Annotated in this window: 55 protein-coding genes (1 of these 55 cut by a window edge); 28 read left to right on the plus strand and 27 right to left on the minus strand. The window is 72.2% G+C overall.

Going from position 1 to position 54,562, the window contains the following annotated elements; all coding sequences use genetic code 11:
* The first annotated feature begins 218 nt into the window (after positions 1-218).
* The gene (locus tag AB0C01_RS28070) at positions 219-1,139 is read left to right on the plus strand and encodes an RNA polymerase subunit sigma-70 (protein WP_357572559.1); all 921 of its coding nucleotides are present in this window, start codon (positions 219-221) and stop codon (positions 1,137-1,139) included.
* Positions 1,140-1,194: 55 nt separating this feature from the next.
* Entirely contained in the window at positions 1,195-1,527 is a 333-nt protein-coding gene (locus tag AB0C01_RS28075) for a hypothetical protein (protein WP_357253991.1), read from the plus strand.
* Positions 1,528-1,601: 74 nt separating this feature from the next.
* Here AB0C01_RS28075 and AB0C01_RS28080 read toward each other — a convergent pair whose 3' ends face one another.
* On the minus strand, positions 1,602-2,486 hold the full coding sequence (locus tag AB0C01_RS28080) for a S41 family peptidase (RefSeq protein ID WP_357572560.1): 885 nt from the start codon (positions 2,484-2,486) through the stop codon (positions 1,602-1,604).
* A gap of 109 nt (positions 2,487-2,595) precedes the next feature.
* Here AB0C01_RS28080 and AB0C01_RS28085 point away from each other — a divergent pair, with 109 nt between their 5' ends.
* Both AB0C01_RS28085 and AB0C01_RS28090 read left to right on the plus strand, forming a co-directional pair.
* Positions 2,596-3,066 carry a DUF3592 domain-containing protein gene (locus AB0C01_RS28085; protein WP_357572561.1) on the plus strand — a complete coding sequence of 157 codons (471 nt, stop codon included), beginning with the start codon at positions 2,596-2,598 and terminating at the stop codon, positions 3,064-3,066.
* Positions 3,067-3,086: 20 nt separating this feature from the next.
* Positions 3,087-3,644, plus strand: coding sequence for a dihydrofolate reductase family protein (locus tag AB0C01_RS28090; protein ID WP_357253997.1), 558 nt, complete (start codon positions 3,087-3,089; stop codon positions 3,642-3,644).
* 230 nt (positions 3,645-3,874) lie between these two features.
* Here AB0C01_RS28090 and AB0C01_RS28095 read toward each other — a convergent pair whose 3' ends face one another.
* Positions 3,875-4,057, minus strand: coding sequence for a hypothetical protein (locus AB0C01_RS28095; RefSeq protein ID WP_357572562.1), 183 nt, complete (start codon positions 4,055-4,057; stop codon positions 3,875-3,877).
* 175 nt (positions 4,058-4,232) lie between these two features.
* On the opposite strand from AB0C01_RS28095, the gene AB0C01_RS28100 reads away from it, so the two are divergent.
* On the plus strand, positions 4,233-4,742 hold the full coding sequence (locus AB0C01_RS28100; protein ID WP_357572563.1) for a hypothetical protein: 510 nt from the start codon (positions 4,233-4,235) through the stop codon (positions 4,740-4,742).
* A gap of 10 nt (positions 4,743-4,752) precedes the next feature.
* Here AB0C01_RS28100 and AB0C01_RS28105 read toward each other — a convergent pair whose 3' ends face one another.
* Positions 4,753-5,961, minus strand: a complete 1,209-nt coding sequence (locus AB0C01_RS28105) for an MFS transporter (protein WP_357572564.1) — start codon at positions 5,959-5,961, stop codon at positions 4,753-4,755.
* Positions 5,962-6,204: 243 nt separating this feature from the next.
* Positions 6,205-6,585 (minus strand): hypothetical protein, encoded by a 381-nt coding sequence (locus AB0C01_RS28110; RefSeq protein ID WP_357572565.1) that lies wholly within the window; start codon positions 6,583-6,585, stop codon positions 6,205-6,207.
* Between the two features lie 135 nt (positions 6,586-6,720).
* On the opposite strand from AB0C01_RS28110, the gene AB0C01_RS28115 reads away from it, so the two are divergent.
* Complete coding sequence (locus tag AB0C01_RS28115) at positions 6,721-7,713, plus strand: RNA polymerase subunit sigma-70 (RefSeq protein ID WP_357572566.1); 993 nt, start codon at positions 6,721-6,723, stop codon at positions 7,711-7,713.
* 48 nt (positions 7,714-7,761) lie between these two features.
* On the opposite strand, the gene bla is transcribed toward AB0C01_RS28115, so the two are convergent.
* From bla to AB0C01_RS28130, 3 genes are all read right to left on the minus strand, one after another.
* A complete protein-coding gene (gene bla / locus AB0C01_RS28120) occupies positions 7,762-8,676 on the minus strand; it encodes a class A beta-lactamase (protein ID WP_357572610.1) in 915 nt (304 codons plus the stop codon).
* A gap of 75 nt (positions 8,677-8,751) precedes the next feature.
* Positions 8,752-9,453, minus strand: a complete 702-nt coding sequence (locus AB0C01_RS28125; protein WP_357572567.1) for a DUF4396 domain-containing protein — start codon at positions 9,451-9,453, stop codon at positions 8,752-8,754.
* 178 nt (positions 9,454-9,631) lie between these two features.
* Positions 9,632-10,279, minus strand: coding sequence for an NAD(P)H-binding protein (locus tag AB0C01_RS28130; protein WP_357572568.1), 648 nt, complete (start codon positions 10,277-10,279; stop codon positions 9,632-9,634).
* Positions 10,280-10,366: 87 nt separating this feature from the next.
* Here AB0C01_RS28130 and AB0C01_RS28135 point away from each other — a divergent pair, with 87 nt between their 5' ends.
* Positions 10,367-10,786 (plus strand): helix-turn-helix domain-containing protein, encoded by a 420-nt coding sequence (locus AB0C01_RS28135; RefSeq protein ID WP_357254014.1) that lies wholly within the window; start codon positions 10,367-10,369, stop codon positions 10,784-10,786.
* 29 nt (positions 10,787-10,815) lie between these two features.
* The gene (locus tag AB0C01_RS28140) at positions 10,816-11,259 is read left to right on the plus strand and encodes a DUF5990 family protein (RefSeq protein WP_357254016.1); all 444 of its coding nucleotides are present in this window, start codon (positions 10,816-10,818) and stop codon (positions 11,257-11,259) included.
* Positions 11,260-11,277: 18 nt separating this feature from the next.
* On the opposite strand, the gene AB0C01_RS28145 is transcribed toward AB0C01_RS28140, so the two are convergent.
* Positions 11,278-12,369, minus strand: a complete 1,092-nt coding sequence (locus AB0C01_RS28145; RefSeq protein WP_357254018.1) for a winged helix DNA-binding domain-containing protein — start codon at positions 12,367-12,369, stop codon at positions 11,278-11,280.
* Between the two features lie 59 nt (positions 12,370-12,428).
* Positions 12,429-13,136, minus strand: coding sequence for a carbonic anhydrase (locus AB0C01_RS28150; RefSeq protein ID WP_357254020.1), 708 nt, complete (start codon positions 13,134-13,136; stop codon positions 12,429-12,431).
* A gap of 160 nt (positions 13,137-13,296) precedes the next feature.
* Here AB0C01_RS28150 and AB0C01_RS28155 point away from each other — a divergent pair, with 160 nt between their 5' ends.
* Both AB0C01_RS28155 and AB0C01_RS28160 read left to right on the plus strand, forming a co-directional pair.
* The gene (locus AB0C01_RS28155; RefSeq protein ID WP_357254022.1) at positions 13,297-13,965 is read left to right on the plus strand and encodes a HEAT repeat domain-containing protein; all 669 of its coding nucleotides are present in this window, start codon (positions 13,297-13,299) and stop codon (positions 13,963-13,965) included.
* 7 nt (positions 13,966-13,972) lie between these two features.
* The gene (locus tag AB0C01_RS28160; protein ID WP_357254024.1) at positions 13,973-15,052 is read left to right on the plus strand and encodes a MerR family transcriptional regulator; all 1,080 of its coding nucleotides are present in this window, start codon (positions 13,973-13,975) and stop codon (positions 15,050-15,052) included.
* Positions 15,053-15,092: 40 nt separating this feature from the next.
* Here AB0C01_RS28160 and AB0C01_RS28165 read toward each other — a convergent pair whose 3' ends face one another.
* Positions 15,093-16,601, minus strand: a complete 1,509-nt coding sequence (locus tag AB0C01_RS28165) for a DUF1996 domain-containing protein (RefSeq protein WP_357572569.1) — start codon at positions 16,599-16,601, stop codon at positions 15,093-15,095.
* Between the two features lie 208 nt (positions 16,602-16,809).
* Positions 16,810-17,856 carry an NAD(P)H-binding protein gene (locus AB0C01_RS28170; RefSeq protein ID WP_357572570.1) on the minus strand — a complete coding sequence of 349 codons (1,047 nt, stop codon included), beginning with the start codon at positions 17,854-17,856 and terminating at the stop codon, positions 16,810-16,812.
* Positions 17,857-17,950: 94 nt separating this feature from the next.
* Between AB0C01_RS28170 and AB0C01_RS28175 the strand changes: the two genes are divergently transcribed.
* On the plus strand, positions 17,951-18,892 hold the full coding sequence (locus tag AB0C01_RS28175; protein WP_357572571.1) for a helix-turn-helix domain-containing protein: 942 nt from the start codon (positions 17,951-17,953) through the stop codon (positions 18,890-18,892).
* 87 nt (positions 18,893-18,979) lie between these two features.
* Here the strand turns inward: AB0C01_RS28175 and AB0C01_RS28180 are convergent, their stop codons facing one another.
* The 3 genes from AB0C01_RS28180 to AB0C01_RS28190 form a co-directional block, all read right to left on the minus strand.
* The gene (locus tag AB0C01_RS28180; RefSeq protein ID WP_357572572.1) at positions 18,980-21,031 is read right to left on the minus strand and encodes a glycogen debranching N-terminal domain-containing protein; all 2,052 of its coding nucleotides are present in this window, start codon (positions 21,029-21,031) and stop codon (positions 18,980-18,982) included.
* A gap of 3 nt (positions 21,032-21,034) precedes the next feature.
* On the minus strand, positions 21,035-21,397 hold the full coding sequence (locus AB0C01_RS28185) for an SCP2 sterol-binding domain-containing protein (protein ID WP_357254034.1): 363 nt from the start codon (positions 21,395-21,397) through the stop codon (positions 21,035-21,037).
* Positions 21,398-21,482: 85 nt separating this feature from the next.
* Entirely contained in the window at positions 21,483-22,496 is a 1,014-nt protein-coding gene (locus tag AB0C01_RS28190; RefSeq protein WP_357572573.1) for a carboxypeptidase-like regulatory domain-containing protein, read from the minus strand.
* 230 nt (positions 22,497-22,726) lie between these two features.
* Between AB0C01_RS28190 and AB0C01_RS28195 the strand changes: the two genes are divergently transcribed.
* Both AB0C01_RS28195 and AB0C01_RS28200 read left to right on the plus strand, forming a co-directional pair.
* Positions 22,727-23,677, plus strand: coding sequence for an SRPBCC family protein (locus tag AB0C01_RS28195; protein ID WP_357254038.1), 951 nt, complete (start codon positions 22,727-22,729; stop codon positions 23,675-23,677).
* Positions 23,678-23,702: 25 nt separating this feature from the next.
* Positions 23,703-24,875 carry a zinc-dependent alcohol dehydrogenase gene (locus AB0C01_RS28200; RefSeq protein WP_357254040.1) on the plus strand — a complete coding sequence of 391 codons (1,173 nt, stop codon included), beginning with the start codon at positions 23,703-23,705 and terminating at the stop codon, positions 24,873-24,875.
* Between the two features lie 21 nt (positions 24,876-24,896).
* On the opposite strand, the gene AB0C01_RS28205 is transcribed toward AB0C01_RS28200, so the two are convergent.
* Positions 24,897-25,916, minus strand: a complete 1,020-nt coding sequence (locus AB0C01_RS28205) for an LD-carboxypeptidase (RefSeq protein WP_357254042.1) — start codon at positions 25,914-25,916, stop codon at positions 24,897-24,899.
* A 366-nt stretch (positions 25,917-26,282) separates the two neighbouring features.
* Between AB0C01_RS28205 and AB0C01_RS28210 the strand changes: the two genes are divergently transcribed.
* The gene (locus AB0C01_RS28210; protein ID WP_357254044.1) at positions 26,283-26,669 is read left to right on the plus strand and encodes a DUF2267 domain-containing protein; all 387 of its coding nucleotides are present in this window, start codon (positions 26,283-26,285) and stop codon (positions 26,667-26,669) included.
* A gap of 28 nt (positions 26,670-26,697) precedes the next feature.
* Here the strand turns inward: AB0C01_RS28210 and AB0C01_RS28215 are convergent, their stop codons facing one another.
* Positions 26,698-28,176: a glutamate--cysteine ligase gene (locus AB0C01_RS28215; RefSeq protein WP_357254046.1), complete on the minus strand. Its 1,479-nt coding sequence runs from the start codon at positions 28,174-28,176 to the stop codon at positions 26,698-26,700.
* A 183-nt stretch (positions 28,177-28,359) separates the two neighbouring features.
* On the opposite strand from AB0C01_RS28215, the gene AB0C01_RS28220 reads away from it, so the two are divergent.
* Positions 28,360-28,698, plus strand: coding sequence for a DUF3817 domain-containing protein (locus AB0C01_RS28220; protein WP_357572611.1), 339 nt, complete (start codon positions 28,360-28,362; stop codon positions 28,696-28,698).
* A 4-nt stretch (positions 28,699-28,702) separates the two neighbouring features.
* Here the strand turns inward: AB0C01_RS28220 and AB0C01_RS28225 are convergent, their stop codons facing one another.
* A complete protein-coding gene (locus AB0C01_RS28225; protein WP_357254048.1) occupies positions 28,703-29,563 on the minus strand; it encodes an alpha/beta hydrolase in 861 nt (286 codons plus the stop codon).
* Positions 29,564-29,609: 46 nt separating this feature from the next.
* Positions 29,610-30,158 carry a hypothetical protein gene (locus AB0C01_RS28230; protein ID WP_357572612.1) on the minus strand — a complete coding sequence of 183 codons (549 nt, stop codon included), beginning with the start codon at positions 30,156-30,158 and terminating at the stop codon, positions 29,610-29,612.
* 142 nt (positions 30,159-30,300) lie between these two features.
* Between AB0C01_RS28230 and AB0C01_RS28235 the strand changes: the two genes are divergently transcribed.
* Genes AB0C01_RS28235 through AB0C01_RS28245 form a run of 3 tightly spaced genes read left to right on the plus strand, consistent with a single transcriptional unit; the run spans position 30,301 to position 34,325 of the window.
* Positions 30,301-31,425, plus strand: coding sequence for a Vms1/Ankzf1 family peptidyl-tRNA hydrolase (locus AB0C01_RS28235; protein WP_357254053.1), 1,125 nt, complete (start codon positions 30,301-30,303; stop codon positions 31,423-31,425).
* Complete coding sequence (locus AB0C01_RS28240; protein WP_357254055.1) at positions 31,418-33,172, plus strand: thiamine pyrophosphate-binding protein; 1,755 nt, start codon at positions 31,418-31,420, stop codon at positions 33,170-33,172. Before AB0C01_RS28235 ends, AB0C01_RS28240 begins: the two co-directional genes overlap by 8 nt.
* A gap of 49 nt (positions 33,173-33,221) precedes the next feature.
* Entirely contained in the window at positions 33,222-34,325 is a 1,104-nt protein-coding gene (locus AB0C01_RS28245; RefSeq protein ID WP_357254057.1) for an iron-containing redox enzyme family protein, read from the plus strand.
* 12 nt (positions 34,326-34,337) lie between these two features.
* Here the strand turns inward: AB0C01_RS28245 and AB0C01_RS28250 are convergent, their stop codons facing one another.
* Positions 34,338-34,568, minus strand: a complete 231-nt coding sequence (locus tag AB0C01_RS28250) for a CDGSH iron-sulfur domain-containing protein (protein WP_357254059.1) — start codon at positions 34,566-34,568, stop codon at positions 34,338-34,340.
* Between the two features lie 180 nt (positions 34,569-34,748).
* Between AB0C01_RS28250 and AB0C01_RS28255 the strand changes: the two genes are divergently transcribed.
* Both AB0C01_RS28255 and AB0C01_RS28260 read left to right on the plus strand, forming a co-directional pair.
* Complete coding sequence (locus tag AB0C01_RS28255) at positions 34,749-36,191, plus strand: hypothetical protein (RefSeq protein ID WP_357254061.1); 1,443 nt, start codon at positions 34,749-34,751, stop codon at positions 36,189-36,191.
* 222 nt (positions 36,192-36,413) lie between these two features.
* Positions 36,414-37,556 (plus strand): SigB/SigF/SigG family RNA polymerase sigma factor, encoded by a 1,143-nt coding sequence (locus AB0C01_RS28260; protein WP_357254063.1) that lies wholly within the window; start codon positions 36,414-36,416, stop codon positions 37,554-37,556.
* A 112-nt stretch (positions 37,557-37,668) separates the two neighbouring features.
* On the opposite strand, the gene ctaD is transcribed toward AB0C01_RS28260, so the two are convergent.
* The 5 genes from ctaD to AB0C01_RS28285 form a co-directional block, all read right to left on the minus strand.
* A complete protein-coding gene (ctaD, locus tag AB0C01_RS28265) occupies positions 37,669-39,660 on the minus strand; it encodes a cytochrome c oxidase subunit I (protein WP_357254065.1) in 1,992 nt (663 codons plus the stop codon).
* 124 nt (positions 39,661-39,784) lie between these two features.
* A complete protein-coding gene (locus AB0C01_RS28270) occupies positions 39,785-40,513 on the minus strand; it encodes an STAS domain-containing protein (protein WP_357254067.1) in 729 nt (242 codons plus the stop codon).
* 136 nt (positions 40,514-40,649) lie between these two features.
* Positions 40,650-41,108, minus strand: a complete 459-nt coding sequence (locus AB0C01_RS28275) for a DUF4383 domain-containing protein (protein WP_357572574.1) — start codon at positions 41,106-41,108, stop codon at positions 40,650-40,652.
* 130 nt (positions 41,109-41,238) lie between these two features.
* Positions 41,239-42,396, minus strand: coding sequence for a glycosyltransferase (locus AB0C01_RS28280; RefSeq protein ID WP_357572575.1), 1,158 nt, complete (start codon positions 42,394-42,396; stop codon positions 41,239-41,241).
* Between the two features lie 79 nt (positions 42,397-42,475).
* Positions 42,476-43,459, minus strand: coding sequence for a glucosyl-3-phosphoglycerate synthase (locus AB0C01_RS28285; RefSeq protein ID WP_357254272.1), 984 nt, complete (start codon positions 43,457-43,459; stop codon positions 42,476-42,478).
* A 226-nt stretch (positions 43,460-43,685) separates the two neighbouring features.
* Between AB0C01_RS28285 and AB0C01_RS28290 the strand changes: the two genes are divergently transcribed.
* The 7 genes from AB0C01_RS28290 (at position 43,686) to AB0C01_RS28320 (ending at position 51,860) form a co-directional block, all read left to right on the plus strand.
* Positions 43,686-44,696 carry a Gfo/Idh/MocA family oxidoreductase gene (locus AB0C01_RS28290; protein ID WP_357254073.1) on the plus strand — a complete coding sequence of 337 codons (1,011 nt, stop codon included), beginning with the start codon at positions 43,686-43,688 and terminating at the stop codon, positions 44,694-44,696.
* On the plus strand, positions 44,689-45,777 hold the full coding sequence (locus AB0C01_RS28295; protein ID WP_357254075.1) for a zinc-binding alcohol dehydrogenase: 1,089 nt from the start codon (positions 44,689-44,691) through the stop codon (positions 45,775-45,777). The genes AB0C01_RS28290 and AB0C01_RS28295 overlap by 8 nt, the downstream gene beginning before the upstream one ends.
* A 49-nt stretch (positions 45,778-45,826) precedes the next feature.
* A complete protein-coding gene (locus AB0C01_RS28300; protein ID WP_357572576.1) occupies positions 45,827-47,605 on the plus strand; it encodes an ABC transporter ATP-binding protein in 1,779 nt (592 codons plus the stop codon).
* Positions 47,606-47,679: 74 nt separating this feature from the next.
* Positions 47,680-49,971 carry an accessory Sec system translocase SecA2 gene (secA2, locus tag AB0C01_RS28305; RefSeq protein WP_357254079.1) on the plus strand — a complete coding sequence of 764 codons (2,292 nt, stop codon included), beginning with the start codon at positions 47,680-47,682 and terminating at the stop codon, positions 49,969-49,971.
* A 178-nt stretch (positions 49,972-50,149) separates the two neighbouring features.
* Positions 50,150-50,890 (plus strand): GAF and ANTAR domain-containing protein, encoded by a 741-nt coding sequence (locus tag AB0C01_RS28310; RefSeq protein WP_357254081.1) that lies wholly within the window; start codon positions 50,150-50,152, stop codon positions 50,888-50,890.
* Between the two features lie 233 nt (positions 50,891-51,123).
* Positions 51,124-51,615: a DUF2231 domain-containing protein gene (locus AB0C01_RS28315; RefSeq protein ID WP_357572577.1), complete on the plus strand. Its 492-nt coding sequence runs from the start codon at positions 51,124-51,126 to the stop codon at positions 51,613-51,615.
* 50 nt (positions 51,616-51,665) lie between these two features.
* Positions 51,666-51,860: a helix-hairpin-helix domain-containing protein gene (locus tag AB0C01_RS28320; protein ID WP_357254085.1), complete on the plus strand. Its 195-nt coding sequence runs from the start codon at positions 51,666-51,668 to the stop codon at positions 51,858-51,860.
* Between the two features lie 160 nt (positions 51,861-52,020).
* Here AB0C01_RS28320 and AB0C01_RS28325 read toward each other — a convergent pair whose 3' ends face one another.
* Entirely contained in the window at positions 52,021-52,482 is a 462-nt protein-coding gene (locus AB0C01_RS28325) for an SgcJ/EcaC family oxidoreductase (RefSeq protein ID WP_357572578.1), read from the minus strand.
* A 187-nt stretch (positions 52,483-52,669) separates the two neighbouring features.
* On the opposite strand from AB0C01_RS28325, the gene AB0C01_RS28330 reads away from it, so the two are divergent.
* Complete coding sequence (locus tag AB0C01_RS28330; RefSeq protein WP_357254089.1) at positions 52,670-53,428, plus strand: class I SAM-dependent methyltransferase; 759 nt, start codon at positions 52,670-52,672, stop codon at positions 53,426-53,428.
* 101 nt (positions 53,429-53,529) lie between these two features.
* Here the strand turns inward: AB0C01_RS28330 and AB0C01_RS28335 are convergent, their stop codons facing one another.
* Positions 53,530-54,480 carry a DUF3500 domain-containing protein gene (locus AB0C01_RS28335; protein ID WP_357254091.1) on the minus strand — a complete coding sequence of 317 codons (951 nt, stop codon included), beginning with the start codon at positions 54,478-54,480 and terminating at the stop codon, positions 53,530-53,532.
* Positions 54,481-54,512: 32 nt separating this feature from the next.
* Positions 54,513-54,562, minus strand: partial view of an ankyrin repeat domain-containing protein gene (locus tag AB0C01_RS28340; RefSeq protein WP_357254093.1) — the 3' portion only. The gene runs 343 nt beyond the window's last position; the window shows 50 of its 393 coding nt (coding positions 344-393); its start codon lies off the right edge, out of view; the stop codon is at positions 54,513-54,515.

The raw sequence follows: 54,562 nt of genomic DNA on the forward strand, positions 1-54,562 counted from the left end.
CGTCGTCTGGGCACTGCTGCGCGACGGCCGCGAGTTCCAACCCACACCACCGCTGACCGCGTCTACGGCTTGACTTGGTCATTGAAACTCCTTCGTGGCGTGGTGATTGGTCACAGGTACAGACGACCGAGTCGGCGATCGTCATCGGTGACCGATGACGGATGGGGTCCGCGGTCGTCAGTACGGTTGTGAGGACCACTCAGCCCCGGGGAGATCACATGTCCGACTCGCCTGACGAGCGGGCGGTCTGGCTACAGCGCGCCTTCGACGAGCACCGGCGCGAGCTACACGTGCACTGCTACCGCCTCGCAGGGAACGTCACCGACGCGGACGACCTGGTGCAGGAGGCCTTCCTGCGTGCCTGGCGGGCTCGCGACCGCTTCGAGGGTCGGGCGTCGGCGCGCACCTGGTTCTACCGGATCGCCACGAACGTCTTCCTCGACAGCCGCAAGGCGGCCGGTCACCGGACGGTTCCGTATGGTGACCCGCTGGAGTGGTCCACCGAGCTCGGTCCCTATCCAGACGCCCTGTTGGCCGACGATCCGCAGACCGGTCTCGCCGCCCGGGAGACCGTCGAGCTGGCCCTGATCGCAGCGCTCATGTACCTGCCGCCGCGGCAGCGGGCGGCCTTCGTGCTGCGCGACGTCTACGGCTGGACGCCGCAGGAGATCGCCGGCGCGCTCGACACCGCCGTAGCGGCCGTCAACAGCCTCCTCCAGCGGGCCCGCCACACCCTCCGGGGGCACGCTCCGTCGGACCCACAGGACTGGCGCCGCCCGCAGCTCACCAGCGAGGACGAAGAGATCCTGCGCCGCTACGCCAACGCGAAGGACCCGGAGACGGTCCGGGCACTGCTCGCCGAGGACGTACGGATCACGATGCCGCCCGAGCCGCCGGTCGTCGGGATCGACGCGGCCGCGGAGTTCCTCGGCCGACCGCTCGACTGGCGTACCTTCCCCACCTCGGCCAACGGGCGCCCGGCACTGATCAACTATCTCCGCCGGCCCGGCAGCCCGCACTATGAGGCGCTGGTCGTCGACGTCCTCCGGATCGAGAACGGAAAGATCGTAGAGAGCAACGCCTTCATCGGTGCCCGTCACGTCGCCGCCTTCAGCATGCCCGCCACACTCGAGCCCTAGACGAGTGACGTTGGAGTACTAAGTGGCAGGAGCAGATCACCGGTACGATTCGGCGATGGGTAGGTTCCTTGCGCTCTTCAACGGCGCGGCTGATGAGGCCGACAAGGTCGAACTCACCGACCAGCAGCAGGCCGAGTTCCTCAACGCGTGGGCGTCCTGGGCGCAGGCCAACGAGAAGGCCATCGTCGACCCCGGTGCTCCGCTGAACGCGAAGAAGCGGGTCACGGCGCGGGGTGTCGAGGACTTCACCGACGCCCTGACCGCCTACGCCATCGTGGAGGCGGACTCGCACGACGAGGCGGTCCGGATCTTCTCCGAGCACCCGCACCTGGGGTTGTTCGCCGGAAACTCGATAGCGGTCCTGGAGTGTCCGCCACCGCCCAGCTGATGCTCGCGCCGCCCGACCGTTGAGCGGCAGGAGGATCGGCTGCGGCTGCTGGCGGGCCGCCGACGAGGTCGCGCCTATGCGTCCCGAATGGCCTTCAGCGCCGTGTCGAGTGCCTGGTCTGCCGGGACGGGCACGTCGGGGAGCACTCCGACGCCTTCCCAGTTGGTGCCGGTGACGCTGTTGATGGTCCGGGCGGTCGGCACGGTCACGAGGATGTGTGCGGTGACCGGGTGGCGGGCCGTCGGATGCGCGCCGCCACGTGTCGTCTCACCGACGACGACGGCCCGGTCGTGGGCCTGCAGGGTGTACGCCACGTCCTCGCCCCCGGAGAACGTCATCGCGCTGGTGAGCACGTGGACCGGACGGTCCGCGTAGCGCGGCGCGGGAAGGTGCGCGGTCGTCCAGAACTGGCGGGTGGCGCCGGTGGACCGTTCGTAGAAGTCGTTGAGGTGCACCTGGTCGTCGCGGAAGAAGTAGCTGCACCACATCGCGGCGCCCTCGGGTGTTCCGCCGGAGCAGGCGCGCAGGTCGAGGATGAGCGCGGAGCTGAGGGCGACCAGTTGCATGGCCGCGCCGATCGCGGCGGCGCCCTCGTCGGCGTACGCGATGTGGCGTACGTCGATGAGTCCGACGTTGCCGTCCAGGTGCTCGACCCGGCGGATGCCCTGGTTCTCCGCCCTGAGCAGCGCGCGGAACGCGGCCTGCCCGCCGTCCTCGTCCGCCGGATCGAGCGACTGCGGCTGGTCCGTCCACAGCAGCCGCAGATGCTTGTCCGGGCACACCTGCTGAAGGTGCGCGGTCACCGTTTCGCAGAGCGCCGGCCCGTCCAGGTCGGCGTACTCGCCTGCCGCGAGACGACGCCGGATCGCGGCGTCGATGTCCACGACCTGCGCGGGAAATACGTACCCTGCCTCGATCCGGTCCAGGGCCTGTCCGACTACCTTTTCGTTGGAGAGCACGGCGGGCCACGGTAGACCGTCAACGACCTCACGGCCATCGAATTTCGTGGCGGCTGGGGCGCCGTACCGACCCACCAGTCGTTTGTGGCCCGTGGCTATCCTCTCGGCCATGTCTGACTTTCGCGGGGACACCTCGGGCGTCTCGACGCTCCGGACGGCGCTGACGCTGGTCATCGTCGGAATCCTGGCGAGCGGTATCGGCGTCACCTTCATCTGGGACGACCGGGGCTCCCCGCGGGAGGTGACCACGACGGGCACGCTGACCGGCTCCCACCCATCGGCCCGGCACGAGAAGCGCAAGGGGACGTGGTACGAGTTCCAGTACGTGATCGCCGACGGACGGCAGGTCGCCACCAGCTTCCGGGTCACCCCCAGCGGCTCCCTCGACCGCGACGGTGACAGGGTCAAGGTGATCTATTCGCCGGATGCCCCGCTGGAGGGCCGGTTGTGGGTGAGCCGAAGCGGCCTGGAGTTTCTGCCGGCGGCTGGCGGGCTGGCGCTCACTCTGGGCGCGCTCCGCGTCGTCATCCGCGAGTTGCTGAAGCGACGCCGCCGCCGACAGGCGCCCGCCCGCGCGTAGCGGCGTTAGACTCGCCGGCCATGGGACTCCTGACCTTCAGCCTCAACGTCACCCTGGACGGTTGCGTCGACCACCAGGAGGGGATCGCCGACGACGAGACGCACGCCTTGTTCACCCGTCTCCTGGACGAGAGCGGAGCGATGCTGTGGGGACGCGTCACCTACGAGATGATGGAGAGCTACTGGCCGGCCGTCGCCCGCGGCGACGTGGAGGCGCCGCCGGCCCTCCGCGAGTGGGCGGTCACGCTGGAGGCCAAGCCCAAGTACGTGGTGTCGTCGACGCGCGAGGACTTCCCGTGGGCCAACAGCCACCACCTCACCGGCGATCTGCGCGAGGGTGTGCAGAAGCTCAAGGACGCGACCCCGGCGGGGGTCCTCCTCGGCAGCGGCACGCTCGCGACCGAACTCGACCGGCTGGACCTGATCGACGAGTACCGGCTGCTCGTCCATCCGAGGATCGCCGGACACGGCCCGACGCTGTACCAGGGCGGGCTGCCCGCCACGCGCCAGCTGGAGTTGCTCTCGGCGGAGCCGCTCCGCAACGGTGCGGTGGCCATGCACTACCGCCGCGCGCGCTGAAGATGGCCTCACGACCGTCGCCGTCGTGCCCACTGCACACGCCCACGGCCACGAGGAGCAGACCAAGGGCGATCATTCCGCCGCTCGCGTAGCGGAGTGTGGGTGACACCTGCGGCCAGGCGAACTGTGCCGCGATGAGCAGGACGAAGAACGTGAGCATGACAAGTGCGCCAATCGCCTGCCGACGCCGCATCGCGTACCCCCTGGTTCCGGTGTCCTTCGTGGCGCGGTCAGTCTCGCTGCCGCCGCTGGCGTAGCAGGTGGACCAGCACGGCGGCCAGGCCGAGGACGATGATGCCGGCCGACACGGCCACGAACGCGTCCGGATAGCGCTCACCGACGGTGCCGGCGAGCACGGATCCGATGACGGTGCCCAGGACGACGAGGAGGATGCCGAGAGTAGGTCGTTTCACGGGAGTCACTCCTGCCTGGCGTCGGGGTCGACCTTCCTGGTTGTGCTCGAAGTTGCCCTCGGCCAAACCTCCGGTGTGCCGTGACCGTGGCGCACCACTTCAAAAAGCGCCGTGCTGGCCGGAATTGTCCCGCGCGGATGGATCATCTCTCTTTCATCGGTTAGTGTGCGCGTCCGTGAATCACTCTCGAATTGCTTCCGCACTGTTGATGCTTGCCGCTGCCACCGCGCTGACCGCCTGCGGTGACGGGGACGCGGCGACGACCGCCGGCTCGACCCCGTCTGCCAGCACGTCCGCCGCCGCGACCACGGCCGCTGCCTCCCCGTCCGCCGCGCCGGCGTCGTCGGCCGCCACGGGCTCCACGGCCGACAAAGAACTCTGCACGTCGTTCAGTAAGGCCGCCGACGAGATGAAGGCCGAGCTGGTGAAGATCGCCACGGCTGGTGAGCCGACGGCGGCGGACTTCAAGAAGATCCTTGCCGATCTGGAGAAGAAGACGGCCGCGTTGGCCTCGGCCGGCGGCGACAGCAAGGTGGCCGCTGCCCTCAAGTCGTTCGGCGCCGAGGCGGGCAAGGCCGCGGCGGCCGCCGACCCGGAGTCCGCTGCCGACAACGGGGCCTTCGAGAAGGCCGGCACGGAGCTCACCGCCGCGTGCAAGGCGGCCGGAGCCAGCGTCAACTTCTAATCACGGTGGTCTAACCCTGTTGCGTGAGACGGGGGTCGTGGTGGCCGTCGTTGGCGACGACCGGGCGGGTCGTGTCTCTGGCGACGGCCACCATGATGATGGTGCTGAGCAGCGCGGCAACGGGGGCGAGGCCCAGGCCGTAGCGGACGCCGTTCGCCGCCACCAGACCCGTGACCGCCGAGCCGGCGGCGCTGCCGATGGTGAACGCGGTGGCGACCCACGCGAACGCCTCGGCCACGGTGCCCGGCGCCGCGAGCTGATCCACCAGGAGGAAGATGGCGGTCAACGCCGGCGGTAGGGCCAGACCGCTGATCGCCAGCAACACCGCCATCAGCGTGGGGCGCGGTGTCAGCAGCAGCGGCACGAAGCCGAGGGTCAGCCCGGCGGTGAGCAGCGGCAGCCGCCGCGCTCCCGCCGGCCCGGCCCGGGTGTAGAGCAGGCCGCCGATCAGGGCGCCGGTTGCCTGCGCGGCGAGCAACCAGCCGGCCAGGTGCCGGTTGCCGGCTTCCTCCGCGTAGGCGGTGACCGCCACCGCGATGCCGCCGACCGCCATCCCCGTGCCGACCACCCCCGCCAGCAGGGCCGCGAACCGGGGTACCCGCAGCGGACCGGCCCAGTGTCGTGCCGCCGGGACTCCCCGCCAGGCCCGCACGGCGGGAGCGCGGACGAACGCGGCGGTGCCGACGAGCTGCAGCAGCGCCGCCACCACCAACCCGGCGACCGGCCCGCCGAGCGCCACCGCGAGGAGCGTCGTGAGCGGTCCCACCACGAAGATCACTTCCTGTACGGCGACATCCAGCGCGTACGCGGCCGGCACTGCCGCCGGCGGCAGCAGATCCGGCCACAACGAGCGCAGGCACGCCTCCAACGGGGGAGCGCCGAGCCCGGCGACCACGGCACCGACAGCCGCACCCGTCGCGCCGAAGGCGCCGGTGGCCACGAAGCCGAACCCGGCACCGGAGACCACCACCGCGAGGCACAGCACCGGTGGCTGACGCCAGCGGTCCACCGCTCGGGCGAGCGGCGGCGTACCCACCGCCACCCCGGCGGTGTACGCGGCGACGAGCAACCCGGCCGCGGCCAGGCTGAACGACTCCCGCGCGAACAACAGGAGAGCGAGCGGCCCGGAGGCCGAGGGCAGCCGGCCCACCTGGGCGGCGAACAGGACCCAGAGCACCTGCGGTGCACGCAGGACCACCCGGATACCGGATGAAGACATGAGACATCGCTCCCGGCGCGATGGAAGGAATCGAAAGGACCCGCTGGCAACTGCCGGCGCGGGTCAGGGAGCGAAGTCGGACCGGTCGTGGTCGTTGCCGTACAACGGCAGAGCGGGCGTGATCCACCGGGCGTACGAAGCCGCGACCGCCTCCACCGGAACCACGACCTGACCGTATCGCACGACCCCGGTCCACGGGAGGTGCGCCCTACCCGTCCGCGGCGGCCCGATTGGTCGGAGCGGTCAGCCGCGCGCCCTGCGCCGGGTGAGCACGTCGCGGATGGCGAGCACGACGAGCGAGAGCGGGATGAACACCCACAGCTGAAGCACGGTGTACCGACGTAGCTCCCCGTCGATGGACGCGCCGGCCAGCTCGGCGTCGAGGGCGCCGGGGCGCATCAGCGCGATCGCGTACGCGGACAGCGGGGCGTAGTTGAGACCCGCGCCGGTCAGCCACAGCCCCAGTACCCGGGTGCCGAGGCCGTGCGCCGACGCCAGCACCCAGACACCCCACGTCACCATGACGACCACGCCGACGAGGAACTCGGCCAGGATGATCCAGCGTCGACGGGTGGTGCCCCGGCTGCCGTACATGTCGATTGCCGCCAGGCGACGAACGTTCATCGCAACGATGGTGCCACCACCGGGCAACCTCCGGAGTCGGGCCGGAAGACCGCCGCGACCGACGCCGGTGATGAGTTTTCGCGCCCGCACCGGTCACACCCACGACAGGACCTGACGAGGCGGAAGGATGACGTGATGAGTGCGGACACACGGTTGGACGGGTTGGGCGAGGTCGACGAGCTGACGTTCTCGGGGCTGGCGGCTCGGCACCGGCGGGAGTTGCACGTGCACTGCTACCGGATGCTCGGGTCGTTCGAGGACGCCGAGGACGCCGTACAGGAGACGTTGCTGCGTGCCTGGCGAGGGCGGGAGACCTACGAGGGACGGTCCACGTTCCGAGCCTGGCTGTACCGGATCGCCACGAACTCCTGCCTGAACCTGCTGGCCAAACGCCGTCCGGAACCCGCCAGCGGCGGTGAGGTGCGGTGGCTCCAGCCGTACCCGGATCGGCTGCTCGACGAACTGCCCGCGGGTGGCGCGGACGAGCCGGAGGCGCTCGCCGTCGCCCGCGAGACGATCGAGCTGGCGTACGTGGTCGCGGTCCAACACCTCGCGCCGCGCCCACGGGCCGTGCTGATCCTGCGCGACGTGCTCGGGTGGCCGGCGAAGGACGTCGCGGACCTCCTCGGAGACTCCGTCAACTCGGTGAACAGCGCGCTGCAACGGGCCCGCGCCGGCATGCGGGAGCACCTGCCCGCCGAGCGGCAGGACTGGACCGGCGGCGAGGAGGACGCCGGCACCCGCGAGCTGGTGCGCCGCTTCACCGACGCCAGTGTGGCCACCGACATCGATGTGCTCGCCGCCATGTTGCGCGACGACGTCCGCTGCTCGATGCCGCCCACGCCCGGACTGTCCGTCGGCCGCGACGCGGTGGTCACCAACTGGGTGCAGGACGGGTTCGCCGACCTGCGGGGCCTGCGCGGGCTCCCCACCTCGGTGAACCGGCAGCCGGCGGTCGCCTTTTACCTGTGGCACGCGCAGGAGAGTGCGTACCTGCCGCTGACGATCGACGTCCTGCGCGTCACCGGCGGCGTGATCACCGAGATCGTCACGTTCCACGACGACCAGTTCCCGCGGCTCGGGCTGCCCGAGCGCCTGCCGGCCGACGGCGCCGAACAGGCCCGCTGACGGCGCGGCCGGACCGCTTGACGCGCACACCCTCGGCGACCACCCCGGTCAGAGGTGGGCGACGACGACCCTGGTGGCCTGCGCGATGAGGCCGTCGTCGGGGGTGGCGTCCTTCGTGTCGCGGCTGGAGAGCACGGCGAGCACGATCGGGGCGCGGTCGGGCGGCCAGAGCACGGCGATGTCGTTGCGGGTGCCGTACCCTCCGGTCCCCGTCTTGTCGCCGACCACCCAGCCGGTGGGCACCCCGGCGCGGATCAACGCCGCGCCCGTGGTGTTGCCGCGCAGCCAGCCGCGCAGGACGTCGCGGTCCGCGGGCGTCAGGGCGTCCCCCACGGTGTACGCCCGCAGGTCGCCCGCCAGGGCTCGTGCGGTGCTGGTGTCGCGGCGGTCGCCGGGTGTCGCCTCGTTGAGAGCCGTCTCGTAGCGGGCCGGGTCGGTGACCGTGTCGCCGAGGGCACGCAGCTTCGCCTCGAATCCCTGCGGTCCGCCGAGGTGACGCAGCAGCAGGTTGCCGGCGGTGTTGTCGCTGTAGCGCACGGCGGCGTCGGCGACCGCGCGCAGGCTCATGCCCTCGGCGACGTGCTTGCCGGTGACGGGGGAGTGGGCCACCAGGTCCTGCGCCGAATAGCGCACCACCCGGTCCAGCTCGGTGTCCGAGGTGTCGTCGAGCACCTCGGCGGCGGCCAACGCCTTCCACGTCGAGGCGTACGCGAACCGCTCGTCAGGTCGGTGGTGCACGGTGCGGCCGGTGCCCGTGTCGACGGCGTAGATCCCCAACCGCGCGCCGAAGGTCTGCTCCAGCCGCTGGAACTCCTGCTCGGCGGCCGGCGCCGGGGAAAGGGTGACCTCCGGGCTCGGTGTGGTGCGCGCCTCGGGTACGTCGCTGGTGCCGCACGCGGGCGACGCCACCAGGGCCGCCGTCGCGGCCACCGCGGCCGTCAGGCGTCGGACAGCGGCAGTCATCATCGTTCCTCCTCGTCAGCCAGCGGTTCGTCTGCGCCGCGGGCGGTGGCCCGCGAGCGGAGCGGCCCACCGCGTTCAGTCGTAGGGGAGTCGGCGCGGTTCGAGTCTCCACCCTCGGCCGAGCTGCCAGGAGGCGGTGGGCCACGCCGCGATGAAGCCGGCGATCAGCCCCACCTGGCCCGCGAACCAGAAGATCGGGCTGTCGGGCCGCAGCGGTGGCTCGGGAAAGACCACGCGATGCGCGAGCGTCAGCCACACGAACAGCGTCACCTCGAACGCGGTGATGGTCAGCAGCTCGACCCGGGCGACCGTGGACAGGGCGTGCCAGATCTTCCGGACACTGCGGCCGGGTGCGCCCACGTACCGGAAGAGCACCGCGATCGCCACCGCCGCCAGGTAGTCCCCGGCGTAGTCGACCCACAGGCTCTCCTGCGCCGGATCGGACCTGACGACGTACAGGGCGACCTCGGCGACGACGAAACCGAGGGCGCAGTGGGCGCCGCAGCGGGACACCTGGGTGACGACGATGCCCCGGCGGGGCCTTCGGGGCTGCCCCTCCTGCCGCCTCTGGCTGAACGCCTCCGGTCTGCCCCAGTTCCAGTAGAGGCGCACGGCTGCCGGGCCGACGTAGAGGACGGTCACCAGCCAGACGATCTCCATGACCCGGACCGGCTGACGGTGCCCACGAAGATAGGTGTCGGCGACGACGATCGCGCAGCTGACGACCCCGAACGCGAGCGAGACCCAGGACAGCGCCAGGAGCCAGGTGGGTTGCATCCGCGCCCCTTCCGCACGCGGGGCGACGACGCGCCTCCCGCTGCCACATCCGGAGGGGGCTCACAGGCCGGCGGCACCGACCGAGGGCACTTCGCAGTGTTCCATGCCGCATCCGCCGGCAGCCGGAGATCGGGTGTTCCCGCCGACCGCTGACCGATGGTTGCCGCTGACCTCGTCGTCAGTTGCCGAGGTTGACCTGCGTCCGGTGGTGATCGCCCTTCTCGATGAGGTCGACGAACCCGAGCGCGTAGTCCGCGGCGGAGATCGCTCCGCCGTCCTCGGGGGCGACCGCGACGTCGTCGCCGAGCCGGTAACGGCCGAGTTGCTCGCTGGGCATGTATGCGCCGAACCTGAGCGCCGGGCTCACGAAGACCCAGTCGAGTGTCGCGGGCGCGGCCGGGAGGTCCTCGATGATGAGCGCCGCCCCGGCGCGGATCTCGTCGTGGAGTTCCGCTGGCACGTGGCTGAGGTCGGCGACGAAGCGTTCCGCCCCGGGCGCGGGGCGCAGCGACGAGTAGCCGCCGACGACGAACAGGGGAACGCCGGCGGCGTCGGCCAGACGTGCGACGGTGCGGTAGACGTCGCGGAAGACGCCGGCCAGGGGGCCGCGTGGGGCGAGTGCGGCCACGACGACGTCCGTACCGTCGATGGACGCCGAGAGGGTCGCTTCGTCTCTGGCGTCGCCCTGGCGGTAGGTCACGTTCGGGACCGGCGCCGAGGGAACCGAGCGGCTCAGTGCGGTGACCTGGTGACCGCGAGCCGCGGCCTCCGCGACGATGGCCGAACCGGCGTAGCCGGTGCCGCCGATGACGGTGATGCGAGACACGAGGTGCCCTTCCAGGAGAGGTTGGCGTCGGGCGACGCGCTGCGATTACCGTACGAGTGCAACTCTCCAACGGGAAGTAGGCACTTTGTGGTAACCACCCCCGGGGCCGAGCCGGTGCTGCGGGGCAGCCCCTACCGCGCGGACTGCCCGACTCGTCACATCCTGGACCGCATCGGCGATCGGTGGACGGTGCTCATCGTAGGCGCCCTCTGGGACGGCAGCGCCCGCTTCTCCGAGTTGCGCCGACGCGTCGAGGGCGTCTCGCAGAAGATGCTCACCCAGACCCTTCGCGGGCTCGAACGCGACGGTCTCGTGCGCCGCACCGTCTACCCGGAGGTGCCGGTCCGCGTCGAGTACGCGCTCACCGAGGCCGGACGTACCCTGCGTGGGCCGCTGCGCGCGCTGGAGGAATGGTCGATCACCCACCTCGGGGACGTGTCGGCGGCGCAGGAGGCCTACGACCGGGCGAATCTGCAAGCGTCGGGCTCCGCGGATCGCGACCACTGACGCCTCGTCGAGAAACTAGAGTCGCCGGCATGCGGATCCGGATCGACGGCACCGACCTGCCCGGGCGGCGCCCCGGTGCGGAGGCCGACGCGCTGCGGCTCGGCAACGTGCACGTCGGGGTCCAACGCACGGCCGAGGTTGTCGATCAGGTGCCGGCCGACGCCGAGCGGGCCGCCTGGGCGTTCGAGGTGTCCAGCCGGGAGGTCGACGGGATGCTGGACGTCGGCGGCCCCTGGGTGCACGGCCGCCCCGGAGCACGCTTCCTGTATCTGAGCTGGGGTGCGGTGACCGAGGACGGCTTCGCGATGTTCCGCCGAGCGAAGCTGATGTTCACCGACATCCCGACCGAGGTGCTGCGCGCCGCACACGAGGGCAGCGGGGTCCTGGTCGGCCGGGTCGGCCTGACCGATGCGACGGGCGGCCCGATCTGCGCCCGGGTCCACCCACCCGCCATCGAATGGACGGTGGAGTGACCCGGCTGGCCGCCGCCGTCAGGCCGCGAAGTCGACGCCGCCGAGGGAGACGGACCGGTACGCGGCGAGACGCTCGGCCTGTGCGGTGACGGCCTTACGCGCGGCGTCCGACAGCGGGTGCCAGGGCTGGACCGCGACCGTGAACGTGCGACCGGACTTGCGGGGACGCCAGGTGCCGACCAGGTCGCCGTCGACCAGGACACCACCGGGGCGACCCAGCACCGGCCACAGCTCCTTCGCGCGGGCGGTGTCCGGCACCAGCGTCGCCCGGTCCTTGGCCTGGAGGAACAGGTCGAACGGGCCGAGGAGACGGGTGACCCGGGTGTCGGCCGATGCCAGCGCCTCCTCGTCGGCGGCCAGCAGCGAGCGCACCTCGCCGGCGACCGTCACCTCGATCACGTCGTCGGGCCAGCGCGCCTTCACGTCCTTCAGCGGTGCGTCGAGATAGTCGGCCACCTGTTTCGGAGTGGCCGGGCCGAGCAGCCGAAGGTAGGCGCGGACGAGGTCGAAGCGATCGCCCGGGGCGGCCGCCTTCCGGAGCCCGGCGATGCGCCGCAAGATCGGTGGCGAGGTGTCGAGTTGCAGCTCCAGCCCGGCCCGCGCGGCGGCGAGCCGGAACGGCATCTCGTAGACGTGCGTGGCGTCGCACGGCCGGCAGAACCGCAGGTACGGCTCGGGCAGCGCCGAGGTCAGGCGACCGGAGACCTCTCCCTTGACCGTCGGCGTGGTGACGATGGCCCGCATGCGGGCGGCCACCTCGTCGAGGGCCGCGAGGTTGGCGATGCCGGCCGCCTTCAACGGCTTGGACGCGTCGTAGATGCGCTTGCCCGCGTCGGCGTCGGAGAAGGGCTCGACCGCGGCCAGCACGTGCCCGACGTCGGCCCGCCGGTAGAGGTGCGGGGCGCCGCGTACCGTCCACAACAGAACCACCTCCGCGCCGGACAGCGCGGTCACGTCGACGCCGCGCACCGCGAGCGCCCACCGGGCGCCGTCCGGACCGGTGTTCTGCACCCCGATGTCCAGGACGGCGGCATCGGTGAGCGCGCCCTCAGTCCGGTCGAGCTGCTGGGCCCGGACCCGGAAGTTCAGCACCTGCTGTCGATCGACCATCCCTGCACCCTAGTTGCGGCGGCTCGGCCCAGGCGCGCAGCGCCCATCCGGCGGGGTCGTCAGGCCACCAGCGATGCGCGGCCGTTGTCCAGGTCGTAGCGGGCGCCCACGACGCGCAGCGCACCCTGGTGCACCTTCTCGGCGATGATCGTGCTGCGAGCGGAGAGCGCCGCCACCTGCGCGGCGATGTTGGCGCGGACCCCGTTCTCCACCGGGTCGCCGGGCTGGTCCAGCACCGGCTCGACGATCGGACGCAGAGCGTCCACGATGACGCCGATGTGTCCGGGTGCCGTACCGCCGCTGTGGATGGCGTCGATGGTGGCGGTGATCGCGCCGCAGCGCTCGTGGCCGAGGACCACGATCAGCAGGCTGCCGAACTCCTCCACGGCGAACTCGACGCTGCCCAGCAGCAGGTCGTCGACGATGTTGCCGGCCACCCGGTTGTCGAACAGGTCGCCGAGCCCCTGGTCGAAGAGCACCTCCGGCGCCACCCGGGAGTCCGCGCAGCCGACGGTGATGGCGAACGGGTGCTGGCCGGCGGAGAGTCGGTGCAGGTCGGCGAGGCCCTGGTGCGGGTGCCGGCCGTGGCCGGAGGTGAACCGCCGGTTGCCGGCCTGTAGCCGACGCAGCGCCTCGGCCGGCGTCTCGACCGGGTTGTCGAGCGGTGCGGCGGCGGCAGCGGACGGGCTCGCTGCCGCACCGATTGCGACGGCGGCGGCGCCACCGGCAGTCAGCAGCGAACGACGGGACAGGTGTGCACGTGCCAAGGCGATCTCCCGGGAAGCTAGGTGTTGCCTCCTTCCTATCAGTTGATACCGACCAATGGATCTACCGTGATCGACAAAAGTTGCCCGGGGCGCCCGTCGTCGGAGGCCTTGACCTTGACACGGTGACAAGGTCTTCAGTGACATCGAGGAGGTGGTCTCGATGACCGGACCGGAGAAGGACACGAACACCGGGCGGGCGCTCCGGGCGCTGGAGCACGGCGACCCGTCGGTGCGGCTGCGCGCGGCGCTGGCGGTCGGCACAGCCCCCGACCCGCGGTTCGTCGACACCCTCGTCGCGCGATGCGCGGTCGAGCCCGAGTTCTCCGTACGCGAGATGCTCACCTGGGCACTGATCCGCCACCCACCCGCACTGACCGTTCCGAAGCTCACCGACCAACTCCGCTCGGAGCGGGCGCAGGCCCGGAGCCAGGCGTTGCACACGTTGTCCAAGATCGGCGATCGGCGGGCCTGGCCGGCGATGACACGGGCGCTTCTGACCGACCCGGACGACGAGGTGGCGCGAAGCGCCTGGCGGGCGGCGGTCGTCCTCGTGCCCCCGGCCGACGAGCCCGAGTTGGCCGACGTGTTGGCGACGCAGCTCGGACGCGGCACGCGGGATACGCGGTTGAGTCTCAGCCGGGCGTTGGTCGCGCTCGGTGCGGTGACGACGCCGATCCTGCGCGTCGCGACGACAGATCCTGACCCGCGGGTACGCGCGCACGCGATCGCCACGCAACGGCTGGCGCGGGACCCGGATGCCCATGTCGGGTTCTCGATCGAGGAGGCAAAGCGTGTGGTGGCCCTCGGCGTGATCGGCGAGAGGGGATGATGCGCAGGTGTTGATCGGTGACGTGGCGCGCCGGTCCGGGGTCAGCGCCCGCATGCTCCGGCACTACGACTCGCTCGGCCTGGTCCGACCGACCGGCCGGAGCGGCGCTGGCTACCGGGAGTACTCCGACGAGGACATCCGGCTGATCTTCCAGGTCGAGAGCCTCCGGTCCCTGGGCCTGTCGCTGCGTGACGTCCGGCGGGCGCTCGACGATCCCGACTTCACCCCCGCCGACCTCGTCGACGACCTGATCCAGCGAACCCGACAGCGCATCGCGGACGAGCTGGACCTGCTCACCCGACTGCGTCGGATCGGTGCCGCCGAACCCGCCGACTGGGAGGACGTCCTCCAGGTCGTCGCGCTCCTACAGGCACTGGGCTCACCGAGCGCGGGCCGGCGTCAGCGCGCGGCCCTGTCCTCGGTCGACGGAGTGCCGGTGCCCGTGGAGGCACTCGTCGAGGCGGCGCTCAACGAGACCGACCCGAACGTCGCCGGAGCCCTGCGATGGGCGCTGGCGCAGTCGGGGGACGGCGGCCTGGCGCTGCTCGCGGACGGCCTGCGCGCACCACAGGCCGAGGTGCGCGAGCGGGCCGTCCAGACCGTCGCCGAGATCCCGCACGACGCGGCGACCGACGTGCTGCGGGACGCCCTCACGAACTCCGACGTCGTCGTCCGCAGGTACGCGGCGCTGGCGCTCGGGGCACGGCGGGTGGTGGACGCGGTCCCGACGCTTGTCGACATGGTCGTCGAGGAGACGAAGGACGCCGAGGCGGCCGACGTGTTGGCCGTGCTGGCGAGCGAACCCGCGGTGGCGGAGCGGATCGCGACCGGGCTCGTCGACTGCCTCGCCCGGGGGACCCTGGCACCGTCCGCGCGTCGGCGGCTGACCGAGGCGCTGGCGGACATCCCCGGCGACACCGCGGAGCGTGCCCTGGTGGACCTGTCCCGGGACGACGACCGCGCCGTCGCGCTGACGGCGACCTCCATCCGCACCCTCCGCACGGGGAGCGGCAGGCGCCGCACCGGGATCGGAGAGATTAGCGACGATCCCGGGCCGGGCACGACGCCGGACGACCCCCTCGCCTGAGCGAGGGGGTCGGCCGGTGGCAACGGTGTGGGCGCGTCGGTCAGCCGCCGGCGAACGTGACCTCGGTGCCGCACTTGGCGTTCTGGTTGAGGCAGGACTTCACCAGGGCGCCGAGGCGTGCCGGCTCCCAGGCGTTCATGAAGTCGCCGTGCATGGACGACGGCTTGCCGGAGGAGAGCGTGAGACCGTCACCGCCCAGCGACTGGTAGTTGACCATGAAGGACAGGTCCGGCACGGCCACCGGGTACTTGCCGGTGCAGACACCGTTCACCGGGTCGCCCATGTGCGACTTGTGGTCGGGTGAGTCGATGTTCTTGCCGTCCCAGCAGTCCCTGAACACCAGCTGGAAGATCAGGTTGCCGCCGGGGGCGCAGACCGGCCAGTTGCCGTCGGCGCTGCGGCCGATCTCGGCGCTGCCGGCGCACCAGAACTGGTTGCTGCCGGCGTTCTTCGGGGTGTCCACCTGCCGCTTGGCGTCACCCTCGACGACTCGCAGGCCCGGCGGGAAGGGCTTCACGGTCGACGGGTCCTTGACCCGCGAGCCGTAGTAGACGCGCATGCTCTTGATCGGGACCGGCTGACCGTCCTTGCGCAACTCCGGGGTCCAGTAGGCGCTGTTGTCACCCGGGGCGTTGCAGTTGGTCGTCGCGGAGAGCAGCTTGTCGGTCGTGCTGAACGCGTCGACCTTCGGACCGAAGAACGTGTGCATGTGCGAGGCGCCCGGCAGGGCCGGCACGACGATCGGGTCGTCCGGCGCCGAGTTGGCGACCTCGCAGTCGGTGTGGAACTCGGGGACCCGGGTGGTTCCCGGCGTCACCGCCTTCGGGGTGAGGGCGTCGAAGGCGGCCAGTTCCCTGCTCCACCGGGCCTGGTCGACCGGGACCCAGCCGCCGGCCGGAGCGCTCGGCGGGACGGACGTGGAGGCGGACGCCGACGGGGTGGGACTCGGCGCGGACGAGGCGGGGGGCGTCGCCGAGGCGCTCGCCGGCACGCTCGGCGACGAGCCCGCCGCGGGACCGAACGTGAACCAGTTCAGGTTCACGAAGTCCGACGTCGAGGTGCTCTTCATGACCGCGAAGACGGTCTGCGGGCCGGCCGGCACGCCGGACGCCTTCGCCGTGACCGTCGTCCACTTCTGCCAGCCGCCGGTCTGCGCGATCGGGAAGGCGGCCAGCGCCTGCCCGTCCGGCGCGCCGAGGCGCAGCTCGACCGTGCCGCCGGTGGTGTTGTGCGAGGAGACCCGGGCCGTGAGGTTGGCGCCGGTGATCGACACGCCGTCGTAGCGCAGCCAGTCGCCGCTGGCCAGCCAGCCGACGTTCCGGCCGCCGTCGGCGTCGCCGGTGCCCTCGGTCTGCGCCCCGGATTGTGCCGCGAAGGCCTCGGCCTGAACCCGGCCGGGCACGGCGACCTCTTCGGCCTGGGCGCCGGCGATGTAGATGCCGCTGGCGCCCAGTGCGGCCACGACGGCGGCGGCGAGCGAGATACGAGTGCGGCGGCGACGCTGTCGCGCCCGGTCCGCCGGTGCGACGTGCGCGGGGGGAGTCCGCATTACCAGTGTTGTCCTTTGAGTCGGTGATAACGCTCCGGTCGACAGAAGTATGTGCACGTCAGGAGCCCGCATCAACTCGCGGGGAAAGAATTAAGGAGACCGCTCCGCGAAGGCGCTGGTGGCCGGCTCCGGCGCTCGGGATAACAATTTTTCACACGTGCGGTCTTAAGTTTCTTTTAAGTCTCCGGTGCGCCGGGCTATTGGAATATTACGCATTCTGGGTAACGAGTTCGGGCCGATTTTCGTCGGGGTGCCGGTCGACGGAAACCGACGGTGACAGCGCGCGGAGGAAGTCGGGCGCGTCGAAGATCTCCCCGGCGGAGGCGACACCGCTCGTCCTCGTCTGACCGGCGAGGATGCGGCGGACCGCCTCGACGGCCAGGGGCGCGCTGACCGCGTAGATGTCCCGGCCGGTGGCGACGACGCGCCGTCGCGTGTCGCCGCGCCGCACCACGACGTCGACGGTGAACGTCTGCGCCGAGCGGCCCGACTCGTCGACCGCGACCGGTGCCCGCGCGCCGGCCAGGTCGGTGGCGGCGTCGGCGGCCATGTAGGTGCGGACCTCGGGGATGGCCAGGTGGCTCGGGACGGTCACGACATCGGCCATGGTGAACTCACCGAGCACCCGGCGCCGGCCCAGCGGCGGGGGAAAGTCCCACGCCAGGCTCGGCAGGTCGTGCTCGCCGACGTGGTACTCCAACCGTCCACCGGTGTAGCGGACCCGGCGGCCGTCACGGCGCTCGCGGGAGACGACCCCGGCGGCGACCGTCCCGGCCGTCGGGTGCCAACTGCTCAGTCCGTACGCGACGTGCGCCTCGTCGGCCGACGTCCAGTCGCCCATCGCCGTGGTGACCAACAGGTCGCCGAGCCCGCCGAAGAACGCCATCGCCGGGACCACCGCGACGCCGGCCGCACGGGCGGGCTCGCTGAAGTGCGCGAACGTGTCGACGTTGGCCTCGATCTCGGCCGCCACGTCCACGTACGGGATCCCGGCGCGCAGCGCGGCCCCGATCACCGGGGCGGCCGTCGAGGCGAACGGGCCGGCGCAGTTGACGACCGCGTCCACGCCGGTCAGCGCCTGGTCGAGGGAGACCGGATCGTCCACCGACGCCACGCGGTAGGGAAGACCCGACGCCGCCAGCCTGCTCTCGTCGCGGCCGAGCAGCAGCGGCACGAACCCGCGCTCGCGCAACTCCGTCACCACGAACCGTCCGGTGTGCCCGTACGCCCCGAACACCGCCACACGCTGACTCATTGTTGCCCCCTGGAAAGATCGACTGGGTACAGCCTCCAGCAGCGGCGGACGACCGGCCAGTGTCGGGAACGCCATGACCCGTACAGTTTCGGACATGACCTCTGTCGCGATCGCCGCCACCGACGGGATGCTGCACTTCGAGCTGGGGATGGCCTGCGAGGTCTTCGCCCGCGACCCGACCGGCCAGGCGGACCCGTGGTACGAGGTGGTGGTCTGCGGCGCCGGGCCGGTCCGCGTCGGCCGGTTCCAGCTGGAGCCCGACGACGGGCTGGAGCGACTCGCTCGCGCCGACACCGTGATCATCCCGGCGGTGCAGGACGTCGACGCGGACGTACCGCCCGAGCTGCTCGACGCCGTGCGCGCCGCCCACCTGGCGGGCGCCCGAATGGTCTCGCTGTGCACCGGCGCGTTCGTGCTGGCCGCCGCCGGGGTGCTCGACGGGCTGCGCGCCACCACGCACTGGGCGCACACCGAGGCGCTGGCCGCCCGCCATCCCCGGGTACGGGTCGACCCGGACGTGCTCTACGTCGACAACGGCACCGTGCTCGCCTCCGCCGGCAAGGCCGCCGCCATCGACCTGTGTCTGCACCTGATCCGCCGCGACCACGGCTCCACGGTCGCCAACGCCGTCGCCCGCCGCCTGGTGGTGCCGCCACACCGGGCCGGCGGCCAGGCCCAGTACGTCGCCACACCGGTGCCCGCCCGCGACGACCACCCGCTCGCCGCCCTGTTGCCCTGGGTGCTGCGACGACTGGACCGACCGCTGACCGTCGAGGACCTGGCCCGGCAGGCGAATGTGAGCTCGCGCACCCTGGCTCGGCACTTCCGGTCGGCCACCGGCACCACCCCGCTGCTGTGGCTGTCGACGCAGCGCATCCGCCGGGCGCAGGAGCTGTTGGAGAACACCGACGACAGCATCGACGTCATCGCCGCGGCGGCCGGCCTGGGCACCGCCACCACGCTGCGTCGGCACTTCCACCGCACCGTCGGCGTGCCCCCGGACGCGTACCGTCGCACCTTCCGGGCCACCGACTGAGCCCTGACCGGGAACGCGCAGGGCGATACTCGTCGGGGTCGGGCAGAATGCCCGACTCCTGCCCTGCAGCGTCAGCTGAACGTGGCCCTAGCGTTGGTCGGGGCGGTGCCGGGCGAAGGCGTCGGCCTTGCCCCAGCGGCCGGGGATGTCCAGCAGCGCGACCCGCCCGAAGACCGACGGCAGCGCGGGGTCCACGGCCAGGTGGTCCTCGTGCGGGTTGAGACCGAGCATGGTGCGCAGGAGCAGCACGGACGCTCCGCTGGACCACGCCTGCGGGCTGCCGGCGGTGGGATACCGGACCGGGTAGCGGGTGGTGTTGCGGTCGAACCCGCCGAAGGCCTCGGGTAGCCGACCCTCGAAGAAGGTGGCGGCGGACAGGATGCTCTCCGCGATGCGGGCCGCCTCGCTGGCGAACCCGTAACGGCGCAGACCCCACGCGATGAACGAGTTGTCGAACGGCCAGACCGTGCCGTTGTGGTAGCCGAGAGGGTTGTAGCGGCGCTGCCCCTCGGCGAGGGTTCGCACCCCCCAACCGGAGAAGAGCGCCCGACCCATCAGGTGTTCGACGACCTGCGGGGCGCGCTCCGGCGGCACGATGCCGCTCCACAGCAGATGCCCGATGTTCGACGACAGGCTGTCGACGGGAGTGCCGTCGTGGTCCAGCGCGAGGGCGTAGTAGCCGCGCTCGGGAAGCCAGAAGTCCCGGTTGAACCGGTCGTACAGCGCCGCCGCTTCGCGCTCCAGCCGCTCGGCGTAGGCAGGGTCACCCCAGACGGTACGGGCCAGCCGAGCCCCGCGGATCTTCGCGTCGTAGGCGTACCCCTGGGTTTCGCAGGTGGCCCTTGGGAAGCCCGGCAGCCGCCCGTCGGCGTAGGAGATGCTGTCCCAGGAGTCCTTCCAGCACTGGTTCTCGAGGCCGGTGGCGCGGTTGCGTCGCTCGTACCAGACGTAACCGGTGGACGTCAGGTCCGCGTAGTCGTCGATCCACGCCAGGGCCGCGCGAGCCTCCTGCTCCAACTCCCGCACCAGCGCGGCGTCGCCACTCCACCGTTCGTACTCGTCGAGCAGCACCACGAACAGCGGTGAGGCGTCCACGGTGCCGTAGTAGGGGGAGTGCGGCTGTTCCTCGAACGCGGCCGACTCCCCGTAGCGCAGCTCGTGCAGGATCCGGCCGGGATCCTCCTCCAGCACGTCGTCGGTGCGGACGCCCTGCAACGAGGCGAGGATCCGTAGCGTCGGCGGGGTCAGCGACGGGGTGACGGGCAGGGTCTGCAGGCAGGTCAGCAGGCTGTCGCGGCCGAACAGGGTCATGAACCAGGGCAGCCCGGCGGCGGGGACGGCCGCGCCGCTGAGCGAGAGCGGCGCGAAGCGCAGCGCCGCCAGGTCCACCAGGCTGCGGTGGTACACCTGTTGCAGCGCGGCGCTCTCGGTGTCCAGGGTGGGGGCCGCCGCGACCCAGGCCCGCAGGCTGGTGGGCAGGGTGGAGTCGTCGGGCCGCTGAGCCCGCAGCGCGGAGCGCAGGTCGACGCCGTCCGGACGCAGCGCCAGCATGGCCACCTGCAACCGCGTCGACCACTGTTCCCCGGGGCGCAGTCGGACCGTGAAGCGGATGCCCTCCGGGTCGAACTCGGCGGGTTCGCTCGCCGACACGACGACCTCACGTCGGTACGTGCCGCGCCGGTAGCCCAGGCGCAACTCGTCCGGACCCACGTGGGTGTAGTGCGTGCCGGTCTTCGCGCCGACGTCGAACTTGATCTCGAAGATGTCGGCGAAGTCGGCGGCCACCTCCAGCCGGATGTCGAGATCCCTGTCCTGGTCGCCGTAGTTGAAGATCGTCAGCGATTCGGTCAGGTCCGGGCCGATGCGCCTGCGCCGGATGGCCGACACGTCGGCCTGCACGTAGTCGACCGCCTCGCCCGGCACCACGAAGAACGTGACCTCGTAGTACTGGCTGTCGTCCACCGACAGCGCGGTCATGCACTCACCGTTGACGAAGAGCATCCAGCGGGACAGGAAGCGGGTGTCGGCGGCGAACAGCCCGACCGGCGTTGCCGGGGACGACTCCACGTCCCCACTGGCGTCGGACACCATGAACGTGTTGCCGTCGATACATGACACGGTGTCCGCGATGTCCCTCATCGGTCACGTCCCACTGTCCGGGCCACTGCTCTGCAACGGCCCCGGTGTCCGCGGAAACAGCCGCCCGAGCCGCAGCGCCAGGCCGAGGTCGCCGTCGACCATGATCTCACCGCGGGTGATCGCCGCCAGGCCGTTCACCTCACCGCGCGCCATCGCCTCCGCGACCGGCGCGGACACCATGATCACGGTGGTGGCGGGGTCGGCGCTGCGGGTCACCCGCATCCGGCCGTGATCGATCTCCAGCAGCCACTGCTCCAGGTCGTCGCCGTCGCGAATGTCGAACCGCACGCTCCCGCACACCTTGCTGAACCGCGGATCCTGGCCGGCGACGGTCAACCGCTCGAAGAAGGCACTGGTCGCCGTCATCCCACCTCCCCGGGCGCTGGTAGAAGCGGATGCCGGCTACCCGGTGCGGCTCGCCGTTAACTCCCGACGGCCTGCCTCGTTCGGGTCATCCCAGGTCGAAGTCCACCACCACCGGCGCCCTCCGGACCCGCACCGGGGTCGCGGCATCGAAGCTGGCCGCGTCGCGGTGCCAGACCGGCGGGGCGTACGCGCAGTCGCAGCGCAGCTTCACCCGCTTCCCGGGGAGCAGGCGCAGGGCGTAACCGCTGCCCACGTCCGCGACGCCGGCCAGATCCCCGCTGGTCGCGTCGAAGGCGATCACCTGGGCGTAGGTGCCCAGCTCGTCGACGCGTACCGCGCCGCTGACCAGCGTGCCGGCGGGCAGCGCCTGGTCCAGGGTCACCGTCCGGTGGGCGCGCACCCGCACCGACCGTGCCTGCTCCCGAGTGCCGACCCCACCGGACCACACGGTCGCCAGCCCGTCCGCGGCGAACTGCACCGGCCAGTGGTACGGCCCGAGGCCGGTGATCGTGTAGCGGCCGTCCTCGTCGGTGGTCGGGCCGTGGTCGCCGTACTTCGGATCCGGCACGTACGGCACCACCATCGCCAGCGCACGATAGATCGGAGCGCCCGTCGCCGCGTCGGTCAGCACGCCGGCGATGCTGCCCGGCGGATCGAGCCGGATGTCCGGCACACCGGTCACCGCGCCGGCCCGCACCCGGACCACCCGGGCGCGTTCGCGCTCACCCGTGCCGCCGTGCCGGCCCACCCACTGCCAGCCGTGGGTGCTCGTGTCGTAGGGGCGCACGAGCAGCCGGTACTCCCCGGGGGCCACGCCTTCGGCGATCAGCGTGCCCTGCTCGTCGGCGCAGCCCCCGTGCCGGCCCAGTTGGTCCCCGCCGAGCGTGACCGACGCCAGCGCCGCGGCGTCCACCGGCACGAGCGACGCGCAGGCCCGAGGCACCGGAGCGTCGGTGGCGGCGTCGCGGACCACGGTGCGAACACCGCCGGGCGCGGTCGAGGGAGACCCGGGGGTGCGCGCGCCGGCCGGTTCGGCGGCCCCGACGACGAGCAGTGCGACGGCGGCGGCGGTCAGGTGGCGCGGGAGCGAGTGGCGCATGGGGGATCGTCCTCTCGGCGGCGCGACGGATTGGACTGACGGTATCCGCCCGTCAGTGATCCAAATCGGTCAATGTCGCCATGCTGACTGTTGCGGAACGCGCACCCGCCCGGAATGGACCTTCTGCCGCGAACCAGGCACGGGAGCCACGTTCAGGACATAGCGTCAGGGCGGCGGCCGCGCCGCTGCGCCGGTCGCCGCCGGCTACGCCGACCGGAGGGGGACCGAAGATGGACCACGTCGACAGTGTGCTCCTGCCGGAACTGGACGGACCCGTGCCCGCGACGCTGCCGAGCGCGCTCGGCCTGCTGAGCCTGGCCCTGGGCGTCGGCGCCCTGGCAGCTCCCGGACCCCTCGCGCGACTGACCGGGGTGGACGACTCCCCGGCCGCGCGGGCGGTGCTCCCGGCCGTCGGGGTACGGGAGTTGGGCAGCGCCGCCGGCCTGCTCGGCGGTCGTCGCCCGGCGGGCTGGGCCTGGAGCCGGGTGGCCGGCGACGCCATGGACCTGACCCTGCTCGGCCGCGCCCTCGCCGACCGCAGCGGTGAACGACGCCGCCGGGTCGCGCTGACCACCCTCGCGATCGCCGGCATCGCGGCCGTCGACGTGCTCTCCGCCGTGCGGATCAGCCGAGCCCGACGGGCGCGGGCGCGGATGATCCGGATGGAGATCGCGGTGACCGTCAACCGGTCACCCGCCGAGGCGTACCGGTTCTGGCGCGACCTGGAGAACCTGCCCCGGTTCATGTCGCACCTGGAGTCGGTACGCGCCGACGACCTGCGCCGCTCGCACTGGGTCGCCCGCGGCCCGGCCGGTCACCGCGTCGAGTGGGACGCCGAGATCATCCACGACCAGCCGAACACGTCCATCACCTGGCGTTCGATGGCGGGGACCGGGGTACCCAACGCCGGCCGGGTCCGCTTCGTGCCGGCACCCGGCGACCGGGGCACCGAGGTCCGGGTGGAGTTGCGCTACGCGCCGCCGGCCGGCGCGCTCGGCCGGGCGGCGGCGAAACTCTTCGGCGAGGAACCCGAGCAGCAGGTCCGTGACGACCTGCGCCGGTTCAAGCAGGTGCTGGAGACCGGCGAGGTGGTCCGCTCGGAGGGCAGCCCCAACGGCATCTCCGTACGCCAACAGGCCCTGCAACGACCCGCCCAGCCACTGCCGCCGTCGCGCCGGTGACCGCCCGCTCCGAAAGGGACCGAGGATGAAGGCCAACGCCTGGATGGGCACCGACAAGGTCAAGGTCATCGACGTACCCGACCCGAAGATCATGAACGCCCGGGACGCGATCGTCCGGATCAGCACCACCGCGATCTGCGGCTCCGACCTGCACCTCTACCACGGCTACATCCCCGCCATGCGCAAGGGCGACATCCTCGGCCACGAGTTCATGGGTGAGGTGGTCGAGGTCGGCCCGCAGGTGCGCAACCTCAAACCCGGCGACCGGGTGGTGGTGCCCTTCCCGATCGCCTGCGGGCACTGCTCGTCCTGCCAACGCGGCCTCTACTCGGTCTGCGAGAACTCCAACCCGAACGCGGGGATCGCCGAGAAGATCATGGGCCACTCGCCGGCCGGCATCTTCGGCTACTCCCACCTGCTCGGCGGGTACGCCGGCGGTCAGGCCGAGTACGCCCGGGTGCCGTTCGCCGACGTCGGCCCGCTCAAGGTGCCCGACGACGTCCGCGACGACCAGGCGGTCATGCTCGCCGACGTGTTCCCCACCGGCTACATGGGCGCCGAGATGTGCGACATCAAACCCGGGCAGGTGATCGCCGTCTGGGGCGCCGGGCCGGTCGGCCTGTTCGCCGCGGCCAGCGCCCGGCTGCTCGGCGCGGAACGGGTGATCGTCATCGACCGGTACCCGTACCGGCTGCGGCTCGCCGAGGAGCACATCGGCGCCGAGACGATCAACTACGAAGAGCTGGATGTGCTGGACACCCTCAACGAGCTGACCGCCGGCCGGGGACCCGACGCGTGCATCGACGCGGTCGGCCTGGAGGGCCACCACGGCAATGCCGCCATGTACGCGTACGACCGGGTGAAGCAGGCCGCCCGGGTCGAGACGGAGCGGCCGTTCGCGCTGCGCCAGGCGATCCTCGCCTGCCGCTCGGGAGGGGTGGTCTCGGTGGTCGGCGCGTACGGCGGGTTCGTCGACAAGTTCCCCATGGGCGCGTTCATGAACCGGTCGCTGGTCATGCGGACCGGTCAGTGCCACGTTCAGCGCTACACGAGGCCGCTGCTGGAACGGATCCAGCGTGGCGAGATCGATCCGAGCTTCATCGTCAGCCACCGGCTGCCGCTGCGCGACGCCCCGAAGGGCTACAAGATCTTCCAGAAGAAACAGGACGACTGTACGAAGGTGCTGCTCACGGCCTGATCGACACGCGGGTACCACCGGCTAACGCGGCCGGACCCCGGACTCCACCGTCAGGGTCCCCGCCTCGGCGTCGATCGTGGCCCGCGCGCCGAGCGGCACGGTGAGCTGCCCGTTGCCGTGCCCCAGCCGCAGTCCACCCAGGACCGGCACGCCGAGGTCGTACAGGCGGTCCTTGAGGACCGCCGCCGCGTCCCACTCGCCGGGTTCGCCGACACTGTTGGTGATCTGGCCGATGACCACCCCGGCGACCCGGGACAGGACGCCCACCCGGCGAAGTTCGGTCAGCATCATGTCGATGCTGTACGGGGCCTCGTCCACGTCCTCGAAGAACAGGATCGCGTCGTTGAACTTCGGCGCGTCACTGGCGCCGAGCGAGGTGGAGAGCAGGGTGAGGCAGCCGCCGAGCAGCGGCCCCGAAGCCCGCCCGGGCACCAGCACGGGAGCGGCCGTCTCGGCCGGATCCCGGACGATCGTGACCGGGGCGGTGGTCATCACCGCCTGGCGCAGGGCCTCGGCCGACTCGGGGCCGGTGCGGCTGTCGCTCCAGTTGACCATGGGGCCGTAGAAGGTGACCAGGCCTAGGTCGCGCCAGAGCTTGCCGTGGATGCTGGTGATGTCGCTGAAACCGACGACCACCCGTGGATCCCGGCGCAAACCGGAAACGTCGAGTTCGTCGACGATCCGCTGGGTGCCGTAACCGCCACGGGCGGCGAAGACCGCACGGATCCCCGGGTCGTTGAGCGCGGCGTTGAGGTCGGCGAGCCGCTGCGCGTCGGTGCCGGCCAGATAGCCGTACTTGGCGAAGACGTGCTGGCCCAACTCGACCACCAGACCCCAACTGCGCAGGATCTCGATGCCGCGAGCCATGTTCGTGGGGTCGGGAGTGCTGCCGGGCGACACGACCCGGACCCGATCGCCGGGCGCCAGCGCCGGTGCCCGCAGCACGCGCTTCGCACCACCCGGCGCGGCCTGCGCGGTCCCGTTCTGCACCCCGCCGGCGAGTACCGCGCCACCGGCCGCCGCCGCTCCCATCCGCAGCATGTGTCGACGGGACAGGGGGACCCGCGCGGCCCCCCGGGTCGAAGCTGGGTCTGTTCCAGAAGTGGCCACCGGCGTCCCCTCATCGTGATCAGACGATGTACGAGCCACCGCAGCCTACGACAATTGTTCGTGTCGCACGGGGTCCAGAAGGGACAGCATCTCCAGTGGACGGACGCTGCCCACGGCCAGACCTGGTTCAGGCGGCATCCCGAGTGACGTGACTGTCGGGTTTGTCCGGCCTCGCCCGGCGTTGGCGGGATGTCCGGGTCCGCGTGCGACCCGTTTGTGGCCGGGGAGCCGGGGAACTCGCCCCGTTCGTCCGCCGGCAGGCCGGACGGCATGTCGAGGGAAACGAAGGAGCGGAGCATGGAGTACGAGCAGATGATCGCCACGGTACGACAGCGCGCTGGCCTCGGCGAGAACGAGGCCGTGCGGTCCGTAGAGGCCGTCCTGTCGGTGCTCGGCGAACGGCTCGCCGGGCAGGAGGCCGACCACCTGGCGGCACAGCTACCGGAGCGGTTGAACGGGTCCGTCACGCGCAATCCGCAGGGCCGCCGGTGGGATGTCGGCGAGTTCCTGAAGGCCGTCGGGGACCGCGAGCAGGTCGCGAACGCGGACCACGTGCGTCAGCATGCCCAGGCGGTGTTGCGGACCGTCGCCGAGGCGCTCGATGACGACCAGCGACACGACCTGCTCGCCCAGCTTCCCGGCGGCATCACCGATCTCTTCGGTGTGCCGACCCCACGAGGCTGAGCCCGACGAGGCTGAGCCCCACGGACGCCTACGGGATCGGCCACTCGTGCACCGGTCGGTTGCTGTGCATCAGGTCGATGTAGTGGCGGACCACCTCCCGGAGCGCCTCCGGCCGGTCCAGGTGGTCGGCGGACTCCAACCGGTGCAGCGTCTCCACCTGCCAGGTCGCACCGTTGCGGCTGGTCAGGCAGCGCTGCTCGATGATGCCGAGCAGCCGGTCGCGCTCACCGGGGTCGAGCCCCCAGCGGTCCAGGCCGTGGTGTGCCAACGGCAGCAACCGGCGCAGCACCAACTCGGTGACGGGCAGATAACCCAGGCCGGGCCAGAAGACCTGCGCGTCGATGCCGTGCCGGGCGCAGTTGGTGAAGTTCTCCTCGGCGGCGCTGAACGACATCTGTGACCACAGTGGCCGGTCGGATTCGGCCAGGGCACGGACCAGCCCGAAGTAGAAGGCGCCGTTGGCGATGGTGTCCAGCACGGTCGGACCGGCGGGCAGCACCCGGTTCTCCACCCGGAGATGCGGTCGGCCGCGGGACACGTCGTACACCGGGCGGTTCCACCGGTAGATGGTGCCGTTGTGCAGGCGCAGCTCGGCGAGATTGGGCACCTCGCCGGCCGCGAGGGCCTGCGCCGGGTCCTCCGGGTCGCAGACCGGCAGCAACGCCGGAAAGTAGCGCACGTTCTCCTCGAACAGGTCGAACACGCTGGTGATCCAGCGTTCGCCGAACCAGACCCGGGGGCGTACCCCCTGGGCCTTGATCTCTTCCGACCGGGTGTCGGTGGCCTGCTGGAACAGCGGAATGCGGGTCTCGCGCCACAGCTCCCGGCCGAAGAACAGCGGCGAGTTCGCACCGACGGCCACCTGGACGCCGGCGACCGCCTGGGCAGCGTTCCAGTAGTCGGCGAACTGGGGAGGGCTGACCTGTAGGTGGAACTGGGTGCTGGTGCAGGCCGCCTCCGGGGTGATCGTGTCGGCGGTGACCGCCAGGCGCTCCACGCCGCTGATGGCGATCGGCAGATCCTCACCGCGCGCGGCGAAGATCTGCTCGTTGAGCAGCTTGTAGCGGGGGTTGGCGGAGAGCGTCTCGGCGGTCAGGTGCTCGGGGCGCAGCGTCGGCAGGATCCCGATCATGACCATGTGCGCGCCGATCGCCCGCGCCTTCACCTCGGCGGCGTTCAGGCTGGCCCGGACGTACTCCTCGAAGTCCGCGGTGCCGGTGCCGGTCAGCCGCCGCGGCGGCACGTTGATCTCGACGTTGAACTGGCCCAACTCGGTCTGGAAGCTCGGGTCGGAAATGGCCGCCAGCACGTCGGCGTTGCGCATCGCCGGGTTCGACGCCTCGTCGACCAGGTTCAGCTCGATCTCCACGCCGGTCATCGGACGGTCCACGTCGAAGCGCGACTCGCGCAGCATCTCGGCGAAGACGTCCAGGCAGCGGCGGACCTTGTCGCGGTAGCGGGCCCGATCCTCTCGACTGAAGGTTCGTACGCCGACGTCCTCGCCCATCGTCACCACCCTGTCACCGCTGGTTCCCCTAACCTCGCACGTCCTCGTCCGGCAGGGGAATATCTGAGGCTTCTTTCCTACCCAGTGACGGACCCGGTGACCCCTGTCGCCGTTCACGAGGTCCGTCAGGTGGCGGCGCACCGACACCGCTACCATTGCCGCCCGAGAGGTGGTGGCGTGGCGATGCGCGACAAGGTGACCCGACTGTTCGTTGCGGCGGCGATCGCGGAGGCCTGCTCCTGGCTGGCCCTGCTGGTCGGCATGCTGGTCAAGTACGGCCCGCCGGAGAACGAGCTGGGTGTCAAGATCTTCGGGCCGATCCACGGCGGCCTGTTCGTCGCGTACGTCGTGTTGACGCTGGCCGTGGCCCGGCTGCACCGGTGGAGCCTGCTGGCCACGGCGGTCGCTCTGGTCGGTGCCGTGCCGCCGTTCGCCACCCTGATCTTCGAACGCTGGGCCCGCCGCCGGGGCATGCTCGGCGTGGAACGGCGACCCGTCCGCGAGACCGTGCGGATCGGCTGACCACTCAGTCGATCAGGAAGGCACTCAGCACTGCCGCCAGGGCCTCCGGCGCCTCCTCGGCCATGTGGTGACCCGAGTCGACCGACGCAGTGCGCACGTCGTCGGCCCACTCCCGCCAGATCGACGCCGGGTCGCCGTGCAACTCCACCATGTCGTCGCGTTCGGCCCAGACGAACAGCACCGGGCAGGAGATCTTCCGCCCGGCCGCCCGGTCGGCGTCGTCGGCGGCGCGGTCCGGCCCCAGACCCGCCCGGTAGTCCTCGCACATCGCGTGCACCGTCGCCGGGTCGTGGATGGCCCGGTGGTAGTCCGCGTAGGCCTCCTCGCCCATCTGGGCGGGGGAGCCGCCGTACCAGGCGTCCGGGTCGGCGTTGATCAGCGGTTCCGCCGGCTTGTCGGTCTGGCCCAGGAAGAACCAGTGCCACCAGCGGGCGGCGAACCGGGCGTCGCAGGTGGCCAGCGCCGCGCCGATCGGCACCCCGTCGAGCACGCCGAGGCGACTGACCCGCTCCGGGTGGTCCAGGGCGGTACGCATCGCCACGTACGACCCGCGGTCGTGACCGACCACGGCGGCACGCTCGTGACCGAGCACGTCGAGCAGCGCGATGACGTCGCGGGCCATCGCACGCTTGGCGTACGCGCTGTGGTCGGGCGTCTCCGCCGGCTTCGTCGAACCGCCGTACCCCCGCAGGTCCGGGCAGATCACCGTGTGGCGCTCGGCGAGTAGCGGCGCGACCCGGTGCCAGGTCGCGTGGGTACGGGGATGGCCGTGCAGCAGCACCACGGGCGAGCCGGCGCCGCCGCGGCGCACCCGCAGACGGACCGGGCCGACATCGATCTCGTCGAGGGTGAATCCGGGAAACATGGACGTGCCGATGCCCTCCCGAGCGGGCCCGAAACACGGAGGCGGCTCAGGTCAGCGCGGAGCAGGCCGTGATGCCGGCGACCAGCAGCGCGCCCAGGAACGCCTGCAACAGCAGCGGCGGCCCGAGGTGCGACCAGAGCGTCGCGGTGCGCGGGGTGAGCAACTGCCCGGTGGTGAGGTTGACGATCCGCTCGATGCGCGGCGGCAGCTCCGGGTCGCGTTGCGGGCGCAGGGTGAGCTGCACCTGGTCCGCCGGGTGCAGGGCGCTCTGCGGCAGGTGCCCGTGCAGCTCCACCTCGCAGAGCTGGCCGGCGGTGTTGCGCAGGCGCACCGGGACGACCAGGTATTCCGGACCCTGCTTGAGTTCCTTCCACCGTCGGCGGGTGCCGCCACCGCCGAAGGAGAACAGCGAGCGCAGCAGCAGGGCGGGCAGCCGGGCGATCGCCGCCGCGGCGAGCACCGCCACCAGCACCGGCTGACCGATGCGGACCTCGCGGGTGTAACCGTCGAGCAGGCGGACCAACCGCCCGGTGACGATCTTTTCCGTCGGGTGCACGATCCGTCGGCTTTCGAGTCCGCTGTCCATTCCCACCACCGAGAGTCCGCTTGTGTGCACAGATCGTATCGACGTCCTGGGTTGAACGACGTGAATGAAACCTGGTCACGGGCTCACGGCTGCGAGGTGACATCCCGGGCGACCCGGGTAAGCGGGGGGCCGAGCTGGAAAGGGGTCGAGCATGCAGCTGTCCTTCCTGCGCCCGCTCTACGACCGTCCCGGGCCGTGGTGCTCGGTGTATCTGGACGCCTCCGCCGACACGGAGGACGCCCATCCCGCGCTGGACCTGCGCTGGCGTGCCCTGCAACGTCGCCTGACCGAACAGGGCGCCGACGAGGCGAGCATCGCCGCGTTGGACCGGGTGATCCGTGGCCACGACCCGATGGTCGGGGACTACGGCCTCGCGGTCTTCGCCAGTCACGGGCGGGTGGTGCTCTCCGAGTACCTGTCCGCGCCACCACTGCGTGACCTGGCCAGTTTCGCGCCGCTGCCCCACGTGATGCCGCTGCTCGCCCAACGCGGCGAACAGGTGGCCTGGGTACGGGTGATCGCCGACCGGCTGGGCGCCGACGCGATGGCGGTCAGCGCCGGCGGGGTGCCCCGGCGGGCGCACGTCGCCGGGCGCGACGCGTACCCGCTGCGGCGGACCAAGCCCGGCGGCTGGTCCCAGTCGCGCTACCAGAGGGCCGCCATGGAGGCCTGGCACCAGAACGCCGGTGACGTCACCGCCGCCACGGTGGAGCTGGCGGACCGGGTCGGTGCGGACGTGGTGGTGGTCGCCGGCGACGTCCGGGCCACCGGGATGATCGCCGCCCAGATGCCGGAGCGCTGGCAGGACCTGGTGGTCCGTACCGATGCCGGGTCGCGGGCCGGTGGCGCCGACCAGACGATGCTCGACGACCTCACCGTGCAGACCATCGCGGAGGTCGCCGACCAGCGGATCAGCGCCGCGCTGGACCGGTTCGGGGTGCAGGAGGACGTGGGCGCCGGCCTCGACGCGGTCGTCTCGGCCCTGCAACGCAACCAGGTCGACACGATGATCATCGTGGACGATCCGTCGGCCGACGGCGAGCTGTGGATCGGCTCGGAGCCCACCGAGATCGCCGTCGACGCGGGGCAGTTGGCCGCGATGTCGGTGGCCGAACCGCAGCGGGTACGCGCGGACGCCGCGCTGGTCCGCGCGTTGGTCGGCACCGACGCGGCGCTGACCGTGCTGGGTCCGGACGAGGCTCCCGAGCTCACCGACGGCGTCGGCGCGGTGCTGCGCTACGTCGACCCCAGCACACCGGGGCGCGGCAATGGCTGAGCGCCGGGTGGCGGACCTCGTGGTGGAGCGACTCCTGGCCTGGCGGGTGCCCCGCGCCTTCGGCTACCCGGGCGAGGCGATCGCCCCGCTGGTCGAGGCGTTGGACCGCACCGGCGGCGAACCGGCGTTCGTCCCGGCCCGGCACGAGGAGACCGCCTCGTTCATGGCCACCGGGCACGCCAAGTTCACCGGCGGCATCGGGGTCTGCCTCGCCACCCAGGGACCCAGCGCCGTGCAACTGCTCAACGGCCTCTACGACGCCAAGCTGGACAGCAAGCCGGTGGTGGCGATCGTGGGGGAGGACATCTCCGGGCCGCTCGGCGGCGCGCACCAGGAAATCGGGTTGAGTCGGCTCTTCGGCGACGTGTGCAACCAGTTCGTCCGCTACGGCCGCAACCCCGAGGACGTGGCCGCGCTGCTGGACCAGGCGTTCCGTACGGCGGCGGCGACCCGCAGCCCGACCTGTGTCGTGCTGCCCCGGGAGTTGCAGGAAACCCTGGTGCCCGACGTGCAGACGTCCGCCGTCGGGGTGGTCTCGGCCACCCCCGGTGAGCCGTTGGCCCGGGTGCTGCCGCACGAGGCGGACCTCGACGCCGCCGCGCAACTGCTCGGTGGCGGCCAGCGCGTCGCGATCCTGGTGGGCCAGGGCGGGCGGGACGCGGCCGCGGAGATCATCGAGGTGGCCGACCGGCTCGGCGCCGGGGTGGCCAGTTCACTGCTGGGCAAGCCGGTGCTCGACGAGCGGCTGCCGTTCCACACCGGGGTGCTCGGCGAGGTCGGCACCCCGGCCGCCGCCGAGCTGATGGGTGGCTGCGACACCCTGCTGATGGTCGGCACCAACGACCCGTGGACCGACTACTTCCCGATACCCGAGCAGGCCCGCACCGTGCAGATCGACATCGACGGCCGCCGTATCGGCACCCGCTACCCGGCCGACGTGCCGCTGGTCGGCGACGCCGCCGAGACGTTGCGGGCGTTGCTGACCCGACTGCGTGGTCGACCCGAGCAGCAGTGGCGCGCCACCGTGGAGAGTTCGGTGGACCGGTGGCGGGAGGTGGCCGCCGAGCGGGTGGCCGCGCCCGCCGACCCGGTCAACCCGCAACTCGTACTCCAGGAGTTGTCGGCCCGTCTGCCGAGCACCGGAGCGGTCGCGGTCGACGTCGGCTCGGTCCTCTACTGGTACGCCCGGCACCTCACCCTGCCACCCGGGGTGAACGCGCAGCTCTGCGGCACCCTGGGCTCGATGGGCTGCGCGCTGCCGTACGCGGTGGCCGCCAAGCTCGCCGCCCCCGACCGGCCGGTGATCGCGCTGGTCGGCGACGGGGCGATGCAGCTCAACGGCCTCGCCGAGCTGATCACCGTGTCCCACCACTGGCAGAGCTGGCGTGACCCACGGTTGGTGGTGCTGGTGCTCAACAACCGGGACCAGAACGGCATGGGTGGCGGACGGCAGCCGTCCTCCGACCCGGCCAACCGCCGCCCCGACGTGCCGTACGCCGGTTGGGCCCGCCTGCTGGGGCTGCACGGTGTGCGGGTGGACCGCCCGGAGCTGGTCGGCGCGGCCTGGGACGAAGCCCTCGCCGCGGACCGTCCCTGCGTACTGGAGGCGGTTGTCGACCCGGCGGTGTCGCTGGCGCCGCCGGAGCCGGCGTTCGCCGACCTGCGCGGCCTGTACGCCGACGGCGCCCCGGCCCGGAAGGTCCGGGAGCAGGTGGAGGTCACCGCGAACGCCGAAGACCTCGTTTAGCCGCCCTCGGCCAGGGCATCAGAAGCGGCCCGACGACGCTGGAGGTCCCATGTCCGAGCCCGCTGACCGCCGCTATGGTCCGGCGGCCCTGCCGCAGTCACGCGGCCCGGTCTCCGCCGCGGTGCTCGACGCACTCCGATGCCCGCCGCACGACCTGCCGGCGGGGCTCGGCGCCGACCTCGACCCCACCGACCCGATCACGGACGAGGACCTTCAGCTCACCCTGTTCCTCTGCTACGAGCTGCACTACCGGGGTTGGTGCGGGGTGGACGAGGCGTGGGAGTGGCAGCCGACGCTGCTCGCACTGCGCGCCGAAGCCGAACGGCCCTTCGAGGCGGCCCTGCGCCGGCTGGTCGGCGCACCGTCGGTGCCGGCCGCCGGGGTGGCGGCCGGCCTGGCCGAACTGGTCGCGGCCGACAACGGCCCGCCGCTGGCCGCGACGCTGCAACGCCGTGCCGACCTCACCCAGTTCCGCGAGTTCGCCACCCACCGCTCCGTCTACCACCTGCGCGAGGCGGACCCGCACAGCTGGGCGCTGCCCCGCCTCGGCGGGCCGGCCAAGGCCGCCCTCGTGGAGATCCAGACCGACGAGTACGGCAACGGCCGGCTGGACCGGATGCACGCCGAGCTGTTCCGGCGCACCCTCGAACGGCTGGGGTTGGACACCGCGTACGGCGCACACCTGGACGCGGCACCCGCGGTGACCCTGGCGACCAACAACCTGATGTCGCTGTTCGGGCTGCACCGGCGCTGGCGCGGCGCACTGCTCGGGCACCTGGCCGCGTTCGAGATGACCTCCTCGCTGCCGAACCGCCGCTACGGCAACGGGCTGCGCCGGCTCGGCCTCGACGAGGTGGCCACCCGCTTCTACGACGAGCACGTCGAGGCCGACGCGGTGCACGAGCAGATCGCCGCCCACGACATGTGCGGTGGCCTGGTCCGGGTCGAGCCGGCTCTCGCCCCCGACGTGCTGTTCGGCGCGGCGGCCGGGCTGGCGGTGGACCGGCTGTTCGCCGGGCACCTGCTGGACAACTGGGCCGCCGGCCGCAGCTCACTGCGGTCGCCGGCGCCGCCCACCGTGCCGCCGACCGTCTCGCTCACCGCGACGGCGTCGGCCGTAGTGGTCCCGCCGGCCCGGCCCGTCGTCGTCTGAACGGCCGGCGCGTCAGGACTGCCGGTCGGCGCCGGCGCGGAAGTTGATCGCCTTGTGGGTGCCGTCGCAGAACGGCTTGAGCGCCGACTTGCCGCACCGGCACAACGCCACCGTGCCCCGGCGCGCGTCGATGTGCTCGCCGTCCGGCGTGACAAGTGCGAAGTCGCCGCGGACCAGTAGCGGTCCGTCCTCGTACGGGGTGATGGTGGCGGCGGCTGGCTCGCTGGTGTCGTCGGTGCGCATGGCCCCGGAAGTGCCCGCCCTGACCCAGGCGAAACCCGTGCCGACCGCCGTCGAAGAGGCGACTCCGGCGGATCGTCGCCGAACGGCGGTGATGACCGGCGCACCCCGCTGACCAGCGGAATGTGCTGCCGGGTGGGTGATGCCCCGTTTGAACCCCATCGGTACGGGAAGCCGGGCCGCGTGGTGAGCGAACGAGGCAAGGTGGGGCCGGTGCACAAGGTGCACAAGGGGCTCACGGCCGATGGCGCCGGTCTCGCCGGCGACCGGGTCGTGGCCGCGGGCAGCGCCGCCCGGGTGTTGGTCGCCGCCACCGCCCGGGCGCTGCGCGGGGAGGACTGCGCCGACCTCGGGCACACCGGGCCGACGTCGCGCTTCCCGGGCGCCCCGGAGCCGGTACGCCGCGCCGCGGTCACCCGCGCCGCCGGTCGGGTCGCGCTCACCGTGGCCCAGGTCGACGAGGTGGACGGCGCTCGGGTGGCCCGCTGGTTCGTCGACCAGTATCCCCGTCGGCGCTATCCCGGCGTGCTGATCGGCTCGCCGCACGGCGCGGCGGCACACCTCGCGGTGGCCCTTGGCGTGCCGTGGCTGCCGGCCGGTTTCGAGATGACCGTGCACTGGTCCGACGGCGCGGTGGACCGTCCCGCGGACGCGCTGGAGCACGGCGCGGCACTCGCCGCCCGGTTGCTCGCCGGCAACGCCGACCTGCACCTGCGCCAGGTGCACTGCCCGGCCAGTCGAGGCCCGCTGACCGGGGCGACGGTGTCACTGACCGCCGCGTGGCGGACCCTGCCGGCCGCGTACGCGCAGTTTCTGACCGACCGGCTGCTCCCGGGCGCCCCGGTGCTGCTGGTCCGTGACGCGCGCACCTGGCCGGTGCTGGAGCGCGGTTCCGGCCACAGCTTCCAGGTCGGCTGCCCGGCCAGCGGGCTGGACCCGGTCGACTTCCACCCGGACAGCCACGCGCTGCGGCAGGTGCTGCGCTCCGTCGGCGGCGACGCGGCCCGCTGGGACCCACCGGAGGTCTCCGTCCCGTCCGGTTACGCCGAGCAGGACGTCGACCCGGGCTTCGAACCGGCCGTGCGGGACTGGTCCGCCGGGCACCAGCACCCGCTGCACCGGATGCTGGTGCCCCGCCCGGCGGCCCTGAGCGCGGGCGTGGCCGACCTGTACCGGCGGTGGTTGCGCGGCGCCGGCAAGACCGGCGACCGGTTGGTGGTGGAGTGCGGCCGGCTGCTCGACCCGTGGCAGGTGGTGCGGGCGGGGCTGGTGCCGTACTGGTGTGAGAACGCCACCCGGCGCAGCGTCGACGAGGCCGAGTGGTGGCTGGCCGGCAGCGAGGCCTTCAGCTCGGTGGACGTGCTGCCCGAGCCGCCCGGGATGCGCTCACCGGCGCTGGCCGGGCTGCCCCAGTGGCTGGCGGTGGCCGGTTTCGGACGCCGCCGTCGGGCGTTGGACCGGACCACCGCCCGGGGCTACCCGGTCACCTCGGTGCCGACCCGTCGGGCCACCGAGGTGCTGCGGGCGCAGCCGTACGACCTGCCCCTGCCGCCCCCGCTGGGGGTCGCAGAGGCGCTGGCCGTGCTCCGCGACAGTGGCGGCCACCAGGGGTTACTCGTCTCCTGAGGCGGACACGCCGAAACTTCCTCGCGAACCCGGGGTCCCGTGATTGAGTACCTACGGAGCGGGAACATCGCTGGCTGCGACGGCCTGATTGCGCTGCGTAGAGGCGGTGTCGCCCGCTGGCATCCCAGTCACTGACCCACTTTTCCGGCCCGGTGCGTGGCTCGGCCACGCGCACGACCGGTTTCCCGATCCGGGCGGGGGACCTTCCTGAGGGAGGCGCGGATGTTCGGACAGACGAGCACGACCACGACCACACCACCACCCACCGAGCGAGGTCTGGAGGATCTCGACGCGGCGGCAATGGCGTACGCGGCCCGGATCGCCGGGCTTCCGCCAGAGCGGCGGGGGGAGGCCCGCGACGACCTGGTGCGCTTCGCGCTGCCGTTCGCCGGGCGGCTGGCCCGCCGGTACCGGGGGCGTGGGGAGCCACTCGAGGACCTGGAGCAGGTCGCCCGGCTGGGGCTGGTCAACGCCGTCGACCGGTATGACCCGGAACGGGGCTCGTTCACGGCGTACGCCGCGATCACCATCGTGGGCGAGATCAAACGGCATTTCCGGGACCGCACCTGGGGCGTCCACGTGCCCCGCCGACTGCGTGACCTGATCCTCGAGGTCGGACAGGCCACCGCCGCACTGACCAGTGAACTGTCCCGGGCGCCGTCGGTGGCCGAACTGTCGGCCCGACTGGAGACCCCGCAGGAGGAGATCCTCGCCGCGTTGGAGTCGGCGGCCGGCTACAGTCCGGCCTCGCTCAACGCCCCGGTCGGTGGTGAGAGCTCCGCGGAGTTCGGCGACCTGGTCGGCGAGTCGGACAACGCCCTGGAGTCCGTCGACGACCGGGTCACGGTGAGCGGACTGCTGCACCGACTGCCCTGGCGCGAGCGGCGCATCCTGGCGATGCGCTTCTACGGCAACCAGACCCAGGCTGAGATCGCCGCCCGGTTCGGCATCTCGCAGATGCACGTGTCCCGGCTGCTGTCGCGGGCGCTGACCTGGCTGCGTCAGGCGATGCTCGCCGACGCGCCGCCGCCGTGGCAGAACGGTGCCGCCGAACCCGACCCGGGCAAGACCCGGATCTCGGTGAAGCAGAACGGTGACCGTGTGGTGGTCGAGGTCGGCGGCGAGATCGACCGCGACGGCGCGGACCAGTTGCGCCGGGCCATGTTGGAGGCGGTCACCGGCCAGCCCAGCGAGGTGGTCGTCGACCTGGTCGGCGCGGGTGGGTTCGACGCCGGGGGGATCGCCGCGCTGATGGCCGGGCACGAGGCGGCGGAGCGGACCGGCGTACCGCTGCGGCTGACCCGGGTCCAACCCGCGGTACGCCGCTCGCTCACCGCCGCCGGCCTGGCACCCGTGCGGGACTGAGCCACCGCGCTGGCTCCCTCCGTCCCGCGAGATGCGGGCGGCACGCACGCACGCACCGACCGACGCGACGAGGGCCGACACCACCAGGTGCCGGCCCTGCGTCGTACGTCGGTCAGTCCTGCTCGGGGTTGCCGTCGCTGTGCGGGTGCCGCCAGCGTTCGTGCGGCTTCGGCGCGTCGTCGGCGTCCTTGGGCGCGTCGCTGTCCTCGAAGCTCGGCCGACGGACGCCTTCGGGCTCCGGCACGTCCACCGGCCTCGCACCGGATCGCGATGCCGGCTGGAAGTCGGTCGCCTCCCGGGCGCCGTGCGCGCCCTCGGCGGCCGGTGACTCCGGCGTGTGGTGCTCCATCCGCAGTTCCTCGGCGAAGTGCTGCGGCGGCTTCGTGGTGCGCTGCGGCAGGTCCCGGCCCAGATCGGCGACGAGCGGGCCGTACTTCAGGTCGAACGCGGGGCGCTCGGAGCGGATCCGGGGCATCCGGTCGAAGTTGCGCAGCGGCGGCGGGCAGCTGGTGGCCCACTCGAGGGAGTTGCCGAAGCCCCACGGGTCGTCGACGGTCACCACCGCCCCGTACCGCCAGGACTTCCACGCGTTGTAGATGAAGAACAACGTGGACAGGCCGAGGATGAACGCGAAGATGCTGGAGATCGTGTTCAGCGTGGTGAAGCCGTCGCTGGGCAGGTAGTCGGCGTACCGGCGGGGCATGCCCTCACTGCCCAGCCAGTGGTGCACCAGGAAGGTGCCGTGGAAGCCGATGAACATGGTCCAGAAGTGCGCCTTGCCGAGCCGCTCGTCGAGCAGCCGCCCGGTCATCTTCGGCCACCAGAAGTAGTAGCCGCCGAAGAGGGCGAAGACCACGGTGCCGAAGACCACGTAGTGGAAGTGCGCCACCACGAAGTAGCTGTCGTGGGTGTGCCAGTCCACCGGCGGGCTGGCCAGCAGCACCCCGGTGAGGCCGCCGAGCAGGAACGTGACCAGGAAGCCGATGGCGAACAGCATCGGCGTCTCGAAGGTGAGCTGCCCCTTCCACATGGTGCCGATCCAGTTGAAGAACTTCACACCGGTGGGCACGGCGATCAGGTAACTCAGGATGCTGAAGAACGGCAGCAGCACCTGGCCGGTGGCGAACATGTGGTGCGCCCACACCGTCATGGACAGCACGGTGATCGCGATGGTGGCCAGCACGATCCCGGTGTAGCCGAAGAGCGGCTTGCGGGAGAAGACCGGAATGATCTCGGTGATGATGCCGAAGAACGGCAGCGCGATGATGTAGACCTCGGGGTGGCCGAAGAACCAGAACAGGTGCTGCCAGAGCATCGGGCCGCCGGTGGCCGCGTCGTACACGTGCGCGTTGAGCAGCCGGTCGGCGGACAGCGCCAGCAGCGCGGCGGCCAGCAGCGGGAAGACGAGGATCACCAGCACGCTGGTGAACAGCATGTTCCAGGTGAAGATCGGCATCCGGAACATGGTCATCCCGGGTGCGCGCAGGGTGAGGATCGTGGTGATCAGGTTGACCGCGCCGAGGATGGTGCCGAGCCCGGAGACGACCAGGCCGAGCACCCACATGTTCGCGCCCACCCCGGGGCTGTTCTCGACGCTGCTCAGGGGGTTGTACGCGGTCCACCCGAAGTCCGCCGAGCCGCCCGGCGCGAGGAACCCGCCGACCACCATCAGCCCACCGAACAGGTACAGCCAGTAGGCCAGCGCGTTGAGGCGGGGGAACGACACGTCCGGCGCGCCGATCTGGATCGGCACGATGAAGTTGGCGAACCCGAACGCCGCGGGCGTGGCGAACAGCAGCAGCATCACCGCGCCGTGCGAGGTGAAGAGCTGGTTGTACTGCTCGGAGGAGAGGAACTGCATCCCCGGGCGGGCCAGTTCGGCGCGCATCAGCATCGCCTGGAGCCCGGCCAGCAGGAAGAACCCGAAGGACGTCAGCAGATACAGCAGACCGATCTGTTTGTGGTCGGTGGTCGCGAGAAATTTGATCAACGAGCCGCCGGGGACCGGTGCTCGTACCGCTCCGGGGAACCCCCCGAAGCGGGCCGGTGCCAGGATCGCCGGGCCCCGATCGCGACCGGGTTCCGTGGTTACCCGCTTGGGCATGGCTGCTCACCCCGTCGTGACGGCAGAAAGGACGGGCGTGCCTACCCGACCCTTGCACCATGTAACCAGCCCGAAGCGGTAATTTCGGTCAGATCGCCAGTACCGGCGCGAGCACCTCGAACGCTCAGGTCGCCGGAAGCATCGCCCAGACGGCCTTGCCCGCACCGGCCGGCACGCTGCCCCAGCGCTGGGTCAGCTCCCGTACCAGCAGCAGGCCCCGCCCACCCTCGGCGTGCAGATCCGTCCCGCCCGCCCGAGCCTGGGCGCTGCTGCCGTCCACCACGGCGAGGTGCAGGTACGGCCGGCGCAGGGTCACCGTCACCTGCATCGGCGTGCCGGCGTGCCGGACCACGTTACCGACCAGTTCGCTGAGCACCAGCGAGGCCGGGCCGGCCGCGTCCGGCAGGTTCCACCGCGCGCACGCGTCGGTGACCAGGTCCCGAGCCCGCCGGCAGGCCCCGGCCACCGGCTCCAGCCGGGCCCGCATCCGCAACGTGGACGTCGTGCCGGCCACCCGGGTCGCCTCGGCGCAGTCCGGCGACGTCGGGACCACCCGGCAGGTGGTCGACTCGGCCAGCCACCGCGCGGCCACCGGCGTCGGGGAGCAGAGCACGACCGGCACCGACGGCCACTCCTGAGCCCGGCGGGCGGTCGCGACGAAGACCGACAGCGCCAGCCGGTCGCGAACGTCGACCTCGGCCATGTCGACCACCAGCGCCTCCGTCTCCTCGACGAGGGCTCCGTTGAGCGCCTGGTGCACCGACCGCATGGTGCCCAGGTCCAGTGCGCCGCTGAGCCGGACGACCGCCACCGGTGCCGTGGTGCGCACGTCGCAGGTGATCCGGCTGGACATCGGCGCCCTCCATTCGCTGCTGGGTCGGGATCTGCCAACTACCCGACGCCCCGCCGCGTCAAACGGGATGGGCGGCGAGGCGAGCCAGGTCACGCACCGAAGCGGCAGGTCACGGGCGGTGCCGGCGCCGGCATGGTCACGGCCGGTGCCGGCTGGTGCCGACACCCAGCGCGATCATGCCGGCGCCGAGTCCCAGGTGCAGCCAGCCGTCGGCGTTGTTGACCGGCAGGACGTTCGCCCCGGTGTCGTGGTCCACCGCCAGCCCGTACAGCCACAACACCAGGTAGACGGCGCCGCCCCCGATCAGGAACGCCCGGGCGCCGGTGACCGTCCGGGCCAGCACCAGACCCGCCACCCCGAACGCCACGTGCACCAGGTTGTGCAGCACCGACACCTGGAAGACACCGAACAGGTACGCGCCCGAGTCGTGGCCGGCGAAGCGCAGGGCGTCCATGCCGCTGGTGATCCCCGGCACGAAACCGAGCGCGCCGACCAGCAGGAACAGCACCCCCACCGATGCCGCCGCGCGACGTACCGGCGGCTTGCCGTCAGCCGGGTTGGGGCGCGCCCGGGAGTGCGCCATCGATCCGACCATCACCGGCTCCTCGCTGCGCCGCGGGCATGAGGCTGCCGGGCTACCCGCTGCCGCCACCGCCAAACCCGCGCCACCGTTGCGGCCGTGTCGCCGGTCCGGCCGCGCCACCGGTCCGGCCGAGTCGCCGCCGTCAGGCGGGGAGCAGCCTCGGCGCGCTGGCCAGCTGGCGGACCCGCTCGTACAGCTCGACGTAGCGCTGCGCCATGACCGCGGGGGTGAACCGCTGCGCGGCGACCCGCCGGCACTCGTCGGGCTCGAGCAGTTCGGCGGAGAGTACGAGGTCGTCCAGCTCCTCCTCGTCGGTGGTGAGCAGACCGGTGCGGCCGTGCTCGATCAGCTCCGGCAGGCAGCCCCGGGAGGTGGCCACCACCGGCGTGCCCAGGGCGAGGGACTCGACGACCGCCGTGCCGCCCGGCTCCTCCCAGCGCAGCGGGAACAGCGACGCGCGGGCGCTGGCGAGCAGGTCGTCGCGCTCCTGACCGGCCACGGTGCCGACCCAGCGGACCAGGTCGCCGTCGACGTGGGGCGCCACCTCGTCGAGGAAGAACCGCACGTCCGGGTTCTGCCGGGCCTCGTCGCCGGCCGCGGCCAGGTCGGCCGGCCGATGGTACGGGCCGACGGGACCAGCCAGCACCAGCGGAACGCCGATCCGGTGCGCGAGCCGGGCACCCACGTCCTGCCCCTTGCCCGGGTTTATCCGGCCCAGGATGAGCAGGTGCTCGCCCTTCTCCGGTCGGGGCCGCCGATCGGCGTCGACGGCGAGCGGGGTGGACAGGTGCACGTGCCCCACCGAGTGCTCCCGCAACGCCAGCGGAGCGCGGGCCAACTGCGACGCGGAGACGCCGTTGACCCGGACCCGGTCGCCGCCGTCCAGACCGCCGTAGAGCGCCGGATGCTTGGCCAGGTCCCAGTGCAGGGTGTGCAGGGTCGGCGGGCCGGCCGGTCCCATCGCGGCGAGAGTGGCCAGCCCGACCGCCTCGACGTGGTCGTGCACCAGGTCGATGTCGTCGCGGGAGTGCAACTCCCGCACCACCCCGGCCAGGTGCGCCTGGGCGATCCCGCAGACCTGGTTGTACGGCCGCTGCAACGCGGCGAACTGCCCGTCGGCGAAGACCGACACCTGTTCGTCCACCGGCAGGGTGCTGCTGCCCACCGAGGCGAGCACCACCCGTACGCCGAGTCGCCGCAGCTCCGGCACCAGCGTGGCGATCACGTTCTCGATGCCGCCGTAACCGGGTGGTGGCACGGACAGCCACGGGCCGGCGTTCATCAACACGGTCAGGCCCATCGTGCCCGTCCCTTCCTGCCGCTCACGGTGCCCCCGGTTCGCGACTGCGGGGCTCGCAGGACCGGCTCACGCCTCGCGCTCACGCGGCGGCCACCCGGCGGCGGGGCACCCGGTGGCGTAGCTCGGCCAGTGGGGGGCGCTCCTCGATGGACACGTCGCTGACCACGATCTCGCGGTCGAGGTTGGGCAGCGTGTCGGAGCCGCCGCGACGGAACTGGGTCAGCAACGACTCCGGCACCAGCCCGGGAGTGGCCCAGCCGCGCCGCTGCAACCGGGACCAGGCGGTCAACATGATCTGGGCGGACATCCGGCCGAGGGCCGCCGTGTCCTGGTGCCGGTGCTTACGCTCACCGAGGTCGACCTGCGCCATCGCGTCCAGGCCCACCAGGTCGAGCAGGTCGATCATCATGGCCGTCTCCACCCCGTACCCGGAGACGAACGGCACCTGGGACAGCACGTCCCGGCGGCCCGCGTACTCGCCGGCGAGCGGCTGCACGAAGCCGGCCAACTCGGGCCAGAACAGGTTGAGCAGCGGCCGGGCCATCAACTCGGTCACCCGGCCGCCGCCGTCCTGCTCCACGTTTGCGGCGCCCACCAGTGGGCGGTGATAGAAGCCCTTCACGAAATCGACCGACGGGTCGGTCAGCAGCGGGCCGAGCAGTCCGCTGACGAAGTGCGGGCGAAACTCCCGCAGGTCGGCGTCGATGAATGCGACCACGTCACCTTCGGCGGCGGCCAACCCGGCCCAGAGCGCGTCGCCCTTGCCGGTGAGTCGGGGCAGCCCTCGGGTCATCGCGTCCTGGCTGACCACCTCGGCGCCGGCGGCGCGGGCCACCTGCGCGGTCCGGTCGGTGGACCGGGAATCCACCACGATCAGCTCGTCGACCAGGGCGACCCGATCCATCAGGTGCTCCCGGATGGTCGACACGATCGCGCCGACGGTGGCCTCCTCGTTGCGGGCCGGCAGCACCACGCTGACCCGCGTCGTTCCCTTGGCACGCAGCAGCCGACGTGCCGGCCAGTCGGCCGCCGACGTCGTCCGGTACGTGGCCCACGCCTCCACCACCGGTGACACGCTTGTTGTCGTATCCCGCACGGGCACCCCTCCGTTCGTGCGTGGAAAAACCAAAATTGGTTGTTCCCAATCGCCAGCACGCTCTAACCGCTTTTCCGGCAACAGCTTGATCACAACGGTGACATGACCGCGTTCCCAGGGGATGAACGTTTGATTGCGCACACCCCAGGGGACTGCTCCCACCGCACATGAAAGGTCTTCGAAGGGGTGTCGAATGCGTGTAAGCCGGGTGGGTCTGGTCGGAGCCGGTGGAGTGGCACAACGCCACGCGCGGGTGCTGACCGGATTCGACGACGTGGAGTTGGTCGCGGTCACCGACGTCACACCGGAGGCGGCGTCCGCGCTGGTCGCGCAGCACGGCGGGCGGGCCTGCGCCGACGTCGCCGAGCTGCTGGCCACCGGCCCGGACGCGGTCTACATCTGTGTGCCGCCGTTCGCGCACGGTCCGGCGGAGGAAGCCGTGATCGAGGCCGGCGTGCCGATGTTCGTGGAGAAACCCGTATCGGTCGACCTGGGTACCGCCGAGCGGATCGCCGACCTGGTGGCCCGCAGCGGGCTGCGCACCGCGGTCGGCCACCACTGGCGTTACCTGACGGTGCTCGACGAGGCCCGCGCGTTGCTCGCCGACCGTCCGGTGCGGATGGTCAGTGGCGCCTGGCTGGACAAGGTGCCCCCGGTGGCGTGGTGGTCGCGGCGGGACCGCTCCGGTGGCCCGGTGGTCGAGCAGGCGGCACACGTGCTCGACCTGATCCGCGTGCTGGCCGGCGAGGTGACCGAGGTCACCGCGTACGGCAACGGCACGCCGCCACCTGTCGACGGCGCCGACATCGACTCGGTGACCACCGCCGCCCTGCGCTTCGCCGACGGCGCGGTCGGCACGCTCAGCGCCGCCTGCGTGCTGGGCTGGAAGCACCGCGCCGGGTTGGAGATCCTCGCCGACGGGCTGGCACTCGCGCTGAGCGAGGACGGCCTGACGATCCGCGACGCCGACGGGGAACGACACGTCCCGGCCGACCCGGACGCCGCCCGGGTGGCGGTGGACCGTGCCTTCGTCGACGCCGTACGGGGCATCGGCGACGACGTGCGCGTCCCGTACGCCGAGGCCCTCGCGACCCAACGGCTGGCCCTCGCGGTGGCCGACTCGGCCCGCACCGGCGCGACCGTGCGGCTGACGACCCCGAGCCTGCCGGCGGTCCTCGACACGGGGGTGACCGTCGATGCGTGACACGGTCGTGGTGGTCACCGGTCCGGGCCGCGTGGAGCTGGTGGAGCAGGACGCCGCCCCGCTGCGCCCCGGCACGTTCCGGGTCGAGACGCTGTTCAGCGGCGTCTCGGCCGGCACCGAGCTGAGCTACGTCAAGGGCACCAACCCCTACCTGAACGTCACCTGGAACGCCGACCTGGGGCTGTTCCAGCCGGGAGCGGCGAGCACGCCGTACCCGGTGACCCGGCTGGGGTACATGCAGGTCGGCCGGGTGGTGGAGAGCGAGACCCCCGCCGTCGCGGTGGGCACGGTCGGCGCGATGACCTACGGGCACCGCACCGGCTGGCTCGCCGACCCGGTCGCCGAGCGGTTCGTGGCGCTGCCCGACGACCTGGACCCCCTGCTCGGCGTCTACGTCGCGCACATGGGTCCGATCTGCGCCAACGGTCTGCTGCACGCCGCCGCCGACCTGCACGGCGCCGACGTCCGCTCGCTCGGCGACGGGGTACGCGGCCGACGGGTCGCCGTGGTCGGCGCGGGCGTGGTGGCGCTGCTGACGGCGCTGTTCGCCCGACGAAACGGCGCCGCCTCGGTGGTGGTGCTCGATCCCACCCCGCACCGCCGGCAGGTCGCCGAGGCGCTCGGTCTGGAAACCCTCGACCCGGACGCGGACGACCCGGCGGTCGTGCTCAAGACCCGGTGGGCGCACACCGCCGGTGACCGCGGCGCCGACGTGGTGTTCCAGTGCCGGGGGCAGGCGTGGGCGTTGCAGCTCGCCCTGCGGCTGCTGCGGCCCCAGGGCACCGTCATCGACCTCGCCTTCTACCAGGGCGGGGCGGACGCGGTCCGGCTCGGCGAGGAGTTCCACCACAACGGCCTGTCGCTGCGCTGCGCGCAGATCGGCCGGGTGCCGCGCGGACTCGCCCCCACCTGGGACCGGGAGCGGCTCTCCGCCGAGACCGTCGACCTGCTCCGGACCTATGGCGACGTGGTCCGCAAGCACCTCGTCTCCGCCGTGGTGCCGTTCGACCAGGCGCCGACCCTGCTCACCGACCTGGCCGACCGTCGCCGCCAGGAGCTACAGGTGGTGCTGTCCGCCTGAGGTGCCGGAGCGGACCCGCCGGGTGACCGGGCCGGCTACCGTTCGCGGAATGAGCACCTCGCGAGGCCGGCCGGACGGCGACACGTCGCACGGCCGGCCGGTCGGTCTGAGCGCACTGCTGCCGTATCTGCGAGAGCACCGCGGCACCCTGGTCGTGGTGGGCGTGTTGTCGCTCGTCGGCGCGGCGGCGTCGCTGGCCCAACCGCTGCTCACCCGGTCGGTGCTCGACCGGATCAGCGCCGACCAGCAGGTCTCGGACCTGGTGGCGGTGCTGGTGGCCCTCGTGGTGCTCGCCGCGGCGATCGGCGGGCTGCGCGACTACCTCCTGCAACGCACCGCCGAGGGGTTGGTGCTGGGCACCCGGCGGCGGCTGGCCGGGCACCTGCTGCGGTTGCCGATCGCCGAGTACGACCGGCGGCGCACCGGTGACCTGCTCTCCCGGGTCGGCTCGGACACCACCCTGTTGCGCGCGGTCGTCACCGCCGGGCTCTTCGAGACGGTCACCGGGACGGTGATGGTGGTCGGCGCAGGCACCGCCATGGTGCTTCTCGACCCGCTGCTGTTCGGCGTCACCCTGCTCGGGGTGGCGCTGGGGCTGGGATTCGCGGCCACCTTCGCCCGGCGGGTCCGGGCGTTGGCCCGCACCGCCCAGGAGCGGATCGGCGAGATGACCTCGGCGGTGGAGCGGGCCATCTCGGCGGCCCGGACCATCCGGGCCAGCCGGGCCGAGGCCCGGGAGACGGAGACCGTCACCGGCAGCGCCCGGGAGGCGTACGCGGCGGGGCTGCGGGTGGCCCGGGTGCAGGCGGTGGTCGGGCCGATCGGCTCGCTGACCGTGCAGGGCGCCTTCCTGCTGGTCCTCGCCATCGGTGGGGCCCGGGTGGCCGCCGGGGCGATCACCGTGGGTGACCTCGTCGCGTTCGTCATGTACCTGTTCTTCCTGGCCCTGCCGCTGGCCCAGGTGCTGCGGGCGTACACCCAGTTGCAGTCCGGCCTGGGCGCCCTGCAACGGATCGAGGAGATCCTGGCCGTGCCGGCGGAGGGCGCGGCGGACCGGCCGGCGCCGGCCGGCGCGACGGCGACCCCGCGCGAGCCCGCCCCCATGATCGAGTTCGACCGGGTGGGGTTCGGCTACCCGGGCGGCGAGCCGGTGCTGCGCGAGGTCAGCTTCGCGGTGCCCGCCGGCACCCGTACCGCGTTGGTCGGGCCCTCGGGCGCCGGGAAGTCGACGCTGCTCGCGCTGGTCGAGCGCTTCTACGAGGTGAGCGCCGGGGCGGTCCGGATCGACGGCAGCGACGTGCGGGACCTGCCCCGCGACGCGCTGCGCGCCCGGCTCGGCTACGTGGAACAGGAGGCCCCCGTCCTGGCCGGCACGCTGCGGGAGAACCTCCTGATCACCACCCCCGATGCCACCGACGACCGGTTGCGCGGCGTCCTCGACGAGGTCAACCTGAGCCACCTGGCCGAGCGCACCGCCCAGGGGCTGGACGTCCAGGTGGGCGAGGGCGGGGTGCTGCTCTCCGGGGGTGAGCGGCAGCGGCTGGCCATCGCCCGCGCGTTGCTCGCCAGCCCGCCGGTCCTGCTGCTGGACGAGCCGACGAGCAACCTCGACTCACGCAACGAGGTCGCGCTGCGCCGTGCCATCGACGCGGTGGCCGTCCGCCGCACCCTGTTGATCGTGGCCCACCGGCTCGCCACAGTGGTCGACGCCGACCAGATCGTCGTCCTCGACGGCGGTCGGGTGGTGGCCGTCGGCACCCACGCCGAGCTGACCGCCACCGACCCGCTCTACCGGGAACTCGCCGCCCATCAGCTGCTGGTCGGCTGACACCGACGGATCCGGTTCAACTTGCCGGCGGCCGGGCCGCGCAAGCCGCTTCGAATCGCGTACCGTTGCCGCTCATGGGTGTGTCGCAACGGTTCAAGAGCAAGTTCCGGCGGTTCCTCCAGCGGCCCGGCTCGACCGTGGATCTCGCTCCGCTGGAGAAGCTGCTGCCGGCGATCGAGGCGCGTGCGGACGAGCTGGCCGCGCTCGACGACGCCGAGTTGACCGAGGCCGCGGGTGCCGCCGTCGGCTACGAGGAGATCTGCGCCGTCGGCCGCGAGGCCGCCCGCCGGGGCCTCGACCAGCGGCCGTACGACGTGCAGCTGCTCGGCGCGATGTCGCTGCTCTCCGGCAAGGTCGCCGAGATGGCCACCGGTGAGGGCAAGACGCTGACCGCCACGATCGCCGCGTACGGGCATGTCCGGCTCGGCAACGGGCCGGTGCACGTGCTCACCATCAACGACTACCTGGCCCGCCGCGACGCCCAGTGGATGGAGCCCGTCTACACCCTGCTCGGCCTCACCGTGGGCTGGGTCAACGAGGCCTCCACCCCGCAGGAGCGGCGCGAGGCGTACGCCTGCGACGTCACCTACGTCTCGGTCAGCGAGGCCGGCTTCGACTACCTGCGCGACCAGCTCGTCACCGACGTCGACGACCGGGTGCAGCCGCCGCTGAGCACCGCGATCGTCGACGAGGCCGACTCGATCATGATCGACGAGGCTCGGGTGCCGATGGTCCTCGCCGGGGCGGTGCCGGGCGAGCAGGACCCGGTGCACGCCGCCGCGGCGCTGGTCCGCGGGCTGCGCAAGGGCAAGCACTACACCGTCGCCGAGGACGGGCGCAGCGTGGCGTTCACCGCCGCCGGCCTGGCCGCCGTCGAGGCCAAGCTCGGCATCGACCTGTACGACGAGGAGCACGTCACCCAGCTCTCCGCGGTCCACGTGGCGCTGCACGCGCACGCCCTGCTCAACCGTGACGTGGATTACATCGTCCGGGACGGTTCGGTCGAGCTGGTCGACGAGATGCGCGGCCGGGTGGCCCAGCGCCGCCGCTGGCCGGACGGGCTCCAGGCGGCGGTCGAGGCCAAGGAGGGCCTGGACGCCACCGCCGAGGGCGAGGTGCTCGGCACCATCGCCGTGCAGGCGTACATCGCGCTCTACCCGAAGGTCTGCGGGATGACCGCCACGGCGGTGCTGGTCGGCGACCAGTTGCGGGAGTTCTTCGACCTCGAGGTCGCGGTGATCCCGCCGAACACTCCGTGCATCCGCGAGGACGAGCCGGACCGCATCTACGCCACCCGGGCCGAGCGGGACGAGGCGCTGATCGACGAGATCCAGCGCTGGCACGCCAAGGGACGGCCGATGCTGGTCGGCACCCTTGACGTCAAGGAGTCCGAGAGCCTGGCCGCCGGGCTCAACGCGGCCGGGGTGCCCTGCGTGGTGCTGAACGCCAAGAACGACGACGAGGAAGCGGCGATCATCGCCGAGGCCGGCGCGTACGGCGCGGTGACCGTGTCCACCCAGATGGCCGGCCGGGGCGTCGACATCCGGCTCGGCGGCAGCGACCAGAGCGACCAGGAGCGGGTCACCGAGCTGGGCGGGCTCTACGTGATCGGCAGCGGCCGGCACGACAGCCGCCGGGTGGACGACCAGCTGCGCGGTCGGGCGGGCCGGCAGGGCGACCCGGGAGGTTCTGTCTTCCTGGTCAGCCTGGAGGACGACCTGGTCGTCCGGCACGCCGCCGACGCGGTGCCGCCGTCGCCCCGGATGAACGCCGACGGCCTGGTCACCGACGAGCAGGTGGACTACGCGGTGGAGCACGCCCAGCGGGTCGCCGAGGGCGTCAACCACGAGATCCACCGCAACACCTGGCGCTACAGCGTGGTGATCGAGCAGCAGCGCAAGGCCCTCGCCGCGCGCCGGGAGCGGCTGCTGACCAGCGACGTGGCCGCGGTGATGCTGCTGGAGAAGGCGCCGGAGAAGGCCACCGAGATGGACGAGGACCTGCTGGCCCGGGTGGCCCGGTCGGTCGCGCTCTTCCACCTGGACCGGCTCTGGGCCGAGCACCTGGCCGAGTTGTCGGAGGTCCGGGAGGGCGTGCACCTGCGCGCGCTGGGCCGGCTCGACCCGCTGGACGAGTTCCACCGGGCCGCCGTGCCGGCGTTCAACGACCTCGTCCCGGAGATCGAGGCCCGCACCATCGCCACCTTCAACGAGACCGAATTCGATGAGGACTGGCAGCCCGACGACGGCACCCTGGTCCGGCCCACCGCCACCTGGACGTACCTGGTGCACGACAACCCGTTCGGTTCGGAACTCGACCGGCTCATCGCCTCCATCGGTCGACGACTCAGCGGAGCCTCGCGCTGATACACGCAGTCGGGCCCCTGTCACCGCGCGTCCGGGTGGCAGGGGCTCCGATTTGCGCCGTTTCGGCCCTGGTATCGCGGGTAGTAGCACTGTTCGGTTGAGTCGGGAGAGAGCAGACGATGACACAGGTGACGATGCCCGCCGGGCAGGCGCGAGGGTGTACGGAGGCTGCGAACCGGTGAACCTCGACACGCGGGAACCGGTGGTGCAGAGTCTCGGCGTCCTGGAAACAGCCGCACTGTTGCGGGAACTGACCGCCGGCCTGATCGCGCTGACCGATTTCGATGAGGCGTTGCTGGCGCTGGTCCGGGTCACCCGCGACGCGGTGGCCGGGGTGCGCTGGTGCGGGTTCACCGCCCTGCGCGCCGGCGAACCGGCAGGCGTGGCTGCCTCCGACGAGCGGCTGGCCGGCCTGGACGACCTGCGGCACGGCCCGGACTCGCCGGCGATGAGCGCGATCCGCCGCCGGGAGATGATCCTCGCCGCCGACCTGGCCGGTGAGCCGCGCTGGCCGGTCTGGACGGCGCGTGCCCGCGACCTTGGCGTCCACGGGGTGATCTCGGCCCCGGTCGACATCGACGACCAGGTGATCGGGGCGATCAACCTGTACGCCGGCTCACCCGACGTGCTCACTCCCCAACACCAGTTGACCGCGATGCTGCTCGCCGAACATGCCGGCCTGCTGCTGGCCGCCGTCCGCGACCGCGGCCGACAATCCGCTCTCGCCGGGGAACGGGACGCCGCGCTGCTGCAGGACGGGGTCGTGGGCCAGGCCATCGGCGTGATCATGACCCAGCGGGGGTGCCCAGCGGTCGAGGCCCTGGAGGTGCTGCGTACCGCCGCGTCGTCGTTGGACATCCCGCTCCGCGAGGTGGCCGAGCGACTGGTCCGGACGGTCTCCCGCCAGCGCGACACCTGACCACCGGCCGACCGCCGCCCGCTTTCGGCTGATCGACTCGGGTTTTCTGACGTCGGGGTGTCCGGGGCCTGCCGACGGCCCGATTTCCCGGAAACCCGAGGCGATCACGCGGCCTGGCGCCCTCGGGTGCCCGTTCTCCCTGCTGGCGGGGAGTCGGGCGGCATCGTTTCACGGCGAGTGGTCTCGGGTAGCACTCTGGGTCAGGTGCGCTGCGCCGACCCGGGGGAGGATCCATGCAGAGCCGGCTGCGGGTGCAGGGCCACCCGATCCAACCGATGCTCGTGACGTTCCCGCTCGGGCTCTTCGTGAGCGTCGCCGTCTTCGACCTCACCGACCTCCTCGGCGGGCCGGCGTTCCTGGGTGAGGTCGGCTACTGGACGACCGTCGCCGCTCTCGTCGCCGCCGCGCTGACCGCGGTGGCCGGCATGGTCGACCTGTGGGACGTGCCGGGTGACCGCACCCGCCGCACCGCGGTCGCCTTCAACCTGGTGAACACCGCGATGGCCGCCATGTTCCTCCTCACCTGCCTGGTCCGGTCGCAGTCCCCGGAGCGTGGCGCGTCCGCCGCGATCCTGGTCACCGAACTTGTCGCGTTGGCTGTCGGCGGGATCGGCGTGCACCTGGGCGCCCGGCTGATGCGCCAGTTCGACACCGGCCGCGCGGAGGCCGGCGGCCTGGAGACGCTCGCCGGCTCCCCGGTGGAGATGTCCCGCCCGCGCCCCTGATCGGCCGCGCCGGACCGGCCGGTGTCGGAGCGGCTCTCTATCATCCGCGCATGACCTCGCCGCTGGACACACTTCCGAAGATCGGTGCGCCCGCGACGCGTGCCCTGCACGGCGCCGGCTACACCACCCTGCGCCAACTCGCCGGCGTCCCCCGGTCGGACCTGGCCAAGCTGCACGGCATGGGGCCGAAGGCGCTCGGCATCCTCCAGGCCGCCCTCGAAGAGCACAACCTGGGGCTCGGCTGAGGCCGGTCGCTGCCAGCCGCCACCGCCCGCACTCGACGACCGACCGGCGCTTGCTCCTGCCTCCCTGCGGCCGTCCTGGGATCGCCGACGTGGGAGCGGATGCGCTCGCCGGTGTCCGGCCGGACAGGCGGACAGCTGCCGTCGTCGGTGTGGTTGCGGGTCAGGAGCGACTGCTGGCCTCGACAATGGCGGCACGCATGTCGGCCGTGTGTTCCTCGGCGAGGTCCGACCGGCCGTGGTACTGCGCCGGGGTGTTGTGGAACAACGCGACACGCCACGTGCCGTTGTGCTGCACCGCGACCAGCGACTGCACCGCGTTCACCGCCGGGTTCACGTCTGTGTGGCCCGGCGGGACCATCCCGACCCGCGCTCGCAGCAGCGCGACCGCCGGACCGAGTGGACGTACCTCCTGCACTCTCCACACGTAGGAGGCGGTCGGGTGGTCCGTGAAGATCGGGACCAGGTGTTTCTCCAGCTCCGACGCGTCGACCTGGCTGCCGTCGAAACCGATGAGCGAGGCGTCGTCGGTGAACAAGGAGGCGTACCGCCGCGCGTCGCGGTCGTTCCACGCGCTCAGCAAGTCCTCGTAAAGCCGCCGTATCGCGGCATCTTCCTCAGCCATGCCTCGCATCCTGCCACCCGGGAGGGACGGCGCACTGGCCAGCGCCACGCCGCATGCCTGGCGAGCGCCGGCGAAGCGGTGTCCGACGATTCCAACAGTGCCGGTCGACGGCGGCGGGCGACGCGGCCTGCGGACCCCGCGGCAAATGGGTTGCCGGCCTCGTGGCTGGACGGCAAGGCTGGCCGTCATGAGCGCCGAACGTGACGTCGAGGAATTGATCGCGGAGGCGGCCGCCGCGCCGGTCGACGGCTGGGGCTTCGATTGGTTGGCCGGCCGGGCCACCGAGGAACGCCCACCCTGGGGGTACGCCAAGCTGGTCGCAGACCGGATGGCGCGCGCCGACGCGGCGCTGGACGTGGACACCGGGGGCGGCGAGGTGCTCGCCGAGGTCCCGCACCCGCCGAAGGTGCTGACGGCCACCGAGGGCTGGCCGCCGAACGTCGAGGTCGCCAGGCGGACCCTGCGCCCGCTTGGCGCGACGGTGGTGGCGGTCGCCCCCGACTCGGCGTTGCCGTTCCGCGACAATGCCTTCGACCTGGTGGTCAGTCGCCACCCGGTACGCACCGACTGGGCAGAGACGGCCCGGGTGTTGCGCCCGGGTGGGACGTACCTGTCGCAGCAGATCGGGGCGGGCACCATGCGGGAGTTGAGCGAGGCGATCCTCGGTCCACTGCCGCCGCCGAGCCAGCGGCATCCCGAGCAGGCGATCGCCGCGGCCGAGGCCGCCGGCCTGCGGGTCGTCGACCTGCGTCGGGCCACGCTGCGCGCGACGTTCTCCGACATCGGGGCGGTGGTGTGGTTTCTGCGCAAGGTGATCTGGACGGTGCCCGGGTTTACCGTCGACCGCTACCGCGACCAACTGCGCGCCCTGCACGACCGCATCGCCCGCGAGGGCCCTTTCGTGGCTCACGCCCAGCGCTTCCTCGTCGAAGCGACCCGCCCCTGACCCCCAAGCGCCGCCGATCATGGAGTTGTGGTGCCGAACAGAAGTCGCGCACCGGGGCAAGCCACCCACCACAACTCCATGATCGACGCCAGCTGGGGGTGTTAGTGGGGTTGGGACTGGTGGTGGGTGGCCAGGATGTCGGCGCCGAAGTCGCTGGCGGGGCGGCGGAGCACGGTGTGCGCGTGGTTGCCGTCGGCGCTGGTGTTGTCGTACTCGATCAGCAGGTCGTCGCCCTGCACCCGGTAGTAGTGCCGCTGGCCGGGCCTCGTCGGGCCGGCCCAGGCGAAGTGCAGCTGACCGCCGTGCACGCGCGCCGCCTCCCGGACGGCCAGCTCGGGTGGCAGCCGATCCAGGTAGAGCGCGACGATCTGGTCGAGCAACGCGCGGCCGGTCGGCCTCAGTCGGTCCGCCGGCACGCCGAGCGGTTCGAGGGGTCCGTCGACCCGTCCCCGGGTGGCGCTGATGATGTCGGCCGGCGCCTCGTCGGCGATGATCGCGGCGCCCCGCTCGGCCGGCCCCAGGGCGTCGAGCAGGGCGCGGGCCAGGTCCTCCTCGACGCCCAGCGGCCGGGAGACCGGGCGGCCGGCGTACCGGACCGTGGCCGGGTTGGCGCCGAAAAAGATCGGCGCGGGGGAGACCTGGTCGTCCACCACTGTCATGGTGACCGACAGGTGGTGGCCTTCCAGCCGCCACGCCCACCGGTCGTCGCGCGCCGGATCGCCGAAGACGGCCACCCAGTAGTCAGCGCTGTGCCGCCCGCGCCGCCAGTCCTCGGCCCGGTCCAGCACCTCCTCCAGCGCGAAGATCGCCATCGCCTGCGCGTACGCCGAGGGGCTGAGCGCGGTGGCCAGCAGCCGGTGCGCGGCCTTGCGACCGGCGACGTCGAGCGCGGCGAGGCAGACGCCGGGTCGGGGTCGGGGCCGGTATTCCAGCCACCGTCGGGCCGACTCGTCGTCGAACGGGTGCACGGCGCTGTCCTGGGCGGCGGGGTCGAGCGCGGCCAGCAGCGCGGTGCCGGCCGCGCGCATCTGCTCGGCTAGAGGATCTTCCACCGACCCTGTATACCGGCCGTTCGGCGTCGCTGTCAGCCGGCGCGCAGTAGCTGCGTCATCTGCGGCAGGTCGAAGAACGCCG

The organism is Micromonospora sp. NPDC048905 (genome assembly GCF_040649655.1).
Classification (GTDB): Bacteria; Actinomycetota; Actinomycetes; order Mycobacteriales; family Micromonosporaceae; genus Micromonospora.

Coding starts and splice junctions, on each gene's coding strand:
- AB0C01_RS28275 (WP_357572574.1), bottom strand. CDS start 41,108: ATGGTCGGATCGATGGCGCACTCCCGGGCGCGCCCCAACCCGGCTGAC.
- AB0C01_RS28210 (WP_357254044.1), top strand. CDS start 26,283: ATGGAGTACGAGCAGATGATCGCCACGGTACGACAGCGCGCTGGCCTC.
- AB0C01_RS28110 (WP_357572565.1), bottom strand. CDS start 6,585: ATGAACGTTCGTCGCCTGGCGGCAATCGACATGTACGGCAGCCGGGGC.
- AB0C01_RS28170 (WP_357572570.1), bottom strand. CDS start 17,856: ATGAGTCAGCGTGTGGCGGTGTTCGGGGCGTACGGGCACACCGGACGG.
- AB0C01_RS28180 (WP_357572572.1), bottom strand. CDS start 21,031: ATGAGGGACATCGCGGACACCGTGTCATGTATCGACGGCAACACGTTC.
- AB0C01_RS28105 (WP_357572564.1), bottom strand. CDS start 5,961: ATGTCTTCATCCGGTATCCGGGTGGTCCTGCGTGCACCGCAGGTGCTC.
- AB0C01_RS28295 (WP_357254075.1), top strand. CDS start 44,689: ATGCGTGACACGGTCGTGGTGGTCACCGGTCCGGGCCGCGTGGAGCTG.
- AB0C01_RS28075 (WP_357253991.1), top strand. CDS start 1,195: ATGGGTAGGTTCCTTGCGCTCTTCAACGGCGCGGCTGATGAGGCCGAC.
- AB0C01_RS28155 (WP_357254022.1), top strand. CDS start 13,297: ATGACCGGACCGGAGAAGGACACGAACACCGGGCGGGCGCTCCGGGCG.
- AB0C01_RS28220 (WP_357572611.1), top strand. CDS start 28,360: ATGCGCGACAAGGTGACCCGACTGTTCGTTGCGGCGGCGATCGCGGAG.
- AB0C01_RS28090 (WP_357253997.1), top strand. CDS start 3,087: ATGGGACTCCTGACCTTCAGCCTCAACGTCACCCTGGACGGTTGCGTC.
- AB0C01_RS28225 (WP_357254048.1), bottom strand. CDS start 29,563: ATGTTTCCCGGATTCACCCTCGACGAGATCGATGTCGGCCCGGTCCGT.
- AB0C01_RS28070 (WP_357572559.1), top strand. CDS start 219: ATGTCCGACTCGCCTGACGAGCGGGCGGTCTGGCTACAGCGCGCCTTC.
- bla (WP_357572610.1), bottom strand. CDS start 8,676: ATGACTGCCGCTGTCCGACGCCTGACGGCCGCGGTGGCCGCGACGGCG.
- AB0C01_RS28175 (WP_357572571.1), top strand. CDS start 17,951: ATGACCTCTGTCGCGATCGCCGCCACCGACGGGATGCTGCACTTCGAG.
- secA2 (WP_357254079.1), top strand. CDS start 47,680: ATGGGTGTGTCGCAACGGTTCAAGAGCAAGTTCCGGCGGTTCCTCCAG.
- AB0C01_RS28330 (WP_357254089.1), top strand. CDS start 52,670: ATGAGCGCCGAACGTGACGTCGAGGAATTGATCGCGGAGGCGGCCGCC.
- AB0C01_RS28165 (WP_357572569.1), bottom strand. CDS start 16,601: ATGCGGACTCCCCCCGCGCACGTCGCACCGGCGGACCGGGCGCGACAG.
- AB0C01_RS28215 (WP_357254046.1), bottom strand. CDS start 28,176: ATGGGCGAGGACGTCGGCGTACGAACCTTCAGTCGAGAGGATCGGGCC.
- AB0C01_RS28140 (WP_357254016.1), top strand. CDS start 10,816: ATGCGGATCCGGATCGACGGCACCGACCTGCCCGGGCGGCGCCCCGGT.
- AB0C01_RS28185 (WP_357254034.1), bottom strand. CDS start 21,397: ATGACGGCGACCAGTGCCTTCTTCGAGCGGTTGACCGTCGCCGGCCAG.
- AB0C01_RS28200 (WP_357254040.1), top strand. CDS start 23,703: ATGAAGGCCAACGCCTGGATGGGCACCGACAAGGTCAAGGTCATCGAC.
- AB0C01_RS28195 (WP_357254038.1), top strand. CDS start 22,727: ATGGACCACGTCGACAGTGTGCTCCTGCCGGAACTGGACGGACCCGTG.
- AB0C01_RS28315 (WP_357572577.1), top strand. CDS start 51,124: ATGCAGAGCCGGCTGCGGGTGCAGGGCCACCCGATCCAACCGATGCTC.
- AB0C01_RS28260 (WP_357254063.1), top strand. CDS start 36,414: ATGTTCGGACAGACGAGCACGACCACGACCACACCACCACCCACCGAG.
- AB0C01_RS28205 (WP_357254042.1), bottom strand. CDS start 25,916: ATGCTGCGGATGGGAGCGGCGGCGGCCGGTGGCGCGGTACTCGCCGGC.
- AB0C01_RS28190 (WP_357572573.1), bottom strand. CDS start 22,496: ATGCGCCACTCGCTCCCGCGCCACCTGACCGCCGCCGCCGTCGCACTG.
- AB0C01_RS28235 (WP_357254053.1), top strand. CDS start 30,301: ATGCAGCTGTCCTTCCTGCGCCCGCTCTACGACCGTCCCGGGCCGTGG.
- ctaD (WP_357254065.1), bottom strand. CDS start 39,660: ATGCCCAAGCGGGTAACCACGGAACCCGGTCGCGATCGGGGCCCGGCG.
- AB0C01_RS28240 (WP_357254055.1), top strand. CDS start 31,418: ATGGCTGAGCGCCGGGTGGCGGACCTCGTGGTGGAGCGACTCCTGGCC.
- AB0C01_RS28280 (WP_357572575.1), bottom strand. CDS start 42,396: ATGGGCCTGACCGTGTTGATGAACGCCGGCCCGTGGCTGTCCGTGCCA.
- AB0C01_RS28325 (WP_357572578.1), bottom strand. CDS start 52,482: ATGGCTGAGGAAGATGCCGCGATACGGCGGCTTTACGAGGACTTGCTG.
- AB0C01_RS28115 (WP_357572566.1), top strand. CDS start 6,721: ATGAGTGCGGACACACGGTTGGACGGGTTGGGCGAGGTCGACGAGCTG.
- AB0C01_RS28125 (WP_357572567.1), bottom strand. CDS start 9,453: ATGCAACCCACCTGGCTCCTGGCGCTGTCCTGGGTCTCGCTCGCGTTC.
- AB0C01_RS28270 (WP_357254067.1), bottom strand. CDS start 40,513: ATGTCCAGCCGGATCACCTGCGACGTGCGCACCACGGCACCGGTGGCG.
- AB0C01_RS28085 (WP_357572561.1), top strand. CDS start 2,596: ATGTCTGACTTTCGCGGGGACACCTCGGGCGTCTCGACGCTCCGGACG.
- AB0C01_RS28145 (WP_357254018.1), bottom strand. CDS start 12,369: ATGGTCGATCGACAGCAGGTGCTGAACTTCCGGGTCCGGGCCCAGCAG.
- AB0C01_RS28320 (WP_357254085.1), top strand. CDS start 51,666: ATGACCTCGCCGCTGGACACACTTCCGAAGATCGGTGCGCCCGCGACG.
- AB0C01_RS28245 (WP_357254057.1), top strand. CDS start 33,222: ATGTCCGAGCCCGCTGACCGCCGCTATGGTCCGGCGGCCCTGCCGCAG.
- AB0C01_RS28250 (WP_357254059.1), bottom strand. CDS start 34,568: ATGCGCACCGACGACACCAGCGAGCCAGCCGCCGCCACCATCACCCCG.
- AB0C01_RS28300 (WP_357572576.1), top strand. CDS start 45,827: ATGAGCACCTCGCGAGGCCGGCCGGACGGCGACACGTCGCACGGCCGG.
- AB0C01_RS28290 (WP_357254073.1), top strand. CDS start 43,686: ATGCGTGTAAGCCGGGTGGGTCTGGTCGGAGCCGGTGGAGTGGCACAA.